Here is a 55548-nt window from a genome sequence, read left to right as displayed (position 1 = left end):
GTCGTAGCCCTCGGGGATGAGCCCCGCGAAGTTGTCGACGTTGATGCCGGCGGCGCGCTTGGCGTCGTCGAGCATCCCGTTTGCGAACATCGGCGTCCCCGAACAGCGCTGCTTGGGGACGACGACCTCGTAGCCGAACGACTCGAAGACGCGGACCATCGCCTTGCCCACCTCGGGCGTGTTGTAGTTGGAGTAACAGCCGTGGAAGTAGGCGACGCGCTTTTCCTCGGAGCGGACCTGCGGGCCGCCGCGTTCGTTCCACCACTCGCGGAACGTCTGGGTGGCGAACTCGGGGAAGTCGCGCTCGGCCGTGATGCCGAGCAGTTTCTCGTTTATCTGCTGGACGACCGAGTTGCCCATGACGGCGTTCGCCAGCCGGGGGAACATGCCGCCCAACTGGGCGAGCGTGCCGTAGTTGGCGAGGATGCGGTTGCGGATGTACTCCCGCGAGAGCTTGTCCATCTGCTCGTCGACGTACTCGCCGCGGGCCGTGTTGTGCATCTGGCTGAGCGGGACGCCCGAGGGACAGGCGTCGTCACAGCGCATGCAGTTCGAACACGACATGATGGAGTCGTCGACGGCCTCGTCTTCCTTGCGCTTGAGCCGCCACTGCTCCGGCCCCTGGAACTTCGGCCCGGGGAACTCGTCGTCGACTTCCGCGACCGGACAGGACACGTCGCAGGCGGTGCATTTGTAGCAGTTGTCCGCGCCGGGACGGAGGTCCATGTCGGTGCTGTCGGGGAACACCTCGACGGCCTCGAAGTCGTCTGTCTGTGCGTCGGGGGTCAAAGTCGGGTTGCCTGGGGATTCTGCGTCACTCATCTGGTTGCCTCCTCGCCCGCGAGTCGGCCGGCGACGGCACCCGTCGCCAGCGAGACGCCGCTCGCGGATTTCTCGCGCGCCACGTCGGCACCGCCGACGACGCCGCCCGCGGCGCGCAGGTTCTCGAAGTGCGGTTCGCCGTCTTCGTCGGTCGGCCGGAGTTCGTCGTCGGGGACGACGCCGAAGCGCGCGAACGCGTGGTCGTCGAACGCCTCGGGTTCGGACCAGTCGTAGCGGTCCTCGGGATGCGGGACGTGACAGCCGAAGACGGGCTCTGTGACCGACTCGCGGTCGGAGTCGAGGCCCTTGCCGACGAGGCCGCCCGTCGCGAGGACGACCTGGTCGGCCGAGTAGGGCGTCGGTCGGCTCTTCTGGTCGACGATGACGGTCTCGACGCGGCCGTCGTCGGCCTCGAAGTCGACCGCCGGGTTGCCCGCGGCGATGCGGACGCCCGCTTCGTCGAGCGCGTCGAACAGCATGTCTTCGAGCTTGAGTCCGAGCAGGCTCGGCGGGCCGGTCGGCACCTCGAAGACGGGGACGCCGAGGCGGTCCGAAAGCTCCGCGCGAACGTCCTCGTCGCGGTCGTCGCCGAGCATCGCCGGGAAGCCGACGCGCGACTCGCCGTCTAACTCGTCGGCGACGGTGTCAGCGAGGACGGAGCGGACCGTGCCGCCGTCCACGTCCTCGTCGCGGTCGAGCGCCTTGGCGAACCGGGTCACCTTCGCGTCGGCGCGGAACCGCTTGGGGAACTCGACGGTGACGCCGCGGGCCGAAAACGGCACGCCGGCGGCCGCGAGGTGGTCGGCTGCGACTGGCGCGTCGAAGTCCGTGAGACCCGCGAAGCCGACGAGCAGCGTGTCGCCCGACGAACTGGCGAGGCCGGGCGCGACCGACGCGGGATACCGAGCGGTCGGCTTCACCGCACCGCCGTGGGTCATCACGAGCGCGTTCGAATCGGTGTGGCCGCCGCGGTAAGCGTCACCGACCGCCTCGTCGAAGATGCGGAGACCGGCGCGGACGCCGTCCTCGCCGACGACGCGGTAGGGGTGGCTCTCCGGGAGCGCGTCGAGGCCGGCGTAGGGGTCCGAGAGGGGACCGTCGCCGCCGGCGTAGCCGAGCACGTCCACGAGGCCGCTGGCCTGTCGGAGCGTGCTCTTCTTGTGGGCGAGCAGGCGCACGCGAGCGCCCGTCTCCGCGGCCGAGAGCGCGGCCGTGCAGGCGGCGATGCCGCCGCCGACGACGAGCACGTCGTCAGTTATCGCCATCTGCACCTCCGAGCGCGTCGTCGTCCGCGCGGTCCGCGGCCCGTTCGCGGCCGCCGTCTGCCACCGCGCCGCCGGACGCGACGCCCGAGGCGTCGCCCTCCGAAGCGCCGCCGTCGTCGAAGGCGGCGAAGTCGATGTCGGCGTCGGCCGCGGCGGGGTCCTCGTCGCGGTTCATCGTCGCCGCGTGGAGCATGTGCTTCAGCGCGGTCTGGGAGAGCTGCGTACCCCACATGGCGTGGCGCTCGCCCTTCCAGCGCTCCTGATAGAGGTCGTCGAGGGAGGCGCGGACGGTCTCCTCGTCGTACTCGGGCGCGAGTTCGTTCGCCATCCGGTGACAGCAAATCGCGCCCTGACAGTTGCCCATCGAGGCGCGCGTCTGGATGCGCACGGAGTTGAGGTCCGTGCCCGCGGTGTCGAGGGCGTCCTGAATCTCCGCGCGGGTGACGGCCTCGCACTCGCAGACGACCGGGTTGGGGTCGACGCTGTTGAGGACTTCGTCGGCGCGCGAGCCGAGGCGCTGGGCCGACCGGCGGCCGATGGGCGACCGCAGGCCGAAGTCGTCCATGTAGTCGCGGAGGACGGTGAAGTCCTCGCTGCCCGGGAGCGGCTCGTCAGCGGTGCGGCACTCGGCGTCGACGCCGAGCTTCTCGCAGACGTGGTCCGAAATCTGTTCGGCCATCATCCGGTAGGTCGTGAGCTTGCCGCCGACGATGCTCGTCATGCCCGGCAGGTCGTCGCGGTCGGCGTGGTCCAACAGGAAGAACTCGCGGGTGATGTCCGTCGGGTCCTCCGTGCCGGTGCCCGGCGGCTCGTACAGCGGGCGGACGCCCCAGAAGGAGCGAATCGTCCGCGCCTCGGCCAGCATGGGCACGAGCTCCGACAGCGTCTCTATCATCAGGTCGACCTCCCAGCCCTCCTCGGGGTAGTCCTCCGGGTCCTCGACCTCCTCGTCGGTCGTCCCGAGGATGCACGTCGTCTCGTGGGGGACGATGATGTCGGCGTCGCCCTTCGGCCGACAGCGGTTGACGACCGTGTCGACCTGCCGGGTGTTCATGATGGTCATGACACCCTTCGAGGGGCGGACTTCGACGTCGACGCCCGCGAGGTCACCGATTTGGCCGGCCCACGCGCCGGTCGCGTTGACGACGTAGTCGGCGCGGATTTCCTCGACCTCGCCGGGTTCGCCGTGGACGTACGGGCCGGTGCCGGTCTGGTGGGTGACCTCGACGCCGACGACCTCGCCGTCCTCGACGAGCACGTCCGTGACCTCGGAGTGCGTCTCGATGCGCGCGCCGTGTTCGACGGCGCTCGCGGCGTTCGCCACGCAGAGGCGGAACGGGTCGACCGCGCCGTCGGGGACCTTGATGGCGCGCTTGATGTCCTTCGCGAGGTACGGCTCTATCTCCCGGGCCTCCTCGGCGGACAGCACCTCGGCGGGGATGCCGCACTCGCGGCAGCCCTCCAGTTTCTTCTCGAAGTACTCGTCGGAGTCCTCGGGTCGCTGGACGAACAGCCCGCCCGTCATCTCGACGCAGTGGCCCGCGATTCGCCGCAGGACCCGGTTTTCCTCGATACACTCCTTGGCGGACGGCTGGTCCGACACCGCGTACCGGCCCCCGCTGTGGAGGAGTCCGTGCATCCGCCCCGTCGTCCCGTGTGTGAGGTTCCCCTTCTCGACGAGGGTCACGTCCAGCCCGCGCATCGCGAGGTCGCGCGCGATGCCCGTGCCGGTCGACCCCCCGCCAATGACGAGGACGCTCGGCGATTTTTTCATCTGTCTTTCGTGAGGTAGGACCGACGGCACTTTATTTTACCTTCACTCGTCTCGCGCCCCGTTCGTCTCACAGAACGGACCACTTCACAGACCGGAATGCCATCGTAGTGGTCGTAGAATACCGTATCTCGGCGTTTCTACGCCGAATCAAAACGACGGCAATAATTCAAAATTATTGTTGCTATTAGTTACGATTGCTTCGAGCTCGGCGGTCGTCACGAACCTCTCAACTGCCTTTGAAGCGCTCCGGACGGCCGATTTCAGTGTTTCGTGTTCTCATTCCACACGGCGGCTGTCGGTAGTGGTCGGTTTTTAGGCGTGCGCCGGATACCGTCAGCCACGGAACGTTCCACGCCATGCGCCTCGAAGACAGAATCACCAGGCGGCGTCGGCGCGGCGGGAAGAGACGGCGGCTCGTCCGAGACCTGAGCGCGCTCGACCCGACGGCTCATCCCCGAGAGCCGACCGGCCGCGGTCCGACGCTCGAACGCATTCTCGACCATCTCGACCCGGTGTTCGACGGGGAGTTGCCGCCCGTCGCTCACGTCCACGGGCCGAAGGGCGTCGGGAAGTCGGCGGTCGTCGCGGCGCTGTTCGAACACCTCGCCAGCGCCCTCCCCGCCCGACGGTCGGTCATCCACACCGCGACGCGGACCGCCGCCACGCCGACGACCTCGTTCGCCTACGTCGACGCTCGGGACGCTCCGACCGAGTTCGCGCTCCTTCACGCGGCGCTCGAAACGCTCTCGAAGGAGTCGGTGCCCTCGCAGGGCGTCGGCGTCGAGGCGCTCCGCGAGCGGCTCACGGCGCGGGTCGCCCACGACGAACGCGCGGTCGTCGCCGTCGACCACGTCGGCGAGCCGGAGACCGTCTCCGCGGCGACGGCGGTCGAGACGCTCTCGTCGGTGTCGCCGCACGTCTCGGTGCTCACCGTCGGCCGCGACCCGCGGAGCGACGCGACCGAAGCCGGTGATGACGACGACGTAACCGACGCGACCGACGCGGCGTCCATCGCCGTCTCGGCCTACGAGCGCCACAGCCTCGTCGATATCCTCGTCGCGCGTGCGTCGGACGGCGTCGCCCACAACGCGCTCCCGCACGAGGCGACGCGCGAGGTGGCCGAGTGGGCCGACGGCGACGCCCACGACGCGCTGTCGGCGCTCTACGGGGCGGCGACGCTCGCCGCGGCCGACGGTGCGGACACAATCGACACCGAGTACGTCTGCGCCGGCATCGACGCCGTCCCCGACGACGGCTGTTCGCTCGGCCGCGTGTTCGCGCTCCCCGAGAGCCGCCGGCGCGTCCTCCGGGCGTTCGTCGCGCTCGACGACGAGGAGACGGCCTCGGTCTCGACGGCAACCGAGCACATCGCCGCGTCGCCGCGGGTGTCGCTGTCGCCGGCGACCGTCCGGCGCGTCCTCTACGAGCTTTCGGACCTCGGCATCGTGCGCCGGATTTCGGACTCCGACTCCACCGACGGCCCGGGCAGACCGGCGACGCGACCCGTCCCGAACTTCTCGACGCTGGCGTTCCGCGGGCTGGACGACGCCGAGCGCTGAGGCGTCGGCGCTCGCCGCCACGAGTTCGCCGGCGGCGTCGAGAGCGCAGGCCGCGGCGCGGTTCTCCCCGACCGCCGAACCTTTTTCCCCCGTCGCCCAACTCCGGGTATGGTTCCGCCGCTCGTACTCGACATCGACGGGACGCTCACCGACGCGGACGGACATCTCGACCCCCGCGCGTTCGAGGTGCTCCCGGCGTGGGACGCGCCCGTCATCCTCGCCACCGGCAAGGCGTTTCCGTACCCGGTCTCGCTGTGTCACTATCTCGGCCTCCCGCAGACCGTCATCGCGGAGAACGGCGGGGTCGTCCTCGCAGACGGCGAGGTGACGTTCACCGGCGACCGCGAGGCCGCGCAGGCCGCCGCCGACGAGTTCGTCGCCCGCGGCGGCGACCTCGGCTGGGACGCCGCGGACACCGCGAATCGCTGGCGCGAGACCGAAATCATCGCCCGTCTCGACGCCGACGAGGCGCTCCTCCGGGCAGTCGCAGACGAGTTCGACGTCGAAGTCATCGACACCGGCTTCGCCTACCACATCAAGACGCCGGGGGTCGAGAAGGGCGTCGGCCTCGAACGCGTCTGCGAGACGATGGACTACGACCCGGTGGACTTCGTCGCCGTCGGCGACAGCGTCAACGACGCCTCGACGTTCCGGGTCGCCGGGCGGTCGTACGCCGTCGCCAACGCGGACGACGTAGCCAAGGAGGCCGCCGACACGGTGCTCGACCAGTCGTACATGGACGGCACGCTGTCGGTGCTCGACTCGCTCCGAGAAGAAGACGTGGCGTAGCCGCCGACCGCGCGCGCCGCTCGTCGGCGTCTTAGGCCGGTTCCTCGAAGGGAGCGAAGCGGCCGTTGATGTCCCACTCGTGGATGCAGTAGGGGCTTCCGACCCGTTTCTCGCCGTCCGTCTCGGCGACGAGCCACGTCGCGGCGTCGTCGTCCCAGCGTTCCACCCGACCGCAGCGCTCGCAGGCGCGTCGCGTCGGCCGTCGAAGTTGGGGTTCCATACCTGTGAGACCGACTGCCGGGCAAAAAAGCCCATCGTCGTCGGCAGTTTCGCGGGCGGTCGCTCGGACCCGCGCCGACCCGCGCTGACCCGCTCCGACCCGACCCGACCCGGTGGCGGACTGACTCACCGGCGGCTATGCACGAGACAAACACGACTCGAGGAGGAACCGATGGGACTTACGGCTCGGGACGCGGAGTAAATCGCATGGGCTTTCACACCTTCGACGCCGACAGGGCGGCGAAACTGGACGACCCCGCGAGATTCCGGTTCGTCTCGCGGGAGGAACTGCTCTCGCACCTCGGCGTCGCGCCCGAACGCATCGTCGCCGATCTCGGAAGCGGCACCGGTTTTTTCACCGACGAGGTCGCCCCGCACGTCGGCACGCTCTACGCAGTCGACGTGCAGGCGGTCATGCACGACTACTACCGCGAGAAGGGCGCGCCCGACAACGTCGAGTTCGTCACGGCCGACGTGGCGTCGCTCCCGTTCGACGACGACCACCTCGACGCCGCCTTCTCGACGATGACCTACCACGAGTTCGCCACCGACGAGGCGCTCGCCGAACTCGCTCGCGTCGTCCGTCCCGGCGGTACCGTGGTCGTGGTCGACTGGTCCACATCCGGCTCGGGCGAGGACGGCCCGCCGCGAGACGAGCGATTCGGCCTCGGCGACGCCGTCTCCGCGCTCGAAGCGGCCGGCTTCACCGTCACCCACGGCGAGACCCGACGCGAGACGTTCGTCTGCGTCGCCCGGCGCTGACGCGAACGAGCCTGTGAAGTGACCTCCGTTGGAATTGGACAGTGAGCCGTGCAGAAGTTGATTCGCTCCTCGTTCGAGTGCCCATGCTGGCTTAGAATATTAATATCCTAGAGTAATTTGGTGAATATCAGGACAACGCTTACCACAAAATCCATGGTATAATATACCATGGTATTACATAACTCAGTAATCGACGACTATCATCCGACCGAGGGGTATTACGAGTGTCGTTCCTGTCGGACTCGGACCGTCAGCGCGAGCCACCTGTCGGAGTGTCCCGACTGCGGCGGGTCGGTTCGAAACATCGCCGTCGCCCGCGAGTGAGGCGCGAGTCGCGCGATTCCGCACGTCATCGAGTTCGGACGACCGACCGACTTCCTTCTCACGGGGCACCGGAGCATCCCGCGTCGACGCGCCGCACCGATGCGCGCTCACGACTCGATGACGTCCGTGTACCGGTCGACGAGTAGGACGACCGCCGCGCCGACGACCGCGGCCACGGCGAACGCGGCGTAGAGCTCCGTCGTCCACGACCGTCCGGCGTCGACGAGCGCGGCGGTGCTCTCCACCACGGGCGCGCGGAGCGCGCCGACGATGAGACTCACGAGGAACGCGAGCGTCGCCCGCCTGTAATGTTCGAGCGCCCAGCGGACGACGTGCGCGATGCTGAACAGGCCGACGACGGCTCCGACCATGAACGTGACGACGACCGTCCCCGGTTCGACGACGACCGACAGCGGTGCGCCGCCGGCGACGTCGAGAAGGCTGTCGATGAACGCGTTGAGCGCCGCGTTCATGTACTCGTACTGCCCGAGAATCAACAGGATGAGCGACCCGGAGACGCCGGGGAGAATCATCGCGCTGACGGCGATGCCGCCGGCGACCGCAATCGCGGGCAGCGAGTGTCCGAACGCGCCGCCGCTCCCGCCGGAGGCGACGAACGCGAGGCCGAACCCGGCGACGGCCGCCGCGATTTGACGCGGGCCGTCGAGCGACACTTGGGCGTACAGCACGACCGCCGACGCGGCGATGAGCCCGAAGAAAAAGCCGTAGGTGGGCACCGGCGCGTCGTTGAGCGCGATGTGGAGCACGCGCATCACGGTCACGATGGCGGTGGCGATACCCGCGCCGAGGGCGAGCAGGAAGCCGACGTCGACTTCGCGCATCGCCGCGACCGCGTCGGCCCGGCGTCCGGGGACGACGACGCCGAGGGCGCGCTTGATTCGGCCGGGTGTGATGGCCGTCACCGCGCTGATGAGTCGCTCGTAGATACCGGTGATAAGCGCGATTGTGCCACCCGAGACGCCCGGCACGGCGTCGGCGGCACCCATGCAGACGCCTTTCAGGTAGATGAGAAGCCACGAGAGCCGGGGAGTGTCCCCGTCTGAATTCCTCGCCATTTCGTTGTCGGACCCTCTCTCGGGGAGGATATCAGTCCACCGCTACGTGATTCCGGCTGTTCCCTCAGTGAACTACGGGACTCGGAAAGAATCAAACCACCTGGCATTCACAACTCTACCAATGGAGCTCAGTATCATCGGGAGTGGGTACGTCGGCACGACTATCGCGGCGTGCTTCGCTGAACTCGGACACGACGTCGTCAACGTGGACATCGACGAAGACATCGTCGCCTCACTCAACGATGGGCAGGCCCCGATTCACGAGCCCGGACTGGCCGACCTCGTCGAACGGTACGCGGGAGACCGACTCCGAGCGACGACCGACTACGACGAGATTCTCGACACGGACGCGACGTTCCTCGCCCTGCCGACCCCGTCGAACGACGACGGCAGTATCGACCTCGGCGCGATGAAAGCCGCAGCGACCTCGCTCGGTGAGACGCTGGCCCGGAAAGACGATTCGCACCTCGTCGTCACCAAGAGCACGGTCGTTCCGAGGACGACGGTCGACGTCATCGGGCCGCGAATCGAAGAGGCCTCGGGGAAACGCGTCGGCGACGGGTTCGATATCGCGATGAACCCCGAGTTCCTCCGCGAAGGCACCGCCGTCGACGACTTCCTTTCTCCGGACAAAATCGTTCTCGGCGCGCAGACCGACCGGGCGTACGAGACGCTAGCCGAGATTTTCGCCCCGCTCGTCGAACGCGCCGGGAACCCGCCCGTCGTCAAGACCGGCATCAGCGAAGCCGAGATGATAAAGTACGCCAACAACGCCTTCCTCGCGTCGAAGATTAGCCTCGCCAACGACCTCGCGAACATCTGCAAGGAGTTCGGCGTCGACTCCGCGGAAGTGTTGGGGAGCATCGGCCTCGACTCCCGTATCGGGTCGGCGTTCCTCGGTGCGGGTCTCGGCTGGGGCGGGTCGTGTTTCCCGAAGGACACGGCCGCCATCATCGCCGCCGCCCGCGCTCAAGGCTACGAACCGCGCCTCTTGCAGGCCGCCGTCGACGTCAACGACGGCCAACCGGAGCGTATGCTCGACCTCCTCCGCGAGCGATTCGACCTTGACGGCAAGCGCGTCGCCGTGCTCGGACTCGCGTTCAAGCCCGGCACCGACGACATCCGGAAATCCCGAGCGATTTTACTCATTCAGGCGCTCCTCGACGCAGGGGCCGATGTCGTCGGCTACGACCCCGTCGCCACCGGGAACATGCGGGAGCGGTTCCCCGATATCGAGTACGCCGACTCGGCCGCGGACGCGCTCGCAGACGCCGACGCGGCGCTCGTCGCGACCGACTGGGACGAGTTCGCGGCGCTCGACGACGAGTTCGACGCCATGCGCTCGCCCGTCGTCATCGACGGTCGTCGCATCGTCACTCGACGCGAGGGCATCGACTACGAATCGCTCGTGTAAAGGGATTTCACGTCGCTCGTCCGAATCTCACTCACGGATCGCTCGTCTGCGTCGGCCCCGCGGACCGCTCCCGAGCGGATTCTTCGGTCACTCCGTCCGATAGCCGCTGGCTAGTTCGAAAAGCGGTGACCGGTGTCGCAGAAGACGCGAAAAAAAGCGTCGTTCGTCGCCGTTCGTTTCGTTACGAGGCGACCGTGACGGCTCCCGGCGCCGAGACCGAGGCCGATGTCGATTCGTTCGTCTGCGAGTCGTCGGACGTGCTGTCCTCGGACGAGCCATCCTCGGACGAGGAGTCGCCGGGCAGGTCGAGTTCCTGTTCGTTCCGTTCGAGGGTGACCTGCACGGTACCGTCTTCGGCACCGTTGACGAGGCCCTCGTCGACGGCGACGTTCTCCGCCTGGTAGCTGACGATGGTGCTGTTCCCGGTGACCGAGGTCGGCCCGGTGAACGCGTAGCCGCCCGCCGCGCGGACGCTGACGTTCGTGTAGCCGTTGTCCGGGCCGTACTCGTCGTAGCCGGTCGTGGAGTACGGGAGCGTCATCGTGAACTCACCGTCGGCGTCGGTCTGCGCCTGCTGCGTGTAGGTGAAGTTCGTGCCAGTCGTCAAGTCGCGCATCTGGACGCGCGCGGTCACCGTCGTGTTGGCCGGGGCACCGCTGCCGTCGACCGTCGCGCCGGGGACGCGCTCGAACGTCTTGACCCACGCGGGGTTGTTGGGGACGAGCGCCTGCGGCTGGAGGCCGTAGGTGTTGCCCTCGCTGATGAGCGACCGCTGGTAGGACCCCGAGCGGAGCGCCGAGCTGTTCGAGGACTTCACGAGGCGGTAGTGTTCGAGGGCGGACACGCGCTCCTCGGGGAACGCGCCGATACCGCCGATCTGGGAGGTCGGGTCGTTCGCGACGTACTCCTCCGCGGCGCTCATGTTGTCGAACGTCCTGACCGCCTGCCCGTCCGAGGGCGTCACTCTGAACGTGGTCGAGCCGTCGGCGGACGTACGTTCTTCCCAGTCGACGACGATTGGTGACGCCTCGCGGGCGCTGCCGTGGTACGCGTAGAGCCGGATCATCAGGCTCTCGTAGTACCGCTGGTCTTTGAGGCTCGACGCGGCGGCGACAGTCGTTTGCTCGCCCTGTTCTTGCAGGCGGAACATTGGGTTGTAGAAGTCCGACCTGGAGATGTTCGACTCGTCGTAGAAGACGGTCGGCGCGCTGAACTTCGCGTCGGTCGAAGCCATCTGCCAGTCGACCATGACGTAGCGGGTCTGGTCGCCTTCGCCGTCGTCACCCATCGAGGTGAGAACCGACTCAGCCTGCTGTTCGTCTTCGGCGAGGAGGTAGTTCGCTGCCTCGGTGGCACCTCCTTGGAACGGGTTCGCGTTCGGGATGCGCTCGCCGAGGACGGTAATCCAGTGACCGTAGTCCCACCAAGACATGACGCCGTACGAACCGTCCGGATAGTCGAAGTCGTCTGTGTACTCGTACGTCCCGTAGTACTCCATCCGGTTCGATTCGCCGCCGAACTCACCTTCTGCGGGTGTGTTGTTCTGCATCCAGGTGAGGCTCCCGTCCCACTGAGTGACCGTTCCTGGACCGGTCTGGGACGCTTGCATGGCGGTCTGAGACACGCCGCCGTTGCCGAGTTGAATCGGGATGATGAGAACGGGCGTGAGGATGAGGAGGACGGCAATCACGACTGCTGCGACCTGCCCATACGAGATGTCGTCGAAGCGCTCGACGTTCGCGAGGCCGATGAAGTCGATTCCGAGGGCCTCTCGGAGGAGGTAGGCGTTCATCACCGCGACGACCACCGCGAGGTAGTAGTTGAAACGAACCTGCGTGAACGCTGCTGACGTGATGATGGCTGCCCACACGAGGACGAACAGACGTTCGCTCTCGTAGTCGGCTTGCATCACTGCGCCCACGATGAGTGCGGTGACGATGGTGAGGCTAACGAGCGACGATTCGACGCCCAGGGCACTGCCGATTCCTGCTGGAAGCGCCGGTATCAAGAAGAGCACTCCGATGAGGGCGAGACTCCCGACAGCGTATCCGATCTTCCGCGAGTTTCCACCCTTGACAAGCGGTTTCGCGACGAGCCACACTGCCGCGAGAGCACCTGTGAAGAAGGTGAAGCCGTACTCGGACATGATACGGCCGACAGCAGTCTGACCGTTCGACTGGAGTACGTTTGCTGCGAGGAACGGCTGGGCTTCACTGATGGTTCGGGTCGCAGCGCCGGCGCTGAACCCAACCGTACGGAGGAAGTTGCGTGCAATCGAATCGAAAACAGTCGGAAGGACGAGAGAAAACAGCACTATCCCGACAAGCATGGTTCCGCCAACCACCGCAGGATAGTATCGCTCGTCGACGTCGTTCGATTCCCACCACCGGGCGAGTGCGGCGAGGAACACAGCACCGAGGGCGACGCCGAGTGAGAACAGTGGCTGCAAGAAGCCGAAGTCGGTCACCCCGAATCCCGGTTCCTCGATTGGAATGAACATCAGTAAGCCGGTGACCGTCATCGAGATGGCACCGACGAACGCAGTGTGTTCGGGCGACCGACCGCGGACGTAGTCGGAAGCCATCTTCAGGACCAAAAAGAGGCCAAAGATACCGACGAGAAGGATTCCCGGTGGCCACGACCACATGTAGATGGCCGTTGCGACACCGGCGAGAACGGACCACTTCAGGGGTTCACGGAGCGCATCGAGGTCGCGTGCCGCAACGAGTTCCCAGACGGGTTTCTCTCTGTCGGCAACCGTGAGGGCGATCATGATCGCGAGGACGGCAAAGCCCATGAAGAACGGTTCTACGATATTGTGATCTGCAAACCCAACGAGCCCACGTTGGAGGAACGCTCCTGGGAGCAGCATCAGAATAACCGCACCGAAGAGCCCACCGAGACGGCCACCGAGACGCTTCCCAATAAGGTAGGTTGGGATAACGGTTAACGCACCGAAGACGGCCGGGGCGACCAAGAGCGCCTTGGCTACGAGGTCTGATGACGGGCTTCCCAGACCGACGACGAGCGCCGCGGTCGCGACGAGTTGGTCGTAAATTGTCCCGAACTGACCTGCGGTCCGGCCGAACGGGAATTCGGTCCACGGATCGAACGGCATCGTCGCGGGCCAGTTCCGGACGGTGTATTCCACCTGGCGAAGATGATACCAGGCGTCGTTTCCTGAGAAGAACACTGTGCCCTCTCGAATGAATGCGTCATAACTGCGGAGGCGTATCCACAGCATGACGAGAATAATAGTCGAGAGGACCGGTATGTGATACCAGTCGCGAGCGAGATCCGCTATGGAGGGCGAATACTTTGTTTGCTCGTCACTCATTGTGACCAACAACCGCCAAGCCGTTCATAAGCCTTGTGATAGTCTGTGTCGGTAGAAATAGCTAGTTACAAATCGAAGGACAATGCTTATTCGGGACTCCTCGGTAACTCCGACTTATGAAAGTCTCCGTCGTGGTCTGTACGTACTCGATGGAACGGTACGAGTCATTCTCCGAGACCGTCGAGAGTGTCCTCGCACAGACCTACGAACCCCTCGAGCTCGTCATCGTTGTCGATGGGAACGAAGAGGTGTTCGACCGCGTGCAAGACGACTTCGGTGACATCGACGGCGTCGTTCTGCACTGTAACGACGAGAACCGCGGTATCTCGTACAGTCGGACCAAAGGTGCTGAGCTCGGAACCGGCGACGTCGTCGCGATGATTGATGACGACGCAACGGCAGAACCCGATTGGGTCGAGACGCTCGTCGAAACCTATGAAAACAATCCGGATGCGGTCGCTGTCGGCGGTACCGTCGTCCCCGACTGGGTCGCTCGCAAACCAGATTTCTTTCCAGAAGAGTTCTACTGGCTCGTCGGGTGTGACGAACGTGGGTTCGGCGAGCACATGGAGGAGGTTCGGAACACCTACGGCTCGAACATCTCCTTCAAGCGCGACGTTTTTCTCGAAGTGGGCGGCTACGACACGAACACCGGTCGAAAAGGTGACAAACACGTCCAGGCACACGAAGCACCCGTCTGCATTCGTATCTACGAACAGACGGGCGAGCGCGTCATCTATAACAAACAGGCGCGCGTGAATCACAAACTCTTCGAATATCGAACTGAGTTTGACTGGCTCGTCTTTCGTTCGTTCTGGCAGGGCTACTCGAAGCGCGTGATGGACTTGTTGTATCCACAAGCGTCAGATGATAAAAACGCGTATCTGAAGGACTTGATGCTCGTCTACGTTGTTGACCGACTCAAGAATCTCGTCAAAGACCCGTCGCTGGCGCAGGTCCAACAATTGATTGCTATCTTCGTTTTCACTGCGGCGGTTGGATTTGGATACGTCTACGGTTTGTTGACGCCGAACCTCGTGGAGAAGACGAATAATTAGTTGGCGTTTCAGCGGCTGTTCCCGCGAACGTATCGGACGTACTCACGATAATACCCGAGGGCGCGAACTCCTGTCATCACTACCGAGAGAACGCCGAAGAGCAGTCGCTCGAAATCGAGACCGGCCGACTCCTCATCGGGCGACTTCACGCCACTCGGACGTGGCGGAATCCCGGGACGGCCGAACCGCTCGGCATAGTACTCTTGCCGCTGACACAAGCCGCGGCCGACGCGAAGTTCTTTTTTCACCAGCGACGAGAACGAATCTCGAACTGGGTGGTACAGTGTCGCCGCCGGTGCAAACGCTTGCCTGTACCCGGCGTTTGCGACTCGACTGCCGAATTCCGAGTCACCGCCCGAAACGAGACGCTCGTCGAACGGGCCGACATCGTCGACGACCTCCCGACTGACGAGTAGCCCGCACGTCGGAGCGTACTGCTGCTGACGAATATACTGCGCTATGGGAAAGGCGGTCCGTGCGTCAAACCTTGCTGCTAACGTGTCTTCCTCATCGATAACCAGTTTGACGTTGCACCCGACGTACGCTGCCTCACCCATCGCGTCAACCGCCGTTTCAAGCCACGAATCGTCCATGGACATGTCGGCGTCGACGAACGCAAATATCTCCCCCGTCGCCTGTTCTATGCCAGCGTTTCGGGCGGCGTACGACCCCTGGATTTCGTCTTCGACGACGAGTGTGACGTTCTCGTGCTCGCGTTCGAACTGACGAATCACGTCACGCGTTTCGTCTGTCGACCCGTTGTCGATGGGGAGTATGTTTACTCTCTCCGTCGGGTACGTCTGTTTGGTCAGCGCAGTCAGTGTGTCACGTATTCCTGCGGGGTCGTTATAAACTGGAACGATTACAGAGACTGTTGGAAGGGGTGACTCACCCGCCATTTTATTCTGTATATCCGAGCGCAGTCAGACGATCCTCAACGACTGACCCATCTATTTCCGTGTCTCCGACCGGTTCCTCAGTAGTCACGTCGCGACGGTCCCCTTCGACGATGAGCCACGGAATATCAACAAGTGGCGAACTTCGTATGCCGGCTGGGTGCCCGTAAACTCTTATCGGAATCGGTTTAATTCGCTCTCCAAGGAGGTTTCCATGGTCTGAGGTGACAATGCTCTTGCCATTGAGTTCGCTAAGTAGCTTTTCAGCGTGCGCTAAAACTATATCAAGATTTTCTTCATAAGCTTCGATAACTTGTGTGAGGTTATAATCTGCGACACCATATTGTAACTCATCCCACACAGAAAAGCTATTTTTCCGTCCCTCTTTCGTCGGGCTGTACCCTCTATGCGAGAGTTCTTTACCTTTCTCTCCAATAAATGGGTAATGTGGCTGCATGAAATGGATGAGTAGACGTTTATCAGGGTACTCCTGAGAAATCTGCAACGTGGACTTAACGACAGTCTCTGGCTTGACTGTTTGTAATTCCTCATTCCACTGATCTAATAAATTAACAACTTTGTAGAATGTCCCTGATTTAATCTCAGTCGAGAATGGATTTGCAGTAATATAAATTGTGTCGTGAAATTCTCTTTCAAAAAAATTGCACTTCATGAACTCTAAACTTTGAGAGGCAGGGGAAGTTTGCCGTTTCAGAGTACCATCAATAGTATTTCGTTTCTTGAATGTATCGTATCGGCAACCATCAAGAATAAGTAAGTTGTCCCAGTCTTCAGCCATAACATCAAAACAACTATGTGATGCTGCCAGAGAGTGTATCTTTTCATTCACAAACAAACATGTCTTTGAAACCTCTCCCTTAAGCAGCTGTGGATTGTCTAACACTCTTCGAAGGTTCTGAACAGATAGTTTGCTTAACATCGTAAATCCATTGTTGAGGTATGGCGTTCACTTCCATATAACCGTTTATCAACCCTGGGCTACTCAACTAGCAGATCACGAATATCCGAAACCTGTTCTAGGTTAGTTTGGAAGAACTCGTGGTTCTTCCGTAACTTCTCTACATCCCACTCCCACCACTGCGTTTCAAGCAGTTGCTCGCGTATCTCTTTATCAAACCTCCAGCCCTTATGAGCTGCCGGGACACCAGCCACAATTTCATACGGTTGAACATCCTTCGTTACAACTGCCCCTGCGCCGATTATCGCACCGTGACCAATATTCACACCAGATAATATAGTAACATCTGTCCCTATCCACACATCGCTTCCAATCTTTGTTCGCCCCTTCGAAACGTGCGGGAGTGATGAATCAAGATATTCTTGATAGAATCGCATTTGGATACTCGGACGTGATGTCAAGTGATCTCGTGCCTGTACTGTCACGTCTCGTGCAATTGCGCAGAAGTTACCAACAGTGATGTCACCAATTAGCTCATCTTCCCGAACTAGATTTGTTCCTCTACCAACCTCAATGTCTCCTTCTAGATGGCTGTCTCGTCCGATCGTGACATCCGGCCCGAGCCGTACGTTACCAATAAATGTACATCCACGTTCAACGGATACTGACTGTGACTTCTCAATATTAGTCTCCACCGGCAAATTATTAATCACTTTGACAATTGGTTCAGGATACTTGGTCTGTCGAAGAAGCAATATAGCTATACGTTTAGAGTATTTACCGAACATATTCTATTGGTAACATTCGCGTTATCATTCTTAAACTGGTACCGGAGTTTGACTACACCTTTGTATACAAGATAGACAAATATAGATTTCGTGGGACCGTAGCTATATTTATGGATCTCCTGCGCCAAGCGTCTCGAAAAGTGAGCCACGACGGTGTAGGTGCGCTCTTCAGAGAAATTCACGAGCAATTATTCCGTGAGAAAATACTTCGCTACTATGTTGACGCTTCACTTGATTACGATGAAGATGTAGTCAGTGTTGAATCAGTCATTAATAATGGTTCTTTCTCGTATTTGGATTCCATAGCGACAGAAAAGAACCACATACCACGAAAAACGCGGGTCGGGGATGATGACAATATAACAAACGTTAGCTATGGTCAGGTAGTACCTCAACAATGTGCTCAGTTTGTTGATGCAACTGTCTTTCAACCAACTGGCCTTATTCGAACCCAAGACGGCCGCTTTATATCAGATTCTGTCGGACCACCTCACCTTTCTTCACGGCGTGTGAGTGTTGCTCTTTCGATGTTTGGTTACGAGTGTGGTTTTAACCAACTCTGGTCAGTACTTGCAGGTAAATCTCCAGATCCCATTACACATGTTGACGAAGCAATTGCTTTGATGCCTCTCTGGCCAAATTACTTCCATTGGACAATAGAGTGCCTATTGAAGCTTCACTGGGTAGAACGATATATCGACTCAACTGGAAACGAACCAACAATTATTGTTCCTCCAGATCTTTCATCTTGGATGGCTGAATCGCTATCTCTACTTGGGTACGATGACAATGATCTCTGGGCGCTAGAATCAGCCGCCGTCCACGCTAACAAAATCCTCATACCATCACAGATTGAACCGGTTCCCAACCATAGTGATTGGCTCCGGAACAAAATGATCGAGAATATTGATGAGACAAAAGGTGATGGAAGAATTTACATTTCTCGAAAAAATGCAACAAAACGCCAAGTTATAAATGAGAAAGAACTCATTAGTGCTCTCAGAACCCGGGGTTTCAGACCATATGTATTAGAAGAACTTTCTGTGAAAGAACAAGTTTCATTGTTTGCAGAGGCTGAAGTTGTAGTAGGACCACATGGTGCAGGATTCGCAAATCTAATTTATGCCTCTGACCCACTCGTAGTTGAGTTATTTGGACAAAAACGATTGAATACGTATCACCGACTTGCTACCTCTTTGGAATATCAATATGAGCCGATATACTGTGATGCTGAGGGTTCTGACCTGCGTGTTGATATAACTAAAGTGATTAACAAGTTAGATGAACATATGATCTCATAGTGTGTTTTGTCTTTTATTAGATGTAGCCAAGGTCTTCAAGTCGCTGTTCAGTCGCGTTACTAACGTCACGTCGTGATTTTTCAATGTCATATCTCTCCATTTCATTGAATACTTTAGAGACGTAACCGCCATCTGAATCTTTAATTTTGTACGCCGTTTGTGCGTTAGGGACTTCTAATTTTACTGAATTCTCACCTCTATCTGCATATTTGAATACAGTTCCATCTCTGAGTTGATAGACCGCTCGCCATGGTCCTCGGAATCGGTCTTTGTCTGCAACTGTATCTGGGAGTTTTTCTGGATCAGCCATTCGGAATGTAGAGACCACCACTTGCCCGTCACTTGGACAGAATGAGTCGGCACACGCGTCTCCTGCCTGAGCTGATTGAACAACTTCTGGGAATTTAGACAGCGTAGCGAGATTTGAAATACGCCTCCCTGTTGGTCCGTCTGGATATCTAACGACTAACGGCACGTGCGTTTGAATTTCTTCGATACCCCAACTATGATCGATAATCGGTGTTCTAGGGTCAAGAAGACTGTGTTCACCAAATCCCTCCCCGTGGTCACTCGTTATCACGAGGAGTGTATTGTTGAGAGCACCAGACCGCCGCAGTTCTCCGATGAGCTTTCTTAATGCGTGGTCCATCTGTCGAATTCCTCCATCATACAGGTGCTCAAGTGCCTCTAGTTGCCACATTGGACATTCTCCAGTGAGAAATGTCCGTGTGAGCGGTCCTTTAGGGAGATCTTTATGGATTTTTTGGAGCTGTTCCCCCCCCCATTCGTCAAACTCATCTTTTGGAAGATATGGATAGTGAGCGTCCATGAGATTAAGGCACGCGGCCCACGGTCCATCACGTTCGGTGAACCAATTCAGAAAGTCGTCTACATAAACGTTTGCGGCTTCTCGTTTGGGGGAATGTGCATTTGATGGTTTAAAGTACGTTTCAACACCGTTCAGAAAGCTTTGCAGTGGATGCTCGTCCTTGATACACTTCCGTACATACTCTTGTATTGAGATGTTTCCTACGAATTCATCTGGACTCATTGCCTCTGGAAACAATCGCTTCCCACCTTCAATGACATCAAAGCAATCAGCCAAGTTTGACGCCTCACCAACAACGATATTTGGTGTAAACAGACCAGTTTCGTACCCCTTTGCTGAAAGCTCAGCCCAAATAGTCTCTGACGGATCGATAGTGGATGTGTGTCCGAATACACCATGTTCAGCGACTTCATATCCCGTGAAAATACTCACATGGCTTGAGATACTATGAATTCCCGGAGATCGTGCTTGATCATACACCACCGACTCAGATGCGAATTCATCTAGGAACGGTGTTGTGTCATGTTTGTGTCCATGAAGAGATGTATTCTTTGCTCGGACACTATCGAGGATGACGAGAAGAACGTTTGTGTCACTCATTGTCTCTAGTACACAGCTATTCGTCTTCGATCATATACTATCTTAATCGCTTCGCTCCTCTTGAACCGATGGCTTATTTTAGGATCCAATACTTCTACGTGAAGTACCCCGCATATGAGGCTTGGACAAACATCAATCGTTTTTTATATATCTAACCTGCTCGCGTCCGTGCTTGGTTTTGTTGCGACGATTTATTTTACCCGACTTCTTGGTCCTAGCGTTTTTGGAACATACTCGCTTATTATCGTGGTTGTTGCGTGGCTTCAATTTGGAAGTGAGCTTGGCATTACGACTGCATTGAAAAAACGGGTGAGCGAGTCCGCGGATGGTGTTCCGTATCTAATTGCTGGGTTTGCTACCATGTCCACGTTCTTTACATTGACTGCGTTAGTGATTGTTGCAGTCTCACCACAACTCTCAGGCTATCTTGGTGTAGACATGACGGCGTTGTTATTGGCTCTGCTGGGTGTGAGAGTGATCTTCAGGTTCGTTAGAGTTGGTCTTGAAGGACAGCGACGCGTTCATATCTCAGGAGGATTAGAGCCGATTCAACGTTTATGTCAAAGTACGTTTCAAATTAGTTTATTAGCATTAGGGCTTGGACTTTGGGGGATGTTAGCTGGTGCTGTAATAGGGACATTCCTAACAGCACTATTTGGTGTGACACAGCTTCGACTTTCGCTCAAATTACCGCAAAAAAAGCATTTTCGCTCAATACTATCATTCGCGCGATTTTCTTGGCTTGACTCTCTACGAGGGAGGTCATTTACTTGGATGGACATCTTTGTACTCGGTCTTTTTGTCCCATCCTCGTTTGTCGGGTTTTATAATGCAGCATGGAATGTTGCTTCGTTTCTTGCCTTCGGAAACGCTGTTAGTTCGGCTTTTTTCCCAGAGATAAGCGAAATATCCTCTAATGGCAATTTAGATGAGATTGGATCTCTTGTCTCTGACACACTTGCATTTAATGGACTCTTTCTTATTCCGGGTCTCATTGGTGCTTCTCTCCTTGGTGATCGAATCCTCTTGGTGTATGGTTCTGACTTTTCAGAGGGGTACCCTGCACTCGTCCTACTTATTGGCTCACTTCTCATTTATGGATATTTCAAGCAGCTACTTAACACATTGATGGCTATTGATCGTCCAGACCTGGCGTATTGGTGTAATATTTCATTTGTAGGGAGTAATACGGTCCTCAATGTAGTTCTAGTCTGGCAATTTGGGTGGTTAGGTGCTGCTGCCGGTAGTCTTATTGCATCGGCGGCAGCATTTGTCATCTCATACCACTATCTTAGTTCACTAGTTTCCTTTACAATTCCAATACGTGAAATATTTGAACAAATGATAGCCGCTACTGTAATGGGTGTCGTTGTTCTGATTTCTTTACCGGTTGAGAAGTTCCTTCCTCCGATTCTACCTTCACTAGTTGCTACTCTCTGTTTCATTGGCCTCGGTGGAATTATCTACTTCAGTTGCCTCATCGGAATCTCTCCACGCTTTCGAGGTATTCTCAGAAATAATGTATCCTTCATTGGATGATACATTCCAGGGCACCTAGTTAAGAGATGAACAGGTTGAAGAGCTAGCTTCCTATGCTGCTCGAAGACCTGCTCAACGAGAGTTTGGACACAGCGCTACGCTTGAATGTTAGCAGTGGGAGAGGACGGTGAGCCCGTCAGGGCGTTCGCCGTCCGACTCTGTGCTGCCGGGCCGGTCTTTCACTTAGAAAGACAGAAGCGATTCTTCGGTTACTTGGCATAGAACGCTCGTTTCAAGCAGTCTTTCAGTGGCTACATCGGCTGGCTGATAGTGTGTCAGACCCGTCGAAGAGGCAGCCGAGGCGGGTCGCACTCGACGAGACCGCTGTCAAAATCAATGGCGAGTGGTCTTGGTTGTACGCTGCAATAAATCTCGACACGAAAGTGATCCTTGGCGTCGCACTGTTCAAGCGCCATAGAACTAATCCGGAGGCTGCATTTCTCTACGGGGTCTATGAGAAACACGACTGTTCAGAGACGGCGCTTCCGGCTGATGCTTTCGGATACTAGACTGCCTTTTCTCGATTAAGGTTGAACAGCTGGGTCGACTACACAGACCGAAACCTGATTGAAAAGTGGTTTCAGATGTTCAAAATGTGAGTTTACCGTTTCCACAACTCATGGGTGAACAGTCAGCTGAGTGTTCGCCGATGACTTGCAGTATCTGTTCATTACTATAACTTTCAGCGACCGCATCAATCGCTCAACAGACGGCCGCCAGCTCAGGAGGTTGACTAGACAGTGCCGTAAAAATAACCTTGTCAATTCAATATGATGATAAACTACCACACACAAAAGATATTTGTGTCGGCACAGGTCTCGAAGAATCATGCAAGCAGTCATACTCGCCGCCGGAAAAGGAACTCGCCTAAGACCTCTTACTGAAGACAAACCTAAGGGAATGGTAGAGGTTGCAGGCAAACCGATTTTAACACATTGCTTCGAGCAGCTAGCTGCCCTCGATGCTGAAGAGTTCGTCGTCGTTGTCGGGTATCGAAAGCAGGATATTATCAGCCACTACGGAGATGATTTCGATGGGATTCCAATTACCTACCGTCATCAACGTGAACAAAACGGTCTCGCGCATGCGTTGTTGACCGTAGAGAATGATGTTGACGGAGACTTCATGCTAATGCTAGGTGATAACATATTCAATGCAAATCTTTCTGATGTCGTTAATCGTCAACGAGAAGATCGAGCAGATGCAGCATTCCTAGTAGAAGAAGTTCCTTGGGAAGATGCATCTCGATTTGGTGTCTGCGAAACAAACAAATATGGTGAGATTACAGATGTTGTGGAGAAGCCAGAAGAGCCTAATTCAAACTTAGTAATGACTGGTTTCTATACTTTCTCTCCAGCGATATTCCACGCCTGTCATCTCGTCCAGCCATCAAACCGTGGAGAATACGAGATAAGCGAGGCTATCGATTTACTCATTCGGTCTGGCCGTACAATTGATGCTATCCGACTTGAAGGATGGCGGATTGATGTCGGTTATCCGGAAGACCGTGACGAAGCCGAACGCCGAATCCTCGAGGCCAAAGAGAGCGAAAGTACAGAGAAACAAGACTGAACTAGCCCTTCGTCCATGCAGGTGACCTAGTTCTTTTTTGAACTGGTTTCGTAGCACTGAATACGAAGCATTTTTGCAGCCAACTTCTCCTTATGTTTGGCAATGGATTACGGCGACACCTGCGTTCTCGTCCCAACTTACAACGAGGCGAAGACTATCGACGATGTCATCTCAGATTACCGAGATGAGGGATTCGCCAACGTCCTCGTCATCGACGGCGGCTCCACAGATGGGACACGGGAACTCGCCGAAGACGCCGGTGCTCATGTCGTCGTCCAGTCGGGGTCCGGAAAAGGCCAGGCTGTCAGAGAAGCCGTTGAAGACCACATCCAAGCGCCGTACGTCCTGATGCTCGACGGCGACGGGACCTACGAAGCGACAGACGCCACCAAGATGCTCGACCCGCTCACCGAGGGGTACGACCACGTCATCGGCGACCGATTCGCCGATATGCGGCCGGGCGCGATGACGCGGCTCAACAGAGTCGGAAACCGCATCATCAACCGGGCGTTCGCGTTTATTCACGGTCAGGACTTTCGTGATATCCTCAGCGGCTACCGGGCGTTCACCCGCGAGTCGTTTCTCGCCATGACGCTCACTTCCGACGGCTTCGGCATCGAGACGGAGATGGCCGTCGAGTGCGCGAAGCGTGGTATCAAGACGACGGTCGTGCCAACGACCTACTACCCGCGGCCCGACGGCTCGGATACGAATCTCGACCCGATCCGCGACGGTGGTATTATCTTCCTGGAACTGTATCGCCGCGCCAAGACCAACAACCCGCTTTTCTACTTCGGTAGCGTCGGGTTCGCGTCGACCGCGACCGGGCTCGGGCTCGCCCTGTACGTCGCCTACGAGTGGGTCGTTCGCTCGATTTCCCACGAGGTCATCGCCGTCGTCTCCATGGCAGGTATTCTCTTCGGGGTACAACTGCTGATGTTTGGCGTGCTGTCGGATCTCATCCTCTCGCTACACCGCGAGCAGATGAAACGAATCGAAGAACTGGAGTGAGTCGGTTCGAACCGGGCCGTCGGGACTGGAGGGCGCCAACCGAGACCGCCTTCAGAACGGGACGAGCGAACGAAGCCGACCCATCAGGCTCTTCGACGCCTTCGCGCGGAACTCCTCGAACACCGGGTGAAGCGTCTCCAAGAGGTCCCGGCGGGAGTCGAATCGGTCTTTCGGCGCGGCGGCGAGGGCGTCGCTTATCGCGACCGTATTGCCCGCGGCGTCAATCGGCACGGAAACGTCGCCAAGCGCCCGTGTGATCTCGGTCGCGTCTGCCGGGTAGTCGATGTCTGCGGTGTCGACATCATCGGCGAGCGCGGCGATACCGAATTCGATTGAGTCCGGCTCCGACGTATCGTTTTGCGGCGGTCTCGCGGCCATCGAACGTGTATAGTACGTCCCGCATGGAAAAACCCCCGACCTCCGGCGAAATGCCAGTGAACGCCGGGAAACCGCGCCGGACGGTCCCGGTTGCCACCGTTGGGGTTAACCTCGCCCGGTGCCACGGTCGACCCATGACCGAGTACACGACGGTCTCGATTCCGAAGGAGTTGGCCGCTCGCGTCGACGACACCATCGAAGGAACCACCTTCTCGAGCACGAGCGATCTCGTCCGGTTCCTCCTGCGCAGCATCGTCATCCAGCACGAGCGCTCCGGGGGCGATCTCTCGGAGGCGGAGTTCCAAGAAATCGCGGAGCAACTGACCGACCTCGGCTACCTGCGGTAGTCGACCGAGGCGAGCGGCCGCCGCGCGCGGGCCGGCAGCGCCGAGCAGCGGAACGCGGTCGGCTCAGTCGAGTTCTTCCTGCGGTGGCTCGGCGTCGAGGACGGCGAGTTCTAACTTCCGACCGGCGCGGTCGAACGCGGCGAGCGTCCGCCGCTCCCACGGGGGGACCGCGAGGAGCACCACGGCCGCGAGGTCGTCGCGCTCCGTGAGTTCGAACGGCCCCTGCGGGTGCGTGAGAAAGCGGGCGCGGCCGCGCCCGGCGGGCGTTCCGAGGTCCATCCCGAAGACGGCGCTCACGGACTGTCCGGCCTCGGCCATGTAGAAGTGTGTGAGCACGGGCGTCTCCGGGTCGAGGCCGAGGTCCGCATCGAACTCGCCCGCGGGTGTCGGAGCGAGCACGAGGTTCACCGACGACGGCTCGGCGTCTTCGGCCATATCGAGCAGCAGGTCGACGAGTCCGCGCGTGACGTGAACCCGTCGGCGCTCGGTTTCGGCGGTCTCGCTCGGTCGGGGTTCGGCGGTCTCGCTCTCGGTCGTGCGCTCGGGTGTCGTCTCCGCGTCCAGGGGATTCTCGTCGTCGTCGGCGGTCGTCTCGTTGGGCATCAGTTCGAGAGCATCGAGGAGAACGCCCGGACGTAGGCGCTCGGGAGGTTTCGGCGGGCGTTCCCGAGGGCGGTCCGGAGTTCGTCGCCCGCGTCCACTGGCACGCCCGCGCCGTGGCCGACGAGCAGTCGGTCGGGGTCGTACCGGGAGAGCACGCGCCGCGGCGGGAACGGCCGGACCATCGGGTGGACGCCGAGGTGCTCGCCGCGGGCGCAGAAGTAGTCGACGGTACCGACCGACTCGGGGACGACGAGCAGGTCGTACGCGTCGTGATAGAAGCCGACTTCCTGCCACGGCGGGACGGCGCGGTCGATGATGCGAAACGCCTCGAAGCCGGAATCAGCGAGGTCGGCGCCGAAGCGCTCGACGGGCGCGTCGAGGTCGTCGGCGACATCGGTCATCCACGAGGCGACGTAGACGGGAACCTCGTGGCGGTTAGCGATGGCGGCCGCGTCGCGTTTGTGCCGGTCGAGTCCGACGACGACGCCGGCCGCGTCGCCGAACTCGGCGAACAGGTCGTCGACGCCGGGGGCATCGACGGGGTCGAACACCCACACGTCGCCGTCGGCTTCGACGGCGTGGCTGGCGCGCTGCATGGTCTCGTCGGGGTGTGCGAGCCAGCCGACGCCGTGGTCCCATCGGTCGATTTCGCGGAGGTCGGACGTGCCCTGACCTTTCATCGGCATGCCAGTATGCTGGGGCGCGCGGCGCATAAGGACTCTCCCCGCGGCCGATGCGCCCGGTTCTCGCGCTGCTCGTCGCCGGTCGCCGGTCGCCGGTCACCGGTCGTCGGTTGCTGGCCGGCCGCGACGACCGCAACACGGGCCGCCCGGTCAGAGGTTGTCGGTGTTGATATCGACGCCGGGCGGGGAGACGACGAGGAACTTCCGGAAGTGCATCAACTGGCCGTCCATATCCTTGATATCGCGTGCGAACCCCGATGCGAGCTTGTTGAGATCGCCTTCGATGGCGAGAAAGAGGACGTTGCCGCGGGCGACGGACTGGACCCACTCTTCGGGCGGGGTCGACCCGTCGAGGACGCCGAGGACGACGTCGCCCTCGGCGTCGTCCTCGTCGAGATGTTCTTCGGCCGTCTGCAAGTTGAGATTGAAATCGCCCATACCCGCCCGGTTGTCGAGCGACGAGAAAAGGGTTCGGTCGGGGTATGCGTTCGCCTCCGGGTGCGCAAAGCGAGCATTGTTATCACGTTTCACACGACAGTCGCGTTTCGATCCACGTTTGTCCAGTCGTCGGTGCGCGCACCGGGTGCTAAATTTTGTTTCTAAATTCTATTCGGTTGTATTATCGCTCCGGAGCTATCGAACGGTAAGCGCACATATCATGTCAACATATGTCATGAAATCATATAAGGTCGTTTAGGTACTGCGATTATCCCCGAGAGAGGTTGTCACGTAACACCCGCTGAACGTTCGTGATACTGTCGGGGAGAAACTTTTAAATAGGAGTTCGGGTACGTGACTGACACGATGTCTCACAAAGACACGGAGGATTCGTCGGGTTCCCCGGCGGGTCGAGTTCTTCCAGGGCACATTAGCCCAACAATCTGAAATCGAAGACGTACGAATCTTCGACACGACACTCCGCGACGGCGAACAGTCACCGCGAACCTCGTTCAGTTACGAGGAAAAGCGCGACATCGCCGAAACCCTCGACGACATGGGTACCCACGTCATCGAGGCCGGGTTCCCGGTGAACTCGGAGGCGGAGTTCGAAGCAGTCGCAGATATCGCTGCTTCGACGGACGCGACGACGTGCGGGTTGGCCCGCGTCGTCGACAAGGATATCGAAGCCGCGCTGGATTCCGGCGTGGACATGGTGCACACGTTCGTGAGCACCAGCGACGTCCAGTTGGCCGACTCGATGCACGCTTCCCGCGAGGAAGCCGTCGAGCGGGCCGTCCGCAGTGTCGAACACGTCCGCGACGCGGGCGTTGAAGTAATGTTCTCGCCGATGGACGCCACCCGGACGGACGAGGACTTCCTCATCGAAGTCGTCGAAGCCGTCTCCGAGGCGGGCGTCGATTGGATCAACCTGCCGGACACCTGCGGCGTGGCGACGCCGACTCGCTTCGCCCGCATGGTGGCGACGGTCAGAGAACACACCGACGCGAGAATCGACGTGCACGCGCACGACGATTTCGGTCTGGCGTCGGCGAACGCGATGGCCGGCTTCGAGGCCGGCGCGGCACAGGCGCAGGTGTCGGTCAACGGCATCGGTGAGCGCGCCGGCAACGCCGCCTACGAGGAGGTCGTCATGGCCGCCGAATCCCTCTACGGCGTCGACACCGGCATCGACACGACGAAGATAACCGAGCTGGCTCGCGTCGTCGAGGCGGCGTCCGACATCCCGGTCCCGGCGAACAAGCCGGTCGTCGGCCGCAACGCCTTCTCCCACGAGAGCGGCATCCACGCCGCCGGCGTCATCGAGAACGCCGACACCTTCGAACCGGGCGTCATGACCCCGGAGATGGTCGGCGCAACCCGCGAGTTCGTACTCGGCAAGCACACGGGGACGCACTCGGTGCGTAAACGCCTCGCAGATATCGGGTTCGACCCCTCGGACGCCGAGGTCCGGGAGGTCACCCGCCGCGTCAAAGACCACGGCGCGGAGAAAGAACGCGTCGACGACGCGACGCTCGAGGTGTTCGCCCGCGACGTGGGTATCACCCACGAGGACGACACGGAGGAGGAGGTCCGCGCCTGATGGCGCCGGGCTGTGGCCCTACGGGGCGACCGCCCTGCACGCGTTCGACCTCCCGACCGGCGTGCAATCGTTGCCCGCCGCGAAAGCATTATTACCGACGGGACGGACGTGTGTTATACGATGACCTCGCACGACGAACACGCGGTTCGCGCGACCCCGGACGCCGGGGCCAGCGCCGCCGCCGTCGCTGCGATTCGGTCGCTCATTATTGTAGGGGCATAGCCCCCTACCACACCATCTCTCCGTCCCGCGTATTCGCACCGTTTTCAGACACGTCCGCAGTCCCCACAATGGCGCACCAGCACCACACGCAGTCACCAGACAGCCCGTATCGACGACCGACCACACACCACGGAGCCCACACATGAGCGAACGAACCGCAGCCACGACCGACCCCGACGCGACCGACCCCGACGCGACCGACGCCGACGACGACGCGGCCCAGACGCCGACCGAAGTCACCTCGGGTTCGACGGCCGTCGTCCGCGCCCTCGAAAACGCCGGCGTCGAAACCGCCTTCGGCGTGCAGGGCGGGGCGATAATGCCCATCTACGACGCGCTGTACCACTCCGACATCCGTCACGTCACGATGGCCCACGAGCAGGGCGCGGCGCACGCGGCCGACGCGTACGGCGTCGTCCGCGGCAACCCCGGCGTCTGTCTCGCCACGTCCGGGCCGGGCGCGACGAACCTCGTGACCGGCATCGCCGACGCGAACATGGACTCCGACGCGGTGCTCGCGCTCACGGGACAGGTCCCGTCCGACATGGTCGGTTCCGACGCGTTCCAAGAGACCGACACCACGGGCGTCACCGCGCCCATCACGAAGCACAACTACTTCGCCTCGTCGCCCGACACCGTCGGCGACACCGTCGGCGAAGCGTTCGCGCTCGCCGCCGAGGGGCGCCCCGGCCCGACGCTCGTCGACCTCCCAAAGGACGTCTCGCTCAACGAGACCGACACCGAGCCGGGGCCGGCACAGCCCCCCGAGACGTGTCGCGCCCGCACCGACCCGGCCGACTCGCAGGTCGAGGCCGCCGCGCGCGCAATCGAGCGCGCGGAGAAGCCTCTTCTCTTGTTCGGCGGCGGCGTCGTCAAGGCCGACGCGACCGAGGTGGCCCGGCAGTTCGCGACCGAGCACCGGATTCCGGTCGTCACCACGATGCCCGGAATCGGCGCGATGCCGGAGGACCACGAACTCTGCCTCTCGTGGGCGGGGATGCACGGCACCGGCTACGCCAACATGGCCATCACGCACACCGACTGCCTCATCGCGGTCGGCACGCGGTTCGACGACCGCCTGACCGGCGGCATCGACACGTTCGCACCCGAGGCCGAAGTCGTCCACATCGACATCGACCCGGCGGAAATCTCGAAGAACGTCCACGCGGACTACCCGGTCGTCGGCGACGCCGGCCGCGCCATCGAGCGCGTCGACGCCGAACTGGACGAGGGCCCCGACGCGCGCGAGTGGGTCGACCAGTGTCTCGCGTGGAAAGACGAGTACCCGATGGACTACGCGGCCCCGGACAACGAGCCGCTGAAGCCGCAGTTCGTCGTCGAGGCGCTCGACGAGGCCACGCCCGACGAGACCATCGTCACGAGCGGCGTCGGTCAACACCAGATGTGGGCCGCCCAGTACTGGACGTTCACCGAGCCACGGCGGTGGGTTTCGTCCCACGGCCTCGGCACGATGGGCTACGGCCTGCCCGCCGCAATCGGCGCGCGGGTCGCGGCCGACGACGACGAGACGGTCGTCTGCGTCGACGGCGACGCGTCGTTCCTGATGACGATTCAGGAGCTGTCGGTCGCCGTCCGCGAGAACCTCGACATCACGGTTGCCATCCTGAACAACGAGTACATCGGGATGGTCCGCCAGTGGCAGGACGCCTTCTTCGAGGGCCGACGCATGGCCGCCGGCTACGACTGGTGTCCCCAGTTCGACAAGCTCGCCGAGGCGTTCGGCGCGCGCGGCTGGACCGTCGACTCCTACGAGGAGGTTCCCGACGTCATCGAGGAAGCGCTCGCGTACGACGGCCCCTCGGTCATCGACTTCCACGTCGACCCGGCGGAGAACGTCTATCCGATGGTCTCCTCGGGCGGCGCGAACGGCAAATTCGCACTCTCGGAGGACCAGTTATGAGCGACAATCGGACAGGACTGCAAGGCCCCGCGCCCGACGAGCGGCCGCACCCCGACGGCCGCCGCAACGCGCAGGGCATCCGCATCGACCCCGAAGCGGAATCGGAACACGAACCGCGGCGCGCGGTCTTTTCGGCCATCGTCGAGGACGAACCCGGCGTGCTCTCGCGCGTCGCCGGCCTCGCCGCTCGCCGTCAGTTCAACATCGAGAGCCTCACCGTGGGCCCGACGACCGTCGATGGTCACTCCCGTATCACGATGGTCGTCGAGGAGCCCGAACCGGGCATCGACCAGATCGAAAAACAGCTCGCGAAGCTCAAGCCCGTCATCTCCGTCGGCGAGCTGGACGACGACGCCGTTCGTACGGAACTCGTCCTCCTGAAGGTCCGCGGCGAGGACCCCGACAAGGTCCACGCAGTCACGGAGATGTACGACGGCCGCACCCTCGACGCCGGCTCCGAGACCATCACGGTCCAGCTCACCGGCGACGAGCGCAAGATAGACGACGCCGTGGACGCGTTCCGGCGGTTCGGCATCATCGAAATCGCCCGGACCGGCCAGACCGCGCTCGCCCACGGCTCGAAGAAGACCGTCCCCGGAGAGGAACCCGGAACCTCCGGCGAACCCACCAAACCCAACACCAACACGCAATGACAGAACTCACCACCGAAGTGTACTACGACGACGACGCCGACCGCTCCCAAATCGACGACAAGACCGTAGCCGTCATCGGCTACGGCAGTCAGGGCCACGCCCACGCGCAGAACCTCGCGGACAGCGGGGTCGACGTGGTCGTCGGTCTGCGCGCGAACTCCTCGTCCCGAAGCGCCGCGGAAGCCGACGGCCTCCGCGTCGAAGAGCCCGCCGCGGCGGCCGCCGAGGGAGACATCGTCTCCGTGCTCGTCCCCGACACCGTCCAGCCGGCGGTGTTCGAGGAGATTCGAGACTCGCTGGACGCCGGCGACACGCTCCAGTTCGCCCACGGCTTCAACATCCACTACAACCAGATTCGACCCCCGGAAGACGTCGACGTGACGATGGTCGCGCCGAAGTCGCCGGGCCACCTCGTCCGCCGCAACTACGAGTCCAACGAGGGGACGCCGGGTCTCATCGCGGTCTACCAGGACGTGACGGGCGACGCCAAGGAGGAGGCGCTGGCCTACGCGCACGGCCTCGGCTGCACCCGCGCGGGCGTCATCGAGACGACGTTCCAGGAGGAGACCGAGACCGACCTGTTCGGCGAGCAGGCCGTCCTCTGCGGCGGCGTCACCTCGCTCGTCAAGCAGGGCTACGAGACGCTCGTCGACGCGGGCTACTCCCCCGAGATGGCCTACTTCGAGTGCCTGAACGAACTGAAGCTCATCGTCGACCTGATGTACGAAGGCGGGCTCGGAGAGATGTGGCACTCCGTCTCCGACACCGCCGAGTTCGGCGGGCTGACCCGCGGTGACCGCGTCGTCGACGAGCACGCCCGCGAGAACATGGAGGAGATTCTGGAGGAGGTCCAGGACGGCACCTTCGCCCGCGAGTGGATTCTGGAGAACCAGGCGGGCCGGCCGTCGTACTCCCAGCTCAAGGACGCCGAAGAGAACCACCACATCGAACAGGTCGGCGCGCCGCTGCGCGACCTGTTCGCGTGGGCCGACGACGAAGAGGAAGACGCAGACGCGGAGAAAGCCGAAGCACCGGCGGACGACTGAACACGACACCAATGACACGCGACGACACGACAGACTCAATGCGAGATATCAGCCACACGAACCCCTATACGGGCGAGACGTTCACCACGGTCTACGAGCGCGGCCCGGCCGTCACCGACGGCGGTCGGAGCGACGCGACGCCCGCGACGACGGACGCGACCGAGACGGAGACGATGGGCGACGTGGACCACACGCCCCGCAACGGCGAGGGCGCGAACCAAGTCTGGGAACGCGGCCGCGACGACCGCGTCGTACCGGGTGACGGACATGAGTGAGGGAACGCTGTACGACAAGGTCTGGGAGGAACACACGGTTTCGGAGCTTCCGACCGGCCAGACGCAGCTGTTCTGCGGCCTGCACCTTATCCACGAGGTGACGAGCCCGCAGGCGTTCGGCATGTTGCAGGAGCGCGACCTCGAAGTCGCCTACCCGAACCGGACGCACGCGACGGTCGACCACATCGTCCCCACGTCGGACCAGTCGCGGCCGTTCCGCGACGACGCCGCCGAGGAGATGATGGCCGAACTCGAACAGAACGTCCGCGAGGCGGGCATCAACTTCTCGGACCCCACGTCGGGCGAGCAGGGTATCGTCCACGTCATCGGGCCCGAGAAGGGACTCACCCAGCCCGGCATGACCATCGTCTGCGGCGACAGCCACACCTCGACCCACGGCGCGTTCGGCGCGCTCGCGTTCGGTATCGGGACGAGCCAGATTCGCGACGTGCTGGCGACCCAGACGGTCGCGATGGAGAAAAAGAAGGTGCGGAAGATCGAGGTCACGGGCGAACTCGGCCCCGGCGTCGAGGCCAAGGACGTCATCCTCGAAATCATCCGTCGCCTCGGCACCGAAGGCGGCGTCGGCTACGTCTACGAGTACGCCGGCGAGGCCATCGAAAACCTCGACATGGAGGGTCGGATGAGCATCTGTAACATGTCCATCGAGGGCGGCGCTCGCGCGGGCTACGTCAACCCCGACGAGACCACCTACGACTGGCTGAAGGAGACCGAGTACTTCCAGGAGAACCCCGAGCGCTTCGACGAACTCAAGCCGTACTGGGAGTCCATCCGCTCCGACGAGGACGCCGAGTACGACGACATCGTCACCATCGACGGCTCCGAACTCGAACCCGTCGTCACGTGGGGGACCACGCCCGGACAGGGCGTCGGCATCACCCAGCCCATTCCGGCCCCCGAAGACCTGCCCGAAGAGAAGCAGGACACCGCCCGGATGGCGCAGGAACACATGGGCGTCACGCCCGGCGAGACGATGGAGGGCTACGAAATCGACGTGGCGTTCCTCGGTTCGTGTACGAACGCTCGCCTGCCCGACCTCCGCCGCGCGGCGGGGGTCGTGAAGGGTCGACAGGTCGCGGACAGCGTCCGCGCGATGGTCGTCCCCGGCAGTCAGCGCGTCAAGGCCGCCGCGGAGGCGGAGGGCCTCGACGAGGTGTTCAAAGAAGCCGGCTTCGAGTGGCGCGAGGCGGGCTGTTCGATGTGTCTCGGCATGAACGAGGACCAACTGGAGGGCGACGAGGCCTCCGCGTCCTCGTCGAACCGCAACTTCATCGGTCGGCAGGGGTCGAAAGACGGCCGCACCGTCCTGATGAACCCGCGTATGGTCGCCGCCGCGGCCATTACCGGGCACGTGACTGACGTGCGCGAACTGAAGGAGGTGACCACGGTATGACCGACGAAATCCCCGAAATCGACTCCGCGTCCGGCTCCGGCGTTCCCATCCGCGGCAACGACATCGACACGGACCAGATAATCCCGGCGCGGTTCATGAAGGTCGTCACGTTCGACGGCCTCGGCGAGTTCGCGTTCTTCGACCAGCGCTACGACGAGAACGACGAACCCAAAGAGCACCCGATGAACGAGCCGCAGTTCCAGGACGCCGCCATCATGGTCGTCAACGCCAACTTCGGCTGTGGCTCCTCTCGGGAGCACGCCCCGCAGGCGCTCATGCGCTGGGGCATCGACGCCATCATCGGCGAGTCGTTCGCCGAGATTTTCGCGGGCAACTGCCTCGCGCTCGGTATCCCGACGGTCACCGCGGACCACGACACCGTCACCGAACTGCAGGACTGGGTCGACGAGAACCCGGACGCAGACATCGACGTGGACGTGGAAAACGAGACGGTCACTTACGGTGACACCACCGTGGACGTGACCGTCGACGACGCACAACGGAAGGCGCTCACCGAGGGCGTCTGGGACACGACGGCGCTCATGAAGTCGAACGCCGACGCGGTCGCCGAGAAAGCCGCCGCCCTGCCCTACGTCGATGACTGAGGAAATCGTCGTCATCCCCGGCGACGGCATCGGCGCGGAGGTCATTCCCGCGGCGGTTGACGTGCTGAAGGCCGTCGGCGACTTCGAGTTCGTCGAGGCCGACGCGGGCGACCACGTGAAAGAAGCCACGGGCGAGGCGCTCCCGCAGGAGACCTACGACCTCGCCGCCGAGGCCGACGCGACGCTGTTCGGTGCGGCCGGCGAGACCGCGGCGGACGTCATCCTCCCGCTTCGGACCGCGGTGGACTCCTTCGTCAACGTCCGCCCGGCGAAGGCGTACCCCGGCGTCGACGCGCTCCGCCCGGAGACGGACCTCGTGTTCCTCCGGGAGAACACCGAAGGCGTCTACTCGGGCCACGAGGACCGCCTCTCCGAGGACCTCTCGACGCTCACGCGCGTCGTCACCACCTCGGCGTCCGAGCGACTCGCCGAGTACGCCTGCGACTACGTCGGCGGCGAGGGCGGCAGCTTCCAGGTCGCCCACAAGGCGAACGTGATGCGCGAGACGGACGGTCGCTTCCGCGACGCCGTCGTCGCCATCGCCGACGAGCGCGGCGTCGAGACCGAGGAAGTCCTGATGGACGCCTTCGCGACGCGCGTCTGTCTGGACCCCGCGCAGTTCGACACCATCGTCTGTCCGAACCTCGCGGGCGACGTGCTGTCGGACCTCGCCGCCGGCCTCGTCGGCGGCCTCGGACTGCTCCCCTCGGCGAACATCGGCCCGGACGCCGCGCTGTTCGAACCGGTCCACGGCTCCGCGCCCGACATCGCCGGCGAGGGAATCGCCAACCCGGCCGCGACGATTCTGTCCGCGGCGATGCTGCTCGATTACCTCGACTACGAGGCCGAAGCCGACCGCGTCCGGTCGGCCGTCGAAGGCGTCCTCGCCGACGGGCCGCGCACGCCCGACCTCGGCGGCGACGCCTCCACGGAGGACGTGACCGCCGCGATTCTCGACCGACTCTGAGCGTCGGGACGAACCGAACCGGCGATTCGACGCTCGTTTCGAACGCGCTCGTTTTCGTTTCTGATCGTTTTCTCACCGACGAACACCCCGTTTTCGTTCCTGTGTGGGATTCGCCTGTTTCGAGCAGATACGGTCGGAATCCAACATAAACAATTAACACTGCTCCCCGACCTACCTTCCTCGTAACGAGGAATCGCCACCGATGTTACCAGCAGAGCGCAAACGCCGCATCGTCGAACTCGTCTCCGACTCGGACGGTCGGTCAGTCGAGTCGCTGTCAGACCATCTCGGCTACTCGAAGGCGACGATACGTCGTGACCTGCGCGAACTCGAAGACCGTGGGCTCATTGAGCGGTCGCACGGCGGGGCCGTCCCCGTGACCTCCGTCGGACGCGAGCAGACCTACGGGCAGAAGGAAGTACAGAATCTCGAAGGCAAACGCGCAATCGCGGACCGCGCGGTCGAGGAACTGGCCGAGGGGCAGGTCGTGTTCTTCGACGCCGGGACGACCACGATGGAGGTGGCCCGCAAGGTCCCCAAGGACGGGACGATACTCGGCGTCACCAACTCGCCGCGGCTCGCCATCGAACTGAACGAGGAGGACAACGAGGTCAAACTCACGGGCGGGACGCTCCGCCGGCGGACGAAGGCGCTCGTGGGACCGACCGCAGAATCGTTCATGGAGCGGACGAACTTCGACCTGCTGTTCCTCGGCACGAACGCCTTAGACGTGGACTCCGGCCTCACGACCCCGAACGAAGACGAGGCGCGGATGAAGGAGCTGATGGTCGAGAAGGCCGCGAAGGTCGTCCTCGTCGCGGACCTCTCGAAGCTCGGTCGACGGAGCTTCGTCCAGTTCGCATCGCTCGAAGAGATTGACCTGTTTATCACCGACGGGACGCTCGACGCCGACTCGCGCGAGGAGATAGAGAGCGCGGGCGTCACCGTCGTCGACGGAGTTGCACGATGATTCTCACAGTCACCCCGAACCCAGCAGTCGACCACACGATTCACTTCGATGAACCGCTTCAGACCGGCGTCGTCCACCGGACCGACGACGCGGTGTTCACCGCCGGCGGCAAGGGTATCAACGTCGCCAAGTACGCCTCGGCGCTCGACGCCGACGTGACCGCCTCGGGCTTTCTCGGCGGCCACTTCGGGAAGTTCGTCCGCGACCGACTCGACGCCGACGGCATCGCCTCGGACTTCGTCACCATCGACGCGGACACCCGCCTGAACACGACCGTCCTCGCGGACGACGGCGAGTACAAACTCAATCACAACGGCCCGCAGATTCGTGCAGCCGACGTGGACGAACTCGTCGAAACCGCACAGGCGAACGAGCCCGACACGCTCCTCGTCGGCGGCAGTCTCCCGCCGGGGATGTCGCTTTCCGACGTGGACAGGCTCGCCCGCGCGGGCGACTGGAAAATCGCGGTGGACATGGGCGGCGAGTATCTCGCCGAACTGGACGCCGACTACTACGTCTGCAAACCCAATCGCTCTGAGCTCGCGGCGGCGACGGGCCGGACCGTCGAAACCGAAGCCGACGCCGTCGAGGCCGCCGAGGAGCTTCGCGCGCGCGGATTCGAGTACGTGTTGGCGTCGCTCGGCGCGGACGGCGCGCTCCTCGTCACCGACGACGAGGTGCTCTCTGCGCCCGCGCTCGACGTGGAGGTCGTGGATACGGTCGGCGCGGGCGACGCCGTCATGTCCGGGTTCCTCGCCGCGCGCGAACACGGCTTGTCGGACGCCGACGCCCTCCGGATGGGCGTTCTGACGGCCGCGCGCGTCGTCGGCGTCGCCGGGACCCGCGTCCCGGACCTCGAAGACGTGCTGACGAACGAAACGCGCGTCGAGGTGACGACCGTTCGGACCCGGTGACTCTCGGATGAACGTTTGTTAACGAACGAAACACGCAGTAACGTTCATATTCGAAAGGGTTTTTGAGCACATTTGCGTACGTTCTTTCGTAGGGGTGGCAACACTATGGCAAACGACGCAGAAGACGCAGTTCGGTCCTACCTCACTTCGGTGAAGGAGGACCTGATGACCGGGGTATCGTTCATGATTCCGTTCGTGACCATCGGCGGAATCTTCCTTGCGCTGGGCTACGCGGTAGCCTCGCTTTCGAACAACGTACAAGACGTGTTCAACAGCACGGGGACCGCCGGCTGGTTCCTCGCGCAGATCGGGAGCGCCGGGCTGACGCTCATGGTTCCGGTTCTCGGCGCGTACATCGCGTACGCAATCGCCGACCGACCGGGCCTCGCACCGGGCTTCATCCTGTCGTACATCATCCAGCAGGGCAACGTCCTGCAAGCGGCCGGTGACGTCATCGGTCTCCAGGGCGGCTCCGCCGGCGCGGGCTACCTCGGCGCTATCGTCGCCGGCTTCCTCGCCGGTGTCGTCGCGCGCTGGTTCAAGCAGCGCGACGTGCCCGAGTTCATCGCACCGATGATGCCCGTGCTTCTCATTCCGGTGGCGACGACGGCGGTGCTCACGCCCGTCATGTTGTTCGTGCTGGGCGTTCCGATTTCCATCGCCAACGCGGGGCTCACCGAGTTCCTGAGCAATATGCAGGGCGGCGGACAGGCGATTCTCCTCGGGGGCATCCTCGGGGCGATGATGGCGGCCGACATGGGCGGCCCCGTCAACAAGGTCGCCTACGTGTTCTCCGTCGGCCTCATCTCCGAGGGCGTCACCGCGCCGATGGCCGCGGTCATGATTGCGGGGATGGTCCCGCCCATCGGCCTCGCGCTGTCGAACTTCATCGCGCCGCAGAAGTACGCGGCCGAGATGTACGAGAACGCCAAGAGCGGCGTGCTCCTCGGCTTCTCGTTCATTACTGAGGGCGCGATTCCGTACGCGGCCGCCGACCCGGCCCGCGTCATTCCCAGCGTCGTCGCGGGCAGCGCCGTCGCCGGCGCGGCCTCGATGGCGCTCGGCGTGAACATGCCGGCTCCGCACGGCGGCATCTTCGTGGTTCCGCTGTCGAACCAGCCGTTCATGTTCATCGCGTGCATCCTGCTGGGCTCCATCGTGACCGCCGTCATCGCGACGGCCATCAAGCCGAACTTCGACGCCAAGATGGCGGCCCAGAGCTCCGACGACTGACCACACCGAACTAATCTTTCCAGACTCGAACGAAGTACAATACAATGGACGTCACTGACATCAGCACCATCACACCGCTCGAACTGATATCGCTCGAAGAGCCGCCGGCGACGAAGGAGGGGGCCATCGAGTTCCTCCTCGACCTCGCGGTCGACGCCGGTCGCGTCGACGACCGCGACGCCGCGCTCGACGCCCTCCTCGAACGCGAGGAGGATGCGACGACCGGCGTCGGCTTCGGCATCGGCATCCCGCACGCGAAGACCGACGCCGTCTCGAAGCCGACGGTCGCCTTCGCGCGCTCGACCGAGGGCATCGACTTCGACGCCATGGACGACAAGCCGGCGAAGCTCCTCTTTATGATTCTCGTCCCCGCGGCGGGCGGCGAGGACCACCTACAGATTCTGAGCGCCCTCTCGCGGTCGCTCATGCACGAGGACGTGCGCGAGAAGCTCCTCGAAGCCGAGAGCAAACAGACCGTTCAGGACGTGCTCGCCGAGGTGGTCGAGTGATGGAGCGGACCGTCACGGTCGTCCCCGAAGACGGGCTGCACGCCCGCCCGGCCTCGCTGTTCGTCGAGACCGCGAACGAGTTCGACGCCGACGTGCAGCTCGGCCGCGCCGACGAGGACGACCTCGTTCCGGCCGCCAGCATGCTGGCCGTCACCGGTCTCGGCGTCGGCCACGACGAGTCCGTTCGCCTCGTCGCCGAGGGCGACGACGCGGAAGCGGCACTTGACGCCCTAGAGGATATCCTTTCGACGCCCGAAGCCAAACAGTAAGCTATGACCGAACGAACCCTCTCCGGCATCGGCGTGACACCGCTTTCGGGCGTCGGCACCGTCGTCTGGTACCGCCCGGACGCGGACCTCCCCGAGCCGCCGGCCCCGGCAGACGTGAACGCGGAGGCCGAACTGGCGCGCTTCGAGGACGCCCGCGCGGCCGCCGAAGACGAACTCGAAGCCGAGCGCGAGCGGACCGCAGAACGCGTCGGCGAAGAGGAGGCGGCGGTGTTCGACGCGCACGTCCAGTTCCTCAACGACCCGCAGATAACCGACGGCGTCTCCGACGCCATCGAGGGCGGCCTCCCGGCCGAACACGCCGTACAGAAGACGTTCACCGAGTTCGTCGAGCAGTTCGAGAACATGGGCGGTCGCATGGGCGAGCGCGCCGACGACCTCCGCGACGTGCGCGACCGACTCGTGCGCGTCCTCTCGGACGGCGAGCGCGTCGACCTCTCGTCGCTGCCGGAGGGGAGCGTCGTCGTCGCGGAGCGGCTCACGCCGAGCGACACGGCGCAGCTCGACCCGGAGCGCGTCGCCGGCTTCGTCACCGTGACGGGCGGCCGCACCTCCCACGCGGCCATCTTCGCGCGCTCGCTCGCCCTGCCGGCCATCGTCGGCGTGGGCGAGGAACTCCAGTCCGTCGAGGACGGCACGGAAGTCGTCGTCGACGGCGAGTCGGGCGACCTCGTGGTCGACCCGACCGACGAGCGCAAGGAGGCCGCCGCGGCCGCCGCCGACGTGGACATCCGACACGAGTCGGTCGAGACCGCCGACGGCGTCGACATCGAGGTCGCCGCCAACATCGGCACGCTGGCGGACCTCGGGCCGGCGGTCGACCGCGGGGCCGACGGCGTCGGCCTGTTCCGCACGGAGTTCCTCTTCCTCGACCGCGAGTCGCCGCCGGACGAAGACGAGCAGTACGAGGCGTACGTCGAGGCGCTCGAATCGTTCGACGGGGGCCGCGTCGTCGTCCGAACGCTCGACATCGGCGGCGACAAGCCGGTCCCGTACCTCGACCTGCCGGACGAGGAGAACCCGTTCCTCGGTGAGCGCGGCATCCGCCGGTCGCTCGGCCCGGACGCGGACCTCTTCGAGACGCAGGTCCGCGCGCTCCTGCGCGCGGCGGCCAGTGCGGACGGCGCGAACCTGTCGGTGATGCTTCCGCTCGTCTCGACGGTCGAGGAGCTTCGTGCCGGCCGCGAGCGGTTCGAGTCGGTCGCCGCCGACCTCGACGCCGAGGGCGTCGCAAACGAACTGCCCGAGTTCGGCATCATGGTCGAGACGCCCGCCGCGGCGTTCATGGCCGACCAGTTCGCGCCGCACGTCGACTTCTTCAGTATCGGGACGAACGACCTCGCGCAGTACGTGATGGCCGCCGAGCGCGGCAACGAGCGCGTTTCTGAGCTCGGAGACTACCGGCAGCCGGCGGTCCTCCGCGCCATCGACGCCACCGTCTCGGCGGCCGAGGGCGAGGACTGCTGGGTCGGCATGTGCGGTGAGATGGCGGGCGACCCGGACCTCACCGAACTGCTCGTCGGGCTCGGCCTCGACGAACTGAGCATGAGCGCCGTGACGGTGCCGCAGGTCAAGGCGGCCGTCGCGGAGACCGACACCGCGGACGCCCGCGACCTCGCGGAGCGCGTCCTCCAGGCCGACACGAAGGCTGAAGTCGCGGAAATCCTTACACTAGACCAATGAAACTCGTCGCAGTCACATCCTGTCCGACCGGAATCGCACACAGCCAGATGGCGGCCGAGAACCTCTTGCAGGCCGGCGAGCGCCTCGGCCACGACATCGACGTCGAGGTTCAGGGCGCGATGGGCACGCAGGACGAACTGGCCTCCGACGCCATCGCCGAGGCGGACGCGGTCATCATCACCTCGGACACGTCTGTCAGCCGCGACCGCTTCGACGGCAAACTCGTCCTCAAGGGGACGGTCAAAGACGGCGTGAACAACGCCGAGGCCGTCGTGAAGAAGGCCGTCGAACTCGCCGAGGCCGGCAAGACGGGCTCGGTCACGTTCGGAAGCGGTGACGACGGCGAGGACGCCGACGCCGGAACCGACGAGTCGTCCGGCGACGCCGACACCGCGGAGTCGGACGAGCCCGTGCGTCGCGGCGGCGACCCCGAAAAGGGGCTGTTCGCCCGCCTGAAGAAGCTGTTCTCGTAACTCCCGCCGACGGCTTTTCCGTTTTTTTGCTCGCTTCCAGCGGCGGCGCTCCGTCGGGCGATGGAAATTAACTCGAACGTGAACAAACGAAAACGTGCAGAATCGAAACTCACTTCCCATACATTATTAGTCTCGCAGTCGTTGACGAAACCGAGGTGAACGCATAATGCCGTTCTACGGCGGGGAGGAACTCGCCACAGTGTACGACGAGGCGCTCGACGAAGGATTCGGCCTCATCGCGAGTAACATCGCGGAGCCGAACATTATGATGGGTCTCATGGAGGGGGCCGACCGGATGGACTCGGACCTCCTGTTGCAGATGAGCGGCGGGGCCTGTCGGTTCGCGGGCGACGGCGACGCCGTCGCGGGTCTGAAGGCCATGGGGAACTACATCGAGACCATCGCCGAGCGGTACGACATCGGCGTCTTCCTCAACATGGACCACCAGACGGACCTCGAGTTCATCGAGCAACAGATCGAACTCGATATCCCGTCGTCCATCATGATCGACGCGTCCCACGAGCCGTTCGACGAGAACGTCGCCACGAGCCGCGAGGTCGTCGAGATGGTCGAGGCCGCGGGCTCCGACGTGCTCATCGAGGCCGAACTCGGCCAAATCAAGGGCGTCGAGGACGAAATCGAGGCCGAGGAGGCGTTCTACACGGACCCCGAACAGGCCGTCGAGTTCGTCGACAAGACGGGCGCGGACCTGCTTGCCATCTCCGTCGGCACGCAGCACGGCGTCGCCAAGGGCAAGGACCTCGAACTCCGTCCGGACCTCGCAAACGACATCCGGCAAGCCCTGCGCGACCACGGCCTCGACACGCCGCTGGTCCTCCACGGCTCCTCGGGGGTCCAGCCCGACCAACTGCAAGAGATGCTCAAACACGGCATCTGCAAGGTCAACAAGGACACCCGCTACCAGTACGAGTACACGCGCACCGCGTACGACCGCTACAACGAGGAACCAAACGCCATCGTCCCGCCCGAGGGCGTCGCGGACGCCCGCGACACGTTCTTCAACGAGACCGACTGGTCGCCGAACAAGGACGTGTTCGACCCCCGCGTCGCCGGTCGCGACATCCGCGAGCGCATCGCCGACGTGCACGCCGACCTGACCGAGGTCTCCGGCAGCGCCGGCCAGTCGCTGTTCAAGTAACGCCGCGCGGACGGTGACTCGTTCACCGTCGAGCGCTCGTCGCGTCCGCATCGCGGGCCGACACCGGCCGTCGTCTCCACCCGACACACCGCCGGTTTTTCGTTTCGTACGTCTCCCCCAGCGGCGGCGCTCTCGGGGATGAAGGGGTCGAATCCGACGCCCCCACGGCGCTTAAGGTGTCACGCGGTGTGGGTGTAGGTATGCCGCAGATTCATCTCGACGACGAGACGGTCGCCCGACTCGACGCGCTCCGCGAGGACGACGAGGAGTACGACGACCTCATCAACGAACTGATGAACATCTACGAGGCGAGCGAACGGACGCTGTTCCACGCCGGCGACGAGTACTGAAATCGACTCGGAATCGACGTTCGGGCGTTCTATCGACTGATTCGCGGTGGGTTGTTACACCCCGAGCCACCGCGCGAGCGCTCCCACGAGGAGAACCACCCCGCCGGCGGGGTGCCCCGCTATTCGAGGTAGCTGACCCGGACCTGGTTCCACTTGCCTTTCTTTTCGAGGTGGTCTTGGAGCGCGTCGGCGTACTCTTGTGTGAGTCGTTCCGCGGCCTCCAGTTTCTCCTGTTCGCCTTTCTTGCCGCCGCCGCCCATCCCGAGCGCGCCCTTGATGGAGTCGACGATGCCGCCGCCGGACGACGAGTCGTTGCCGCCGCCGCCCATCGCGCCCATCTGACTGCGGATGTTGTCGAGTTCGGGGATAATCTGCGGGACCTTCTCGGTGTCGGCGACGATGCGCGCCGCCTCGGGGTCGTCCGCGTTCTCGATTTCGAACTCCGTCGCCGTCATGATGAGCCCCCACTCCTGACTGTTGAACCGGGAGTTCGTCACCTGCTCGTTGAACTCGCGGTCCACCGTCATTCGGTCGCCGACGATGCTGTCGGTCCAATGTGCCATGTGCACACGTCGTCGGGCGGTCGGTATCAGAGTTGCGGGGCAGACCGACCGCGGACGACCGCGACCGACCGACGACCCCGCCCCGACGAGCCGCCGCGAGGCGACCCGTTTCTCACACGGCTTTAATGCGGTTGGGTGACGACCCCGAGTCATGGAGCGGTACGACCTCCTGTACAGACTGTACGGGAACTTCGACGCGGACGCGGTCCGGGACGCACAGGACTTCGTCGACCTCTTGCCGCCGCTCGGCTCGTCGGTGGCGCTGTCGCACTGGCAGCAGGTCGACGACGAACTCGCGGGGAAGAAAGACCGCATCCGCCGGGCGCTTTCGGACGGCGACCGCTACGCGGAACTCGCCGCGCGTGCGACGCGGGACCAGGCGTTCACCGCCCTTGACCTCTACACGAAGTACGGACGGGCGGTGAACGCGCTCGTCCTCGACGTGGACGAGACGCTGCGCTCTGCGGGCCAGACGGACAACGAGATTCCCCGCGAGGTGCTGCATCTCCTCACGCAGTTCCACGAGCGGGGCGTCCCCATCGTCATCTGCACCGGCCAGACCTTGGAGAACGTCAAGGGCTTCGCCATTCAGGGACTCGGCAACGAACTCGTCCACTCGGGGAACGTGAGCATCGTCTACGAGGCCGGCACCGGCGTCTTCACGCCCGGTCACGGCTCGGACACGAAGCGCCTCCTCTACGAGACGCTCGACGACTCGGTGCAGTCGGTCTTCGAATCGGTCCGCGGACGCGTCATCCGCGACCTCCCCGACGCGCTCCGCGGTGGCGTCCACCTGCAGGGAAACGAGTTCAACGTCACGCTCAAGCCGAACTTCGAGACCGGCAGCGACGACGCCGAGGAAGTCATCGACGGCGCGCTCGTCTACCTGCTGGACCTCCTCGGCGAGGCGCTCACCGACGACCCCGCCGGCCCCGACTGGGCGCGGGCGTACTTCGCGGCGCGCGACCCGGAGATACGCGACGTGCTCGACGCCCGCGACGCGCTTCCCGAGTCGGACACGGAGATTCCGGACCCCGTCGCACAGACGCTCGAACGCGTGACGGTCGCGTACTACCACGCCGACGCCGCGGAGCTCTCGGCGGTCGACCTGAACAAGGCGGCGGGCGTCCGCGCCGCGCTCGACGTGCTCGGGGTGGACGACCCGTTCGTCCTCGTGATGGGCGATTCGAAGTCCGACCTCGACGTGATGCGGTGGGCAGCAGAAAACGACTGCGGGCTCGCGGCGGCCCCGGAACACTCCTCGCCGGGCGTGCTCGACCACGTCCGCGAGACGGACGAACTGGTGTTTCCCCGCGGGGACGCCGCGTCGGTGCTCCGGACCGCGTACGCCCTCAATCTCCTAGTCGACTGAGGGTGTCGCGTTGCCACGGTGCCCGGGATTCACACCGTGCACATCCCGATGTCGTCACCCGAGCCGTCGCCCGAGTCGCCGCCGTTCGAACCGTCGCCCGAATCGTCGCCGGTGTCATCGGTCGAGTCGTCCGATGACGAGTCAGTGTCGTCGGTGTTCGAGTCTTCGCCGTTCGAATCATCGGTGTTCGAATCATCGGTGCTGTCGTCGGTCGAGGAATCGTCACTCGAATCGTCCGAAGACGAGTCGTCGGACGAGCCGTCGTCACCGTCACCGCCATCGTCGGTCGAGATGTTGACCGGACTGCCACGCGGTCTGGTCGTCCTCGTCGGCGGGTCGGTGTCGTCGTCGCCGGTCTCGACCGTCTCGAACGTCCCGCTCTCGCTTTCGCTCTCGTTTGCGGTGCCGTCGTCGCCCGAGTCGTCGGCCCCGTCGTCGTCAGCGACGACGGGCTCTTGTTCGGTTCCGGGGTCGGAGTCCTCGGGCGGCGCGTCGTCCGCGTCGGGCTCTGTCACGTCGGCGCCGATGCTTCTGTCGGCGTCGTCGGCCGGGGCGGGCGTCTCGGGCGTGTTCACCCCGCCGGAGAGGAGCGCGAACACGACGATGACGAGGACGACGATACCGACGCCGAGCTGGCCGAGATTCATCTGTCGGCCTCCCGAGAGTCGGGGTCGATTCCCCGCAGTGGTACATCCGTGGGGGTCAGAGACATGGTTCGAACTGTTGTTCGTCTCCCGGGGGTTTCGTTACGACTCATCTACCGCTCGCCGCCGGCGTGGACCGACGCGCTCCGCGCGGAACCCAGCACCCGCGGTGCTTGCGCGGTCGGAACCCGCCACGGGATGCGAAAATTCGCGTTCCTAACCCGTGTTAATCCGCGAATATCGCGCCGCTCTGAGGGTCTATTTTCGACGGACTCTCTTGGTGAACTGAATGTCCGGAAAGCCTGTGGTTATCGCCCGGGTACGCGATGTCGAACGACCTCAAAAGCCAGTCTCTCGCGGGGGTCTGACCCGCTTCGGACCTGTCGTTATCTTCTCGGAGCGCGTACAGTCGTCGAATGACCGCCGCAATCGATAGAATCGTCTCGCGCGTCTCGCGTTGGCCCGGCGTCGAGACCGCGCCGCACCGCTTCGGAGGGACGGCGTTCGTCGTCGCCGGCAGGGAACTCGGTCACGTCCACGACGCCGGCGTCGTCGACCTCGCGCTCACGAAGCGCGTCCGCGACGCGCTCCTCACCGACGGCCTCGCGGACCCGCACCGCGTGGTGCCCGACTCGGCGTGGGTGACCTACCGCGTCAGAAGCGACGCCGACGTGCCGGACGCGATGCGCCTGCTCAAACTCGCGTATCTCTGGCGACTCCTCGCGGTCCGACGCCGTGGAATCGACCTCGACCCCGAGACGGACCCCGACACCGACCTCCGTCGACTCGAACTCCCCGCTGACCTCGACGCACTCGTCAGAGAGACGTTCCGCGACTCGCTCGACCGGCGCGCACCGGTCTGACTTCGCGTCCCGTTCCCCCGAGACCCGAGCGGAGGGCTGTCCCGGTCGGGAAAACTTTACTAACGTCCGAGTAAACCACCCTTCATGGGTAAGAACTACGCGGACTTACACGACCCGAACGCGGAGTACACGATGCGAGAGCTGTCGGCGGAGACGATGGGCGTGACGGCGAAGCGCGGCGGCGGCCGCGACGTCGAAATCACCGACGTGCAGACGACGATGGTCGACGGCAACTTCCCGTGGACCCTCGTCCGCATCTACACCGACGCGGGCGTCGTCGGCACCGGCGAGGCCTACTGGGGCGCGGGCGTCCCCGAACTCATCGAGCGCATGAAACCGTTCGTCATCGGCGAGAACCCCCTCGACATCGACCGCCTGTACGAGCACCTCGTTCAGAAGATGTCCGGCGAGGGCTCCGTCGAGGGCGTCACCGTCACCGCCATCGCCGGCATCGAAGTCGCGCTCCACGACCTCGCGGGCAAGATTCTCGACATCCCCGCGTACCAGCTTCTCGGCGGGAAGTACCGCGACAAGGTGCGGGTCTACTGCGACTGCCACACCGAGGAGGAGGCCGACCCCGAAGCGTGCGCCGACGAGGCCGAGCGCGTGGTCGAGGAACTCGGCTACGACGCCCTGAAGTTCGACCTCGACGTGCCCTCGGGCCACGAGAAGGACCGCGCGAACCGCCACCTGCGCCCCGGCGAGATTCGGCACAAGGCCGAAATCGTCGAGAAGGTGACGGAGCGCGTGAAAGACAAGGCGGACGTGGCGTTCGACTGCCACTGGACGTTCTCGGGCGGGAGCGCAAAGCGCCTCGCGGCCGCGCTCGAAGACTACGACGTGTGGTGGCTCGAAGACCCCGTCCCGCCGGAGAACCTCGACGTGCAGGAGGAGGTCACGAAGTCCACGCTCACGCCCATCACGGTCGGTGAGAACCGCTACCGCGTGACGGAGCTTCGCCGCCTCATCGAGAATCAGGCGGTCGACATCGTCGCGCCCGACATGCCGAAGGTCGGCGGGATGCGCGAGACGCAGAAAATCGCGGACGTGGCGAACCAGTACTACGTGCCGGTCGCGATGCACAACGTCTCGTCGCCGGTGGCGACGATGGCCTCCGCGCACGTCGGCACGGCGATTCCGAACTCGCTGGCGGTCGAGTACCACTCCTACGAGCTGGGTTGGTGGGAAGACCTCGTCGAGGAGACGGTCATCGAGGACGGCTACATCGAGATTCCGGAGAAGCCGGGCCTCGGCGTGACGCTGGACATGGACACCGTCGAGGAGCACATGGTCGACGGCGAGACGCTGTTCGACGAAGCGTAAGCTTCGGCGAGCCAGCAGCACAGCGTGCTGCGCTGTTTGACGAGGAGTGAAACGACTCGTCAAGCCAGCAGCACAGCGTGCTGCGCTGTTCGACGAGGAGTGAAACGACTCGTCAAGCCAGCAGCACAGCGTGCTGCGCTGTTCGACGAGGAGTGAAACGACTCGTCAAGCCAGCAGCACAGCGTGCTGCGCTGTTCGACGAGGAGTGAAACGACTCGTCAAGCCAGCAGCACAGCGTGCTGCGCTGTTCGACGAGGAGTGAAACGACTCGTCGAGCCGGCGAATCTTTGATTCGCCTCGTTCGACGAGGCGTAATCCGAAGTCAAATCAGTCGAGCTTCGCTCGACGCGATTCGACGAAGCAGAATCCAACTCCGAACTCACGGACCCGCTTCTCAACTTTTCTGCACCCGCTTGCGGAGTCGTCGACTCGTCTCCTCACTCCACGTCGACCAGTCGAACGCCACCGGAGGGCCGACAGGCGAACACGTCGGCGTCGGGACCGACGCGCTCGGGGGCGGCGTCTCGAATCGCGCGCTCGGCTCGGTCGAGCGCGTCGCCATCGACTAACGCGACCGCGCTTCCACCGAAGCCGCCGCCGGTCATCCGCGCGCCGTAGACGTCCGGCGTCCCGTCGGCGAGTTCGACCGCCGCGTCGAGCTCCGGACAGCTCACCTCGTAGTCGTCGCGCAGGCTGTCGTGAGCGGCGAGCATCGCGTCGCCGACGCGGTCGAGGTCGCCCGCGGCGAGCGCGTCGCGGGCGCGACGGACGCGCTCGTTTTCGGTCACGACGTGTCGGACGCGGCGGAAGTGAGTCGGGTCCAGCGCGTCGGCGTGGGCGTCGAGGAGGTCGCGGTCCACGTCGCGCAGGGAGTCGAGGTCGCGGTCGGTGTTCTCGCGGAGGGTATCGAGCGCCGCCGCGCACTCGCGGACGCGGTCGTTGTAGCCCGACTCGGTCAGTTCGTGGGAGACGCCGGTGTCGATGACGAGCACGCCGGCGTCGTCGCCGAGGGGAACCGACTCGAACTCGCGGGTTCGGCAGTCGAGAAAGAGCGCCGAGTCGGCCTCGCACAGCGCCGCGGAGAACTGGTCAAGGATGCCGCATTCGACGCCGACGCCCTCGCGCTCGGCTCGCCAGCACGCCAGCGCGAGGTCGGCGGCGGGGAGGTCGCGCCCGGAGACTGCGAGAAGCGCGCGGCCGACTGCGAGTTCGAGCGCGGCCGACGAGGAAAGCCCCGCGCCGGTGGGCACGTCGGAGGCGATGGCGAGGTCCGCGCCATCGACCGGGCCATCCTCGCGGAGGACGCGTGCGACCGCGGCGACGTAGGCGGCCCAGCCGTCGGGGTCGTCTTCGGGGGCGAGTTCGGTCGTCTCGTCGAAATCGGCGGCGCGGACGCGGAGCAGGTCGTCGGCTCGCGGGCGGGCCGCGACCGCGACGTGGCGGTCGACGGCCATCGGGAGGCAGAGGCCGTCGTTGTAGTCGGTGTGGCCGCCGACGAGGTTCACGCGGCCGGGGGCGACGGCGACCGTCGGGGTCGTCGTCGACCGCGAGCTCTGACTCGGGGCGTCGCCGTCGGCTCCGAGCGCCGCGAGCGCGGCTTTCGCGCGCTCGACCGGGGTTCCGGCGGCCGTATCGTCGTCGTCGCCGTCGCCGGTCATTCGTGGCCGTCTCCGCGTTCTCCGTGGTTCGCCGTGGCTTCGTCGGCCGCACCCGCGTCGCCGCCGAGTCGCCGGGCTATCTCTCGGCCCAGTTCGCGCGGGTTCGCCTCGGTCACGCGGAGGTCGTCGTCGACGGCGACCCGGCCGGGAGAGAGCACGTCCGCGCAGATGCCGCCGCGGGACTCGCGGAGCGCCTCGCCCACGTCGTCGCCGACGAGGTCCGCGAGATACGCGCACGGCGGCCTGAGCTTCGTCCCCCGGAGTTCCGCCCCGCCGAGTTCGAACGTCGCGTCGAGCAGGGCGTCGAGGTCGACGCCGCGGACGACGACGTTCCGGCGGTGCTGGCCGTCAGCGAGGTCGAGGTCGTACTCGCGCGCCGCGTCGTCGAGCACTGCGGCGTCGACGAGCGTCACTTGGCAGCCGTCGGTGGCCGAGTAGAAGCCGTCGCCGTCGAAGTAGCGGTCGCCTTCGATGCCGCCCGGCGCGACCGAGACGGCCTCGTGGGAGACCATCGGCTTGCCCTTCGACGGCGCGGTGTACAGCGCCTCGACGCGCCCGCGAACCTCGGAAGTCATACCACCGGCTACCACTCGGGGACACGAATAGATTGTGTCGGCGGTGTGGGGTGGTCGGGTGTCGCGGCGGCGACTCAGCAGAGCGGCTTCGGGTCCACGCCGAGTTCGGCGAGGCCGTCGGCGTAGTCGTCGTACGCCAGTTGGACGACGTACTCTGCGACCATCCGGGCGCGCTCCCAGTCGTCGTCGGTCGCACAGCGGTCGGCCAAGAGGTCGAGGCCGGTCGTCAGCGTCTCTTCGGTCTCGGCTTTCAGGTCGCGAAAGAGGTCGGCGCGGGGCTCGTCCGCCTCGTTGACGAAGAAGCCGATGACCTGCGTGTGGGTCCGAATCGAGACGAGGCCGCGGCCGACCATGCCGGCGGCGACCCGCTCGATAGCGTCCTCGCGACCGCGGAGGTACGCGTGCATCACGCCGGGTTCGTCGGGAAGGTCGACCGCCTCGTCGAGCGCGTCGAGGACGCGGTCGAGGTGCTCGGCTTCCTGCGCCGCGGTGGCCTCGAACGCGGCGCTCGCTTCCTCGTCCGTCTCGTCTTCGGCCCAGACCGCGAACGTCCCGCGGGCCGCGTGCTCGGAGTACGCGGCGGCGCGGAGCACCGCCGGTTCGGAGAGGTCCGCCTCGGTCAGCGCCAACAGGAGTTTCGACGAGCCGAGCCGGTCGAGTTGGGTTCGCTTCGCCGTCTCGACTGACTCGCGGAACGAATCGGCGTCCATACCGCCTCTCGGTCCGCCAGCGACCTGAACGTTCGGTCCGGCCCACGAGAACGAGATTCTCACGGTCACCCCTCTTCCCCCGCTCTATCATTCGTGATACTCTGCGGAGAGGGTTGAAATACCGGTGTCTGTTGAGAGAGGTATATGACAGACTCCTCGGGGCAAGTCGACGCCAACGCGCGAGCTCGCGTCGACGGAGACGCGCTGCTCTCGCAGTTGGATATCGACGCGGCGGAAATCGACCGCCGGAAATCGTTCGTTCGCCTCTCGGACGCGGACGAGCGCCGCCTGAGCGACCTCGAACCGCTCTTGGACGAGTTCGCGGACGAGTTCGCGGCGGAGTTCTACGACCACCTCGGCGAGCACGCGACGACGAAGTTCTTCGGTCGTTCGACGAAGACCACGGAAATGCTGCGGGCCGACCAGGCGACCTACCTCCGCGAACTCGGTCGCGGCGAGTACGGCGAGGACTACTTCGCGAAGCGGGCGCGTATCGGGAAGCTACACGATATGATAGACCTCGGGCCGAAGTTCTATCTCGGCGCGTATTCGGTCTACTATGAGGGCATTCTCGGTGCCGTCGCGGACGAAGTGAAATCGGAGTTCACCGGCGGCGGCACGGTCGGGAGCGACACTGACACCGAGTTCCAAGGCGTCGCGGCCGACGATACCGACGCCGACAGCGGCCTGCTCTCGGGACTTCTCGGCGGCGCGTCCGGCGTTTCGAGCGGCCTCCGCGGCGGCGACGACCGGGTCGAAGCCGCCGTCGACGAGGTCGTCGCGCGCTTCCTCCCCGTGTTGAAGCTCCTGTCGCTCGACCAGCAGGTGGCGATGGAGACGTACATCCACTCGTACAGTCAGGCGGCGCGCGAGGCCGCCGAGCGTCGGCGCGCCCTCGCACACGAGGTCGAAGCCGACGTGAGCGAACCCGTCGAGTCGCTCCTGCGGAGTTCCGAGGAGGTCACCGAGCGGACCGACGACATCGAGACCACGGCGCGGGCGCAGGCCGACGACATGGCGACGGTCGCCGCCGAAGTGTCGGAGCTAAGCGCGACCGTCGAGGAGATTGCGGCGACCGCGGAGGAGGTCGAGCGGACCAGCGCCGACGCCGCAACGCGCGCAGCCGAGGGCGAAGACGCGGCCGACGAGGCCATCGACGTGATGCGCGACGTGAGCGAGGCCGCGGAGACGGCTTCGGAGGACGTCCAGCAACTGCACGACCAAATCGCGGAGATAGACGAGGTGCTCGACGCCATCAACGACATCGCGGAGCAGACGAACCTGCTCGCGCTCAACGCCTCCATCGAGGCCGCCCGCGCCGGCGACGCGGGCGAGGGCTTCGCCGTCGTCGCCAGCGAGGTGAAGAATCTCGCCGAGGAGTCGCAGGCCCGCGCCGCCGAGGTCGAAGGCACGGTGGACGACATCCAGTCCGAGGCGCAGGAGACCATCGACAGCCTCTCGCAGACGACCGAGCGACTCTACGACGGCATCGACCGCGGCGAGGACGTGATGCGGAGCCTCTCGGATATCTCGGCGGCGGTCGAACAGGCCACCGTCGGCGTCGGCGAAGTCGCCTCGGCGACCGACGACCAGGCCGAAAGCGCCGAGCAGATTGCCGGCATGGTCGACGACGCGACGGAGCGCGCGACCACCGTGTCGGACCAAATCGGCGAAATCGCAGACGCGAACCGCTCGCAGACCGAGCAGGTGCTTTCGATTCGCGACGCGGCCGAACGCCTCGGCGGTGAGACGGGCGACGCCACCGGACCGAACACACCCCCGGAGACGGGAGCCGGCAACGCGGCCGCCGGCGGCGTCGACGGCCCACCGGAGGGCGTCCTCGGCGACTTCGATTTCGACGAACCGCCCTCGAACCGCCTGAGCAACGACGGCGGAACGACCGAGTAGCGCGGGCCGCTGCTCGGGCCGCTGTTCTCTTTTCGACCCGCGGAGCGTTCTTCCGCCCGGCGCGCGTATCGTGTGCGTATGACTCCCGAGGAACTGGCGACTCGACTCGCCCGCGGCGACCCCACGACGGTGCTCGACGTGCGCGACCGCGACGAGTTCGCGGCGTGGCGCGTCGACGGCGCGGCCGTGACGGCGACCCAGATTCCGGCGATTCGCTTCACGCAGGCCGAGATTCGCGGGACGGTCGACGAACTCGCCGCCGAGTTCCGAGACGCCCCCTCGCCGGTGGTCGTCGTCTGCGCGGAGGGTCGGTCGAGCGCGCACGTCGCCGGCCTGCTCTCCGAGGCCGGCGTCCCCGCCGAGAACCTCGAAACCGGTATGGACGGCTGGGCGCGCGTCTACCGCGCCCGCGACCTCCCCGTCGGAGACGCGGACGGGGACGGGGACGTGACGGTGCTCCAGTACGACCGCCCCTCCAGCGGCTGTCTCGCCTATCTGGTCGTCGCCGGCGACGAGGCCGTGGTCGTTGACCCGCTTCGGGCGTTCGCGGACCGATACGTCGCAGACGCCCGCGAGCGCGGCGCGGAGGTCGTCGCCGCCGTCGACACGCACGTCCACGCCGACCACGTCAGCGGCGTCAGAGCGGTCGCGGAGCGCACCGACGCGACTCCCGTCCACCCGGCGGGCGCGGCCGACCGCGGCCTCGACTTCGACGTGCGACTCGTCGCTGACGGCGAGACGATCGGCGTCGGCGGCGCGGAACTCGTCGCCGTCCACGCGCCGGGGCACACGACCGAGATGACCGCGTTCCGCCTCGGAGACCTGCTCGTTGCGGGCGACAGCCTCTTTTTAGCGAGCGTCGCCCGCCCGGACCTCGAAGACGGCGACGAGGGCGCGCCCGACGCCGCGAGACGGCTCCACGCGACGCTCACCGAGCGGTACGGCGAGTTCGCGGACGACACGCTGGTCGCGCCCGCCCACTACGGCCCGCGGACGGTCCCGGACGAAACCGGCGCGTACGCCGCGGAACTCGGGGGGCTCCGCGAGCGGCTCGGGGCGCTCTCGATGGACGAGGCGGCGTTCGTCTCGTTCGTCTGCTCGGATATGCCGCCGCGGCCGGCCAACTACGAGCGCATCATCGAGACGAATCTCGGTCGGGACTCGCTGACCGACGAGGAGGCGTTCGAAGTCGAGTTGGGGCCGAACAACTGCGCGGCGACGAGCGAGGCGTGAGGCGCGGTCCGCGGGCAGATTGCGGGTCGAGCGAATACGTCGGGCCAGCGCGTCGGCTCGGCGGCGCGATGCGGAACTGAGAACGTGGGTCGGCGGCCGCAGGGCCGCCCCCGGAGAGTACCCGTCGTCAGTCGTCGTCTGCGGCGGTGCCGGCGGCCGCGGCGTCGTCCTCGATGCTCGGCGGGTAGACGCCGCGGTCGAGTTTGAGGTCGCTCTGCGGGCGGGCCATGCAGGTGAGCGCGAAGCGCTCTGCCTCCTCCTCGGTCAGCCCGCGGGCGGCGGGCTGGGTGACGTCGCCTTCGAGAATCTCGGCGGAGCAGGCGAGGCACATCCCGACGCGGCAGGAGTACTCCTGTGCGATGCCCTCCTCGATACAGGCCTTGAGAATGGTCTGCTTGTCGGAGACGGTGATGGTCTCGCCCGTGCCGACGAACTCGACGGTGTACTCGGTCATACCGCGGCGTATGCGCGACCGCACCAAAACTGTTTATCAAAGCCGCGGCGACCTCGCCGCCGACCGCGCCGGCCGAGATGACCGGACGGTACAGCGAACGAGCGACTCGCGCCCGACTCCGGGCTACTCCTCGGCTTCGGCGTCCGCGTCCGTCGCTTCGTCCGCGGCGTCCGCCTCGTTTTCTTCGTCGTCGTCCAGTCGGATGGTCAACACCGGAACCGGCGAGGTGCGGACGACGCGCTCGGTGACGCTCCCGAGCAGGTAGTGGCTCAGGCCCGTGCGCCCGTGGGTACCCATGACGACGAGGTCGATGTCGTGGCCGTCGATGTACTCCCGGATGGAGCGGTAGGCGGTTCCGGTGACGACCTCCGCCTGCACGTCGATGCCGGCTTCCTCGGCGGCTTCGCGGACGTGTCGGGTCGCGGCGTCGCCCTCCCGTTCGAGGGCGTCGATGACCACGTCCGCGCCGGCGTCGAGCGAGGTGTAGATGCTGGTATCGACGACGTACAGCGCGTGAATCCGCGCGTCGTAGGTCTCTGCGAGGTCGAGCGCGTGGTCGATGGCGCGTTCGGCGGCCTTGCTGCCGTCGGTCGGGACGAGGATTTCGCGGTACATGACAAATTATACTTAGTTCGGAACGAGGTTAATACTACTCCTCGTTCCCGTCGTCTCGGAACGACAGGATGGCTTCCTCGCACGCTCGCAGGCCGTCGATTCGCTCGGTCTCGTCGTCGAGTGCGACCGTCTCGACGACCGACCAGCCGGCGTCGTCCTCGTGGGCGATAGCCTTGACCCATCCCTCGGTGGCGACGAGCAGGCTGCGGGCGGGGCCGTCGTCCTCGACGGCGACGACGAGGTCGAACGCGTCGGCGCGGTTCAAAGACGTGAGTTCCTGCGGTTCGAGCGGGCGAGCGGGCAGCGACTCGATGAGCGACATATCCGAGTGCTACCGGTCGGCGGGGATGACGCTTTCGAAGGGGCGGACCGGCGGCCGTCCAAGTCGTAACCTTTCTGCCGCCCGGCGCGCCACGTCACCCCATGATTCCCTCCCGCGCCGGGCGGCGACCCGACCGAACGACGCTCGCCGTCGTCGCGCTCGCCGCCGCGGCACTGGTGGTCCGCCTCGTCGGCCTCGGCGACCGGCCGCTCCACTGGGACGAGGCCCGCGTCGGCTACTGGAGCCTCCGGTCGCTCGAAACCGGCTTCTTCTCGTACCGCCCCGTCGCCGGCGGCCCGCTGGTCTATCACCTCTCGCGGCCGTCGCTCGCGCTCGTCGGCGCGACCGATTTCGCGCTCCGCCTCCCCTTCGCGCTGTTCGGCGCGGCCCTCCCGCTCGCGGCGCTCCTCTTCCGCGGCCGCCTCGCTGACGACGAAGTCCTCGGATTCGCGGCCGTCCTCGCGGCGAACCCGATTCTCGTCTACTACGGCCGGTTCGCCCGCGGCGACGTGCTCGCGGTCGGCTTCGCGCTCGTCGCCTTCGGCTTCGCGCTCCGCCTCGTCGACGGCGCGGGGCGGCGCAACGCCTACGGACTCGCCGCGGCTCTGGCGCTCGCCGTCGCCTCGTCGGGACTCGGCGTCGTCGCCCTCTGCTGTCTCGGCGTCGCCGGACTCCTCGTGTTCGACCACGCGGCGCTCCTCCCGTCGGCGCGCCCGGCCGC

The 55548-nt window shown here is 63.9% G+C and carries 56 protein-coding genes and 1 pseudogene (1 of these 57 only partly in view); 35 read left to right on the top strand and 22 right to left on the bottom strand.

Annotated elements, in window-relative coordinates:
- The 3 genes in view from ACSR87_RS00285 to glpA are tightly spaced (each overlapping or abutting the next) and all read right to left on the bottom strand, a layout consistent with a single transcriptional unit that may run on beyond the window.
- Positions 1-822: the 5' portion of an anaerobic glycerol-3-phosphate dehydrogenase subunit C gene (locus tag ACSR87_RS00285; RefSeq protein WP_498529097.1), read on the bottom strand. The gene continues 489 nt to the left of window position 1, outside the view; only the first 822 of its 1311 coding nucleotides appear in the window; the start codon lies at positions 820-822; its stop codon lies off the left edge, out of view.
- Entirely contained in the window at positions 819-2087 is a 1269-nt protein-coding gene (gene glpB / locus ACSR87_RS00280; RefSeq protein ID WP_498529096.1) for a glycerol-3-phosphate dehydrogenase subunit GlpB, read from the bottom strand. The genes ACSR87_RS00285 and glpB overlap by 4 nt, the downstream gene beginning before the upstream one ends.
- Positions 2074-3861 carry an anaerobic glycerol-3-phosphate dehydrogenase subunit GlpA gene (gene glpA / locus ACSR87_RS00275; RefSeq protein WP_498529095.1) on the bottom strand — a complete coding sequence of 596 codons (1788 nt, stop codon included), beginning with the start codon at positions 3859-3861 and terminating at the stop codon, positions 2074-2076. Before glpA ends, glpB begins: the two co-directional genes overlap by 14 nt.
- Before the next feature lie 356 nt (positions 3862-4217).
- Between glpA and ACSR87_RS00270 the strand changes: the two genes are divergently transcribed.
- Positions 4218-5420, top strand: a complete 1203-nt coding sequence (locus ACSR87_RS00270; RefSeq protein WP_498529094.1) for a Cdc6/Cdc18 family protein — start codon at positions 4218-4220, stop codon at positions 5418-5420.
- Positions 5421-5528: 108 nt separating this feature from the next.
- Positions 5529-6209: a phosphoglycolate phosphatase gene (locus ACSR87_RS00265; protein ID WP_498529093.1), complete on the top strand. Its 681-nt coding sequence runs from the start codon at positions 5529-5531 to the stop codon at positions 6207-6209.
- A 31-nt stretch (positions 6210-6240) separates the two neighbouring features.
- Here ACSR87_RS00265 and ACSR87_RS00260 read toward each other — a convergent pair whose 3' ends face one another.
- Positions 6241-6429, bottom strand: a complete 189-nt coding sequence (locus tag ACSR87_RS00260) for an HEWD family protein (protein WP_013035288.1) — start codon at positions 6427-6429, stop codon at positions 6241-6243.
- A gap of 206 nt (positions 6430-6635) precedes the next feature.
- On the opposite strand from ACSR87_RS00260, the gene ACSR87_RS00255 reads away from it, so the two are divergent.
- Together ACSR87_RS00255 and ACSR87_RS00250 are read left to right on the top strand one after the other, a co-directional pair.
- Positions 6636-7190 (top strand): class I SAM-dependent methyltransferase, encoded by a 555-nt coding sequence (locus ACSR87_RS00255; protein ID WP_498529092.1) that lies wholly within the window; start codon positions 6636-6638, stop codon positions 7188-7190.
- A gap of 168 nt (positions 7191-7358) precedes the next feature.
- The gene (locus ACSR87_RS00250) at positions 7359-7514 is read left to right on the top strand and encodes a rubrerythrin-like domain-containing protein (RefSeq protein WP_004041411.1); all 156 of its coding nucleotides are present in this window, start codon (positions 7359-7361) and stop codon (positions 7512-7514) included.
- Positions 7515-7621: 107 nt separating this feature from the next.
- Here ACSR87_RS00250 and ACSR87_RS00245 read toward each other — a convergent pair whose 3' ends face one another.
- Entirely contained in the window at positions 7622-8590 is a 969-nt protein-coding gene (locus ACSR87_RS00245) for a DUF368 domain-containing protein (protein WP_498529091.1), read from the bottom strand.
- 121 nt (positions 8591-8711) lie between these two features.
- On the opposite strand from ACSR87_RS00245, the gene aglM reads away from it, so the two are divergent.
- Positions 8712-10004 (top strand): UDP-glucose 6-dehydrogenase AglM, encoded by a 1293-nt coding sequence (aglM, locus tag ACSR87_RS00240; protein ID WP_498529090.1) that lies wholly within the window; start codon positions 8712-8714, stop codon positions 10002-10004.
- Positions 10005-10185: 181 nt separating this feature from the next.
- On the opposite strand, the gene ACSR87_RS00235 is transcribed toward aglM, so the two are convergent.
- A complete protein-coding gene (locus ACSR87_RS00235) occupies positions 10186-13341 on the bottom strand; it encodes an oligosaccharyl transferase, archaeosortase A system-associated (protein WP_498529089.1) in 3156 nt (1051 codons plus the stop codon).
- Between the two features lie 116 nt (positions 13342-13457).
- Here ACSR87_RS00235 and aglG point away from each other — a divergent pair, with 116 nt between their 5' ends.
- Positions 13458-14399, top strand: coding sequence for a glucosyl-dolichyl phosphate glucuronosyltransferase (aglG, locus tag ACSR87_RS00230; protein WP_498529088.1), 942 nt, complete (start codon positions 13458-13460; stop codon positions 14397-14399).
- Between the two features lie 8 nt (positions 14400-14407).
- Here aglG and ACSR87_RS00225 read toward each other — a convergent pair whose 3' ends face one another.
- The 3 genes from ACSR87_RS00225 to ACSR87_RS00215 all read right to left on the bottom strand — a co-directional run bounded on the left by ACSR87_RS00225 (position 14408) and on the right by ACSR87_RS00215 (position 16651).
- Positions 14408-15298 carry a glycosyltransferase family 2 protein gene (locus tag ACSR87_RS00225; RefSeq protein ID WP_498529087.1) on the bottom strand — a complete coding sequence of 297 codons (891 nt, stop codon included), beginning with the start codon at positions 15296-15298 and terminating at the stop codon, positions 14408-14410.
- A gap of 1 nt (position 15299) precedes the next feature.
- On the bottom strand, positions 15300-16094 hold the full coding sequence (locus ACSR87_RS00220) for a hypothetical protein (RefSeq protein ID WP_498529086.1): 795 nt from the start codon (positions 16092-16094) through the stop codon (positions 15300-15302).
- Between the two features lie 200 nt (positions 16095-16294).
- Positions 16295-16651, bottom strand: coding sequence for a CatB-related O-acetyltransferase (locus tag ACSR87_RS00215; RefSeq protein WP_498529085.1), 357 nt, complete (start codon positions 16649-16651; stop codon positions 16295-16297).
- A 461-nt stretch (positions 16652-17112) separates the two neighbouring features.
- Here ACSR87_RS00215 and ACSR87_RS00210 point away from each other — a divergent pair, with 461 nt between their 5' ends.
- Positions 17113-18303, top strand: a complete 1191-nt coding sequence (locus ACSR87_RS00210; RefSeq protein WP_498529084.1) for a glycosyltransferase family 61 protein — start codon at positions 17113-17115, stop codon at positions 18301-18303.
- 16 nt (positions 18304-18319) lie between these two features.
- Here the strand turns inward: ACSR87_RS00210 and ACSR87_RS00205 are convergent, their stop codons facing one another.
- Positions 18320-19732: a sulfatase-like hydrolase/transferase gene (locus tag ACSR87_RS00205; protein ID WP_498529083.1), complete on the bottom strand. Its 1413-nt coding sequence runs from the start codon at positions 19730-19732 to the stop codon at positions 18320-18322.
- A gap of 114 nt (positions 19733-19846) precedes the next feature.
- Here ACSR87_RS00205 and ACSR87_RS00200 point away from each other — a divergent pair, with 114 nt between their 5' ends.
- The 4 genes and pseudogenes from ACSR87_RS00200 (at position 19847) to aglJ (ending at position 23854) form a co-directional block, all read left to right on the top strand.
- A complete protein-coding gene (locus tag ACSR87_RS00200; protein ID WP_498529082.1) occupies positions 19847-21271 on the top strand; it encodes an oligosaccharide flippase family protein in 1425 nt (474 codons plus the stop codon).
- 53 nt (positions 21272-21324) lie between these two features.
- A pseudogene (locus tag ACSR87_RS00195) lies at positions 21325-22008 on the top strand (IS6 family transposase).
- Between the two features lie 91 nt (positions 22009-22099).
- On the top strand, positions 22100-22843 hold the full coding sequence (gene aglF / locus ACSR87_RS00190) for a UTP--glucose-1-phosphate uridylyltransferase AglF (protein ID WP_004063279.1): 744 nt from the start codon (positions 22100-22102) through the stop codon (positions 22841-22843).
- Positions 22844-22945: 102 nt separating this feature from the next.
- Positions 22946-23854: an S-layer glycoprotein N-glycosyltransferase AglJ gene (gene aglJ / locus ACSR87_RS00185; protein WP_498529081.1), complete on the top strand. Its 909-nt coding sequence runs from the start codon at positions 22946-22948 to the stop codon at positions 23852-23854.
- 51 nt (positions 23855-23905) lie between these two features.
- Here the strand turns inward: aglJ and ACSR87_RS00180 are convergent, their stop codons facing one another.
- Positions 23906-24232, bottom strand: a complete 327-nt coding sequence (locus ACSR87_RS00180) for a hypothetical protein (protein WP_498529080.1) — start codon at positions 24230-24232, stop codon at positions 23906-23908.
- A gap of 134 nt (positions 24233-24366) precedes the next feature.
- Here ACSR87_RS00180 and ACSR87_RS00175 point away from each other — a divergent pair, with 134 nt between their 5' ends.
- On the top strand, positions 24367-24579 hold the full coding sequence (locus ACSR87_RS00175) for a ribbon-helix-helix domain-containing protein (RefSeq protein WP_004063282.1): 213 nt from the start codon (positions 24367-24369) through the stop codon (positions 24577-24579).
- A 63-nt stretch (positions 24580-24642) separates the two neighbouring features.
- On the opposite strand, the gene ACSR87_RS00170 is transcribed toward ACSR87_RS00175, so the two are convergent.
- From ACSR87_RS00170 to ACSR87_RS00160, 3 genes are all read right to left on the bottom strand, one after another.
- Positions 24643-25182 (bottom strand): JAB/MPN domain protein-containing protein, encoded by a 540-nt coding sequence (locus ACSR87_RS00170; protein ID WP_498529079.1) that lies wholly within the window; start codon positions 25180-25182, stop codon positions 24643-24645.
- Complete coding sequence (locus tag ACSR87_RS00165; RefSeq protein WP_498529078.1) at positions 25182-25868, bottom strand: hypothetical protein; 687 nt, start codon at positions 25866-25868, stop codon at positions 25182-25184. The genes ACSR87_RS00170 and ACSR87_RS00165 overlap by 1 nt, the downstream gene beginning before the upstream one ends.
- A gap of 147 nt (positions 25869-26015) precedes the next feature.
- Entirely contained in the window at positions 26016-26303 is a 288-nt protein-coding gene (locus ACSR87_RS00160) for a DUF5779 family protein (RefSeq protein ID WP_004063285.1), read from the bottom strand.
- 358 nt (positions 26304-26661) lie between these two features.
- Here ACSR87_RS00160 and ACSR87_RS00155 point away from each other — a divergent pair, with 358 nt between their 5' ends.
- The 17 genes from ACSR87_RS00155 (at position 26662) to ACSR87_RS00075 (ending at position 42587) form a co-directional block, all read left to right on the top strand.
- On the top strand, positions 26662-27906 hold the full coding sequence (locus ACSR87_RS00155; RefSeq protein WP_226908746.1) for a LeuA family protein: 1245 nt from the start codon (positions 26662-26664) through the stop codon (positions 27904-27906).
- A 364-nt stretch (positions 27907-28270) separates the two neighbouring features.
- Positions 28271-30049 (top strand): biosynthetic-type acetolactate synthase large subunit, encoded by a 1779-nt coding sequence (ilvB, locus tag ACSR87_RS00150; protein WP_498529077.1) that lies wholly within the window; start codon positions 28271-28273, stop codon positions 30047-30049.
- Positions 30046-30702 carry an acetolactate synthase small subunit gene (gene ilvN, locus ACSR87_RS00145; protein ID WP_498529076.1) on the top strand — a complete coding sequence of 219 codons (657 nt, stop codon included), beginning with the start codon at positions 30046-30048 and terminating at the stop codon, positions 30700-30702. Before ilvB ends, ilvN begins: the two co-directional genes overlap by 4 nt.
- The gene (gene ilvC / locus ACSR87_RS00140) at positions 30699-31748 is read left to right on the top strand and encodes a ketol-acid reductoisomerase (protein WP_498529075.1); all 1050 of its coding nucleotides are present in this window, start codon (positions 30699-30701) and stop codon (positions 31746-31748) included. The genes ilvN and ilvC overlap by 4 nt, the downstream gene beginning before the upstream one ends.
- 11 nt (positions 31749-31759) lie before the next feature.
- Positions 31760-32023 carry a DUF7989 family protein gene (locus ACSR87_RS00135; protein WP_498529074.1) on the top strand — a complete coding sequence of 88 codons (264 nt, stop codon included), beginning with the start codon at positions 31760-31762 and terminating at the stop codon, positions 32021-32023.
- Complete coding sequence (gene leuC, locus ACSR87_RS00130; protein ID WP_498529073.1) at positions 32016-33437, top strand: 3-isopropylmalate dehydratase large subunit; 1422 nt, start codon at positions 32016-32018, stop codon at positions 33435-33437. The genes ACSR87_RS00135 and leuC overlap by 8 nt, the downstream gene beginning before the upstream one ends.
- Positions 33434-34042: a 3-isopropylmalate dehydratase small subunit gene (gene leuD, locus ACSR87_RS00125; protein ID WP_498529072.1), complete on the top strand. Its 609-nt coding sequence runs from the start codon at positions 33434-33436 to the stop codon at positions 34040-34042. The genes leuC and leuD overlap by 4 nt, the downstream gene beginning before the upstream one ends.
- Positions 34035-35009: a 3-isopropylmalate dehydrogenase gene (gene leuB, locus ACSR87_RS00120; protein ID WP_498529071.1), complete on the top strand. Its 975-nt coding sequence runs from the start codon at positions 34035-34037 to the stop codon at positions 35007-35009. The genes leuD and leuB overlap by 8 nt, the downstream gene beginning before the upstream one ends.
- A gap of 202 nt (positions 35010-35211) precedes the next feature.
- The gene (gene glpR / locus ACSR87_RS00115) at positions 35212-35979 is read left to right on the top strand and encodes an HTH-type transcriptional regulator GlpR (protein WP_008574260.1); all 768 of its coding nucleotides are present in this window, start codon (positions 35212-35214) and stop codon (positions 35977-35979) included.
- Positions 35976-36893, top strand: coding sequence for a 1-phosphofructokinase (gene pfkB / locus ACSR87_RS00110; RefSeq protein WP_498529070.1), 918 nt, complete (start codon positions 35976-35978; stop codon positions 36891-36893). The genes glpR and pfkB overlap by 4 nt, the downstream gene beginning before the upstream one ends.
- Positions 36894-36998: 105 nt before the next feature.
- The gene (gene ptfC, locus ACSR87_RS00105; RefSeq protein ID WP_004063295.1) at positions 36999-38126 is read left to right on the top strand and encodes a fructose PTS transporter subunit IIC; all 1128 of its coding nucleotides are present in this window, start codon (positions 36999-37001) and stop codon (positions 38124-38126) included.
- A gap of 44 nt (positions 38127-38170) precedes the next feature.
- Positions 38171-38635, top strand: a complete 465-nt coding sequence (gene ptfA / locus ACSR87_RS00100; protein ID WP_498529069.1) for a fructose PTS transporter subunit IIA — start codon at positions 38171-38173, stop codon at positions 38633-38635.
- Positions 38635-38904, top strand: a complete 270-nt coding sequence (gene ptsH1, locus ACSR87_RS00095) for a phosphocarrier protein HPr (protein WP_498529068.1) — start codon at positions 38635-38637, stop codon at positions 38902-38904. Before ptfA ends, ptsH1 begins: the two co-directional genes overlap by 1 nt.
- Positions 38905-38907: 3 nt before the next feature.
- Positions 38908-40605, top strand: coding sequence for a phosphoenolpyruvate--protein phosphotransferase (ptsP, locus tag ACSR87_RS00090; RefSeq protein WP_498529067.1), 1698 nt, complete (start codon positions 38908-38910; stop codon positions 40603-40605).
- Positions 40602-41078 (top strand): fructose PTS transporter subunit IIB, encoded by a 477-nt coding sequence (ptfB, locus tag ACSR87_RS00085; protein ID WP_498529066.1) that lies wholly within the window; start codon positions 40602-40604, stop codon positions 41076-41078. The genes ptsP and ptfB overlap by 4 nt, the downstream gene beginning before the upstream one ends.
- 166 nt (positions 41079-41244) lie before the next feature.
- Entirely contained in the window at positions 41245-42237 is a 993-nt protein-coding gene (fba, locus tag ACSR87_RS00080) for a class II fructose-bisphosphate aldolase (RefSeq protein WP_004043441.1), read from the top strand.
- 200 nt (positions 42238-42437) lie between these two features.
- Complete coding sequence (locus tag ACSR87_RS00075; protein ID WP_004043442.1) at positions 42438-42587, top strand: DUF7557 family protein; 150 nt, start codon at positions 42438-42440, stop codon at positions 42585-42587.
- 119 nt (positions 42588-42706) lie between these two features.
- Here ACSR87_RS00075 and ACSR87_RS00070 read toward each other — a convergent pair whose 3' ends face one another.
- Positions 42707-43150, bottom strand: coding sequence for a DUF5799 family protein (locus tag ACSR87_RS00070; protein WP_498529065.1), 444 nt, complete (start codon positions 43148-43150; stop codon positions 42707-42709).
- 151 nt (positions 43151-43301) lie between these two features.
- On the opposite strand from ACSR87_RS00070, the gene ACSR87_RS00065 reads away from it, so the two are divergent.
- Positions 43302-44522, top strand: a complete 1221-nt coding sequence (locus ACSR87_RS00065; protein WP_498529064.1) for an HAD family hydrolase — start codon at positions 43302-43304, stop codon at positions 44520-44522.
- Positions 44523-44551: 29 nt separating this feature from the next.
- Here ACSR87_RS00065 and ACSR87_RS00060 read toward each other — a convergent pair whose 3' ends face one another.
- A complete protein-coding gene (locus ACSR87_RS00060) occupies positions 44552-45169 on the bottom strand; it encodes a hypothetical protein (protein ID WP_498529063.1) in 618 nt (205 codons plus the stop codon).
- A gap of 413 nt (positions 45170-45582) precedes the next feature.
- Here ACSR87_RS00060 and ACSR87_RS00055 point away from each other — a divergent pair, with 413 nt between their 5' ends.
- On the top strand, positions 45583-46029 hold the full coding sequence (locus ACSR87_RS00055) for a luciferase domain-containing protein (RefSeq protein WP_498529062.1): 447 nt from the start codon (positions 45583-45585) through the stop codon (positions 46027-46029).
- Positions 46030-46113: 84 nt separating this feature from the next.
- A complete protein-coding gene (locus ACSR87_RS00050) occupies positions 46114-47352 on the top strand; it encodes a mandelate racemase/muconate lactonizing enzyme family protein (protein WP_498529061.1) in 1239 nt (412 codons plus the stop codon).
- 437 nt (positions 47353-47789) lie between these two features.
- On the opposite strand, the gene galK is transcribed toward ACSR87_RS00050, so the two are convergent.
- The 3 genes from galK to ACSR87_RS00035 all read right to left on the bottom strand — a co-directional run bounded on the left by galK (position 47790) and on the right by ACSR87_RS00035 (position 50295).
- Positions 47790-49010: a galactokinase gene (galK, locus tag ACSR87_RS00045; protein ID WP_498529060.1), complete on the bottom strand. Its 1221-nt coding sequence runs from the start codon at positions 49008-49010 to the stop codon at positions 47790-47792.
- Entirely contained in the window at positions 49007-49585 is a 579-nt protein-coding gene (locus ACSR87_RS00040; protein WP_498529059.1) for an MOSC domain-containing protein, read from the bottom strand. Before ACSR87_RS00040 ends, galK begins: the two co-directional genes overlap by 4 nt.
- Before the next feature lie 74 nt (positions 49586-49659).
- Positions 49660-50295, bottom strand: coding sequence for a rubrerythrin family protein (locus ACSR87_RS00035; RefSeq protein WP_498529058.1), 636 nt, complete (start codon positions 50293-50295; stop codon positions 49660-49662).
- Between the two features lie 144 nt (positions 50296-50439).
- Here ACSR87_RS00035 and ACSR87_RS00030 point away from each other — a divergent pair, with 144 nt between their 5' ends.
- Together ACSR87_RS00030 and ACSR87_RS00025 are read left to right on the top strand one after the other, a co-directional pair.
- On the top strand, positions 50440-52203 hold the full coding sequence (locus ACSR87_RS00030; RefSeq protein ID WP_498529057.1) for a globin-coupled sensor protein: 1764 nt from the start codon (positions 50440-50442) through the stop codon (positions 52201-52203).
- Positions 52204-52281: 78 nt separating this feature from the next.
- A complete protein-coding gene (locus ACSR87_RS00025; RefSeq protein ID WP_498529056.1) occupies positions 52282-53436 on the top strand; it encodes an MBL fold metallo-hydrolase in 1155 nt (384 codons plus the stop codon).
- 127 nt (positions 53437-53563) lie between these two features.
- Here ACSR87_RS00025 and ACSR87_RS00020 read toward each other — a convergent pair whose 3' ends face one another.
- The 3 genes from ACSR87_RS00020 to ACSR87_RS00010 form a co-directional block, all read right to left on the bottom strand.
- Entirely contained in the window at positions 53564-53890 is a 327-nt protein-coding gene (locus ACSR87_RS00020; protein WP_004043453.1) for a 2Fe-2S iron-sulfur cluster-binding protein, read from the bottom strand.
- Between the two features lie 123 nt (positions 53891-54013).
- Complete coding sequence (locus ACSR87_RS00015; RefSeq protein WP_498529055.1) at positions 54014-54505, bottom strand: universal stress protein; 492 nt, start codon at positions 54503-54505, stop codon at positions 54014-54016.
- Positions 54506-54539: 34 nt separating this feature from the next.
- A complete protein-coding gene (locus ACSR87_RS00010) occupies positions 54540-54827 on the bottom strand; it encodes a DUF7964 domain-containing protein (protein ID WP_008574241.1) in 288 nt (95 codons plus the stop codon).
- A gap of 101 nt (positions 54828-54928) precedes the next feature.
- Between ACSR87_RS00010 and ACSR87_RS00005 the strand changes: the two genes are divergently transcribed.
- Positions 54929-55548, top strand: a 620-nt coding sequence (locus ACSR87_RS00005) for a flippase activity-associated protein Agl23 (protein WP_498529054.1), incomplete at its 3' end; no start/stop codon positions are given.

This window comes from Haloferax sp. SDI50 (genome assembly GCF_059802635.1).
Note: the sequence above shows the minus strand (reverse complement) of the source record. Positions and strands in the feature narration are given on the sequence as shown.

What these genes read in the sequence shown, in the direction of transcription:
- glpB (WP_498529096.1), bottom strand. Translation starts at nt 2,087, where the DNA reads ATGGCGATAACTGACGACGTGCTCGTCGTCGGCGGCGGCATCGCCGCC.
- glpA (WP_498529095.1), bottom strand. Translation starts at nt 3,861, where the DNA reads ATGAAAAAATCGCCGAGCGTCCTCGTCATTGGCGGGGGGTCGACCGGC.
- ACSR87_RS00270 (WP_498529094.1), top strand. Translation starts at nt 4,218, where the DNA reads ATGCGCCTCGAAGACAGAATCACCAGGCGGCGTCGGCGCGGCGGGAAG.
- ACSR87_RS00265 (WP_498529093.1), top strand. Translation starts at nt 5,529, where the DNA reads ATGGTTCCGCCGCTCGTACTCGACATCGACGGGACGCTCACCGACGCG.
- ACSR87_RS00260 (WP_013035288.1), bottom strand. Translation starts at nt 6,429, where the DNA reads ATGGAACCCCAACTTCGACGGCCGACGCGACGCGCCTGCGAGCGCTGC.
- ACSR87_RS00255 (WP_498529092.1), top strand. Translation starts at nt 6,636, where the DNA reads ATGGGCTTTCACACCTTCGACGCCGACAGGGCGGCGAAACTGGACGAC.
- ACSR87_RS00250 (WP_004041411.1), top strand. Translation starts at nt 7,359, where the DNA reads ATGGTATTACATAACTCAGTAATCGACGACTATCATCCGACCGAGGGG.
- ACSR87_RS00245 (WP_498529091.1), bottom strand. Translation starts at nt 8,590, where the DNA reads ATGGCGAGGAATTCAGACGGGGACACTCCCCGGCTCTCGTGGCTTCTC.
- aglM (WP_498529090.1), top strand. Translation starts at nt 8,712, where the DNA reads ATGGAGCTCAGTATCATCGGGAGTGGGTACGTCGGCACGACTATCGCG.
- ACSR87_RS00235 (WP_498529089.1), bottom strand. Translation starts at nt 13,341, where the DNA reads ATGAGTGACGAGCAAACAAAGTATTCGCCCTCCATAGCGGATCTCGCT.
- aglG (WP_498529088.1), top strand. Translation starts at nt 13,458, where the DNA reads ATGAAAGTCTCCGTCGTGGTCTGTACGTACTCGATGGAACGGTACGAG.
- ACSR87_RS00225 (WP_498529087.1), bottom strand. Translation starts at nt 15,298, where the DNA reads ATGGCGGGTGAGTCACCCCTTCCAACAGTCTCTGTAATCGTTCCAGTT.
- ACSR87_RS00220 (WP_498529086.1), bottom strand. Translation starts at nt 16,094, where the DNA reads ATGGCTGAAGACTGGGACAACTTACTTATTCTTGATGGTTGCCGATAC.
- ACSR87_RS00215 (WP_498529085.1), bottom strand. Translation starts at nt 16,651, where the DNA reads ATGCGATTCTATCAAGAATATCTTGATTCATCACTCCCGCACGTTTCG.
- ACSR87_RS00210 (WP_498529084.1), top strand. Translation starts at nt 17,113, where the DNA reads ATGGATCTCCTGCGCCAAGCGTCTCGAAAAGTGAGCCACGACGGTGTA.
- ACSR87_RS00205 (WP_498529083.1), bottom strand. Translation starts at nt 19,732, where the DNA reads ATGAGTGACACAAACGTTCTTCTCGTCATCCTCGATAGTGTCCGAGCA.
- ACSR87_RS00200 (WP_498529082.1), top strand. Translation starts at nt 19,847, where the DNA reads ATGAGGCTTGGACAAACATCAATCGTTTTTTATATATCTAACCTGCTC.
- aglF (WP_004063279.1), top strand. Translation starts at nt 22,100, where the DNA reads ATGCAAGCAGTCATACTCGCCGCCGGAAAAGGAACTCGCCTAAGACCT.
- aglJ (WP_498529081.1), top strand. Translation starts at nt 22,946, where the DNA reads ATGGATTACGGCGACACCTGCGTTCTCGTCCCAACTTACAACGAGGCG.
- ACSR87_RS00180 (WP_498529080.1), bottom strand. Translation starts at nt 24,232, where the DNA reads ATGGCCGCGAGACCGCCGCAAAACGATACGTCGGAGCCGGACTCAATC.
- ACSR87_RS00175 (WP_004063282.1), top strand. Translation starts at nt 24,367, where the DNA reads ATGACCGAGTACACGACGGTCTCGATTCCGAAGGAGTTGGCCGCTCGC.
- ACSR87_RS00170 (WP_498529079.1), bottom strand. Translation starts at nt 25,182, where the DNA reads ATGCCCAACGAGACGACCGCCGACGACGACGAGAATCCCCTGGACGCG.
- ACSR87_RS00165 (WP_498529078.1), bottom strand. Translation starts at nt 25,868, where the DNA reads ATGCCGATGAAAGGTCAGGGCACGTCCGACCTCCGCGAAATCGACCGA.
- ACSR87_RS00160 (WP_004063285.1), bottom strand. Translation starts at nt 26,303, where the DNA reads ATGGGCGATTTCAATCTCAACTTGCAGACGGCCGAAGAACATCTCGAC.
- ilvB (WP_498529077.1), top strand. Translation starts at nt 28,271, where the DNA reads ATGAGCGAACGAACCGCAGCCACGACCGACCCCGACGCGACCGACCCC.
- ilvN (WP_498529076.1), top strand. Translation starts at nt 30,046, where the DNA reads ATGAGCGACAATCGGACAGGACTGCAAGGCCCCGCGCCCGACGAGCGG.
- ilvC (WP_498529075.1), top strand. Translation starts at nt 30,699, where the DNA reads ATGACAGAACTCACCACCGAAGTGTACTACGACGACGACGCCGACCGC.
- ACSR87_RS00135 (WP_498529074.1), top strand. Translation starts at nt 31,760, where the DNA reads ATGACACGCGACGACACGACAGACTCAATGCGAGATATCAGCCACACG.
- leuC (WP_498529073.1), top strand. Translation starts at nt 32,016, where the DNA reads ATGAGTGAGGGAACGCTGTACGACAAGGTCTGGGAGGAACACACGGTT.
- leuD (WP_498529072.1), top strand. Translation starts at nt 33,434, where the DNA reads ATGACCGACGAAATCCCCGAAATCGACTCCGCGTCCGGCTCCGGCGTT.
- leuB (WP_498529071.1), top strand. Translation starts at nt 34,035, where the DNA reads ATGACTGAGGAAATCGTCGTCATCCCCGGCGACGGCATCGGCGCGGAG.
- glpR (WP_008574260.1), top strand. Translation starts at nt 35,212, where the DNA reads ATGTTACCAGCAGAGCGCAAACGCCGCATCGTCGAACTCGTCTCCGAC.
- pfkB (WP_498529070.1), top strand. Translation starts at nt 35,976, where the DNA reads ATGATTCTCACAGTCACCCCGAACCCAGCAGTCGACCACACGATTCAC.
- ptfC (WP_004063295.1), top strand. Translation starts at nt 36,999, where the DNA reads ATGGCAAACGACGCAGAAGACGCAGTTCGGTCCTACCTCACTTCGGTG.
- ptfA (WP_498529069.1), top strand. Translation starts at nt 38,171, where the DNA reads ATGGACGTCACTGACATCAGCACCATCACACCGCTCGAACTGATATCG.
- ptsH1 (WP_498529068.1), top strand. Translation starts at nt 38,635, where the DNA reads ATGGAGCGGACCGTCACGGTCGTCCCCGAAGACGGGCTGCACGCCCGC.
- ptsP (WP_498529067.1), top strand. Translation starts at nt 38,908, where the DNA reads ATGACCGAACGAACCCTCTCCGGCATCGGCGTGACACCGCTTTCGGGC.
- ptfB (WP_498529066.1), top strand. Translation starts at nt 40,602, where the DNA reads ATGAAACTCGTCGCAGTCACATCCTGTCCGACCGGAATCGCACACAGC.
- fba (WP_004043441.1), top strand. Translation starts at nt 41,245, where the DNA reads ATGCCGTTCTACGGCGGGGAGGAACTCGCCACAGTGTACGACGAGGCG.
- ACSR87_RS00075 (WP_004043442.1), top strand. Translation starts at nt 42,438, where the DNA reads ATGCCGCAGATTCATCTCGACGACGAGACGGTCGCCCGACTCGACGCG.
- ACSR87_RS00070 (WP_498529065.1), bottom strand. Translation starts at nt 43,150, where the DNA reads ATGGCACATTGGACCGACAGCATCGTCGGCGACCGAATGACGGTGGAC.
- ACSR87_RS00065 (WP_498529064.1), top strand. Translation starts at nt 43,302, where the DNA reads ATGGAGCGGTACGACCTCCTGTACAGACTGTACGGGAACTTCGACGCG.
- ACSR87_RS00060 (WP_498529063.1), bottom strand. Translation starts at nt 45,169, where the DNA reads ATGAATCTCGGCCAGCTCGGCGTCGGTATCGTCGTCCTCGTCATCGTC.
- ACSR87_RS00055 (WP_498529062.1), top strand. Translation starts at nt 45,583, where the DNA reads ATGACCGCCGCAATCGATAGAATCGTCTCGCGCGTCTCGCGTTGGCCC.
- ACSR87_RS00050 (WP_498529061.1), top strand. Translation starts at nt 46,114, where the DNA reads ATGGGTAAGAACTACGCGGACTTACACGACCCGAACGCGGAGTACACG.
- galK (WP_498529060.1), bottom strand. Translation starts at nt 49,010, where the DNA reads ATGACCGGCGACGGCGACGACGACGATACGGCCGCCGGAACCCCGGTC.
- ACSR87_RS00040 (WP_498529059.1), bottom strand. Translation starts at nt 49,585, where the DNA reads ATGACTTCCGAGGTTCGCGGGCGCGTCGAGGCGCTGTACACCGCGCCG.
- ACSR87_RS00035 (WP_498529058.1), bottom strand. Translation starts at nt 50,295, where the DNA reads ATGGACGCCGATTCGTTCCGCGAGTCAGTCGAGACGGCGAAGCGAACC.
- ACSR87_RS00030 (WP_498529057.1), top strand. Translation starts at nt 50,440, where the DNA reads ATGACAGACTCCTCGGGGCAAGTCGACGCCAACGCGCGAGCTCGCGTC.
- ACSR87_RS00025 (WP_498529056.1), top strand. Translation starts at nt 52,282, where the DNA reads ATGACTCCCGAGGAACTGGCGACTCGACTCGCCCGCGGCGACCCCACG.
- ACSR87_RS00020 (WP_004043453.1), bottom strand. Translation starts at nt 53,890, where the DNA reads ATGACCGAGTACACCGTCGAGTTCGTCGGCACGGGCGAGACCATCACC.
- ACSR87_RS00015 (WP_498529055.1), bottom strand. Translation starts at nt 54,505, where the DNA reads ATGTACCGCGAAATCCTCGTCCCGACCGACGGCAGCAAGGCCGCCGAA.
- ACSR87_RS00010 (WP_008574241.1), bottom strand. Translation starts at nt 54,827, where the DNA reads ATGTCGCTCATCGAGTCGCTGCCCGCTCGCCCGCTCGAACCGCAGGAA.